The following is a 56,541-nucleotide window of genomic DNA, read 5'->3' on the forward strand; positions in this document are numbered from 1 at the left end:
AGCTTCTGCGGGGGTTGATGGAAGAGGACGAACGGGTCTTTCAGGAGCCGGCCCCCCTCATTGCCGTGGGGGAGCTGAAGGACAGCTCTGTCACCCTGGTGTGCAAAGTCTGGTGCAAAGAAGAGGATTACTGGCCGGTCTATTATAAGATGCAAGAGGCTGTGAAAGAAGCTTTCGACCGGGAGGGCATTTCCATCCCCTACCCTCAGATGGACGTGCACTTGAATCAAAAATGAAAAAAGGGGCAGCCGGCCGCTGCCCCTTTCTCATGCCCTGTCCAAAACGGTCCCCGGATAGTAGTGGGCCAAGATCTCCTGATAGCTCTCTCCCTGGCTGGCCAGATAGGCCGCACCGGCCTGGCTCATGCCCACTCCATGGCCCCAGCCGTGGACGGTGAATTGGAACACCTCGTCCACTACCCGCAATTGGAAGCAGGCGCTGCGCAGCCCAAAGGCTTCCCGCAGCTCCTCCCCGGTGACGGTTTTTCCACCCACTTGGGCGGAGTCCACATAGCCCGAGGGGCTGGTGGAGACTGCCGTGACCCAGTCCTCCACTGGATCGGAAAAGTCCAGCTCCTCCCCCCAGGCGTTGGCGGCGGCCTGCCGCAGCTCCTCCGCCGTTAGGCTTACGGTGGAGAGGTACCCCTGGACAAAGGCATCCCCGGGGCTCGCTACCGATTGGAGATAAGGCAGCTCCTGCCCCCACACCTGCTGGGAGGATTCCGTATTGCCCCCAGAAATGGCGAAAAAGGCCGCGCAGATGGGCTCTCCCTCCCAGATGAGCACCTGGCCCTGCACCGACCCCACCACGTTTTGCAGCCGTTCATAGAGGGATGCAAAGTCTTCCCCCCAGCGTTCTTCCATGGCGGACTGGGGCACATACACCAGCCAGTTGGCTGTGTCGCAGGCAAAGTCCGCCTCGTTTCCGGTGTTTTGGGCCCGCTGGTAGGAGTAGAAGCTGTACAGCGCCACTACCTGGGCTTTCAAGGCTTCCTCCGGGGCGGAAAGGTCCATCTCGCAGGCCAGGGCCGCCGGGAGGAATTCCTCCGCCGTCACCTGGAAGGTCTCGCCGGTGGCGGTGTCATACAGGGTGAACACATCCGCCAAGGCGGGGGAGGGGGCGGCTTCCGGCAGGAGACGGCTCTCTAAAAATCCGGGGACTGTCTCTGCCCCCGTCTCTTCCGGGGACATGGACGGCGAGGCAGCAGGGGGAAGGGACGCCTGGGGCGAGGGGGAGGCCTCTGGGCTGGGAGAGGTGCCCGCGGGGGTGTTTTGCAGCCGGTAGGCCCCATACACGCCTGCGGGCACCAAGGTGAATACGGCGTAGAGCAGTAGGAACAGCAGCAGGAGAGAGCGGAGCTTTTTGCGTGGAGCGGAGGACATGGGAACACCTTCTTTTGCATAATTTTATTTTTAAAATTTCATAATATGCGGGTTTTCTTTGAAAAAACCTGGGAAAATACATTTTTTTATTTGATAACTTGCAAAAATGCGTTGACTTTCTTGCTTTGGCGGAGTACAATCAAACAATCATCGGTTGTATGAAAGGAACAAGAAAGGGGAAGAAAGATGGAACGGCTGAATCACGAGGCGCCGGGCAGCACCACCATTCGGGAGCTGTGCGAAGAGTATAAGAGAAATAATGTCATCACCAAGGAAGAATATGAGCGCCACCGGGTAAAACGGGGCCTGCGCAATGCAGACGGCACCGGCGTGATGGCGGGCTTGACCCATGTGTGCAACGTACACGGTTACCTCATTGCCGACGGCGACAAAATCTCGGACAAAGGCGAGTTGACTTACCGGGGCATCAATATTGAGGACATTGTCCAGGGCTGCCAGCAGGAGGACCGCTTCGGCTTTGAAGAGGTGGCCTGGCTGCTCATTTTTGGCCAGCTTCCCACCCGCGGCCAGTACGAGAGCTTCAGCCGCCTGCTCTACGAGAACCGGGAGCTGCCCGAGTACTTCCCCGAGGACATGATTATCAAAGCGCCCTCGAAGAACATTATGAACAAGCTGGCCCGATCTGTGCTGGCGCTTTACTCCTATGATGACAGCCCGGACGACCTATCTCTGGAGAACAACATGCGGCAGAGCATCTCTTTAATCGCCCGGATGCCCTCTATCATGTCCTACGCCTATCAGGTCAAGCGCCGCCACTTCGACAAGCAGAGTATGTTTTTCCACCCCTACGAGCCGGGCCACTCCACGGCGGAAGCCATCCTCAACGCCCTGCGCCCGGACCGGCAGTTCACCCACGAGGAGGCAAAGCTCCTGGATCTGTGCATGGTGCTCCACGCAGAGCACGGGGGCGGCAACAACTCCACCTTCACCACCCGGGTGCTCACCAGTGCCGGCACGGATATCTACTCCGCCATCGGGGCGGCGGTGGGCTCTTTGAAGGGCTTTAAGCACGGCGGCGCCAACCACCAGGTCCGCCAGATGATGGATGACCTGATGGACCATGTGGAGAACTGGGAGGACCCCGATGAGGTGGAGGCCTACCTGGAGAAAATCCTGCGGGGAGAGGCCGCCGATGGCAGCGGGCTCATCTACGGCATGGGGCACGCCATCTACACCCTGTCGGACCCGCGGGCGGTGATCCTGAAGGACCAGGCCCAAAAGCTGGCCCAGGAAAAGGGGTTTGACAAAAAGCTGCGGCTTTACCAGCTGGTGGAGGAGCTGTCCCCCGCGGCGTTTCAGAAGGTGACGGGGAAGGAGAAGGTCATCTCTGCCAACGTGGATTTCTATTCCGGCCTGGTCTATGAGATGCTGGGCATCCCAGAGGACCTGTTTACACCCATGTTCGCAGTCAGCCGCATTGCGGGCTGGTGCGCCCACCGGATTGAAGAGCTGACCACCGGCGGACGCATTATGCGCCCCGCTTACCGGGCGCTGCCGGTAAACCAGCGCTACGTCCCCTTAAACCAGCGGGGATAAGGGCGGCCTTGGGCAAGCGGCTGGCAGGGCCAAGCCCCTTGTACAATCTCTATTGGAAAATCGGAAAAGATATGCTATAATTCTGAGGCCGGGTTCTTTCCGGCCTCTTTCATTTGAAAAATCACGGACATAAGGGATGACGCTATGAAATTCGTAAATGTGGGCAACGCCCTGAAGGTCACCTGCGTGGGCTTTGCTGCCGGAGTGGTGCTGCGCGTGGTGCAGATGCTCTTCTTTTTCGATTATGACACCGGTTTCTATACCGACGGCGGCCTGATGGCCTGGCTTTCCTTCGGCGTGCCTGTGGCCTCGGGGCTGCTGGCTTCTTGGATGTGCTTCCGGTCGCGCCGGTACTTTGGGCCCTATACCCCCCGGCGCAATATGCCCGCGGGCCTGGCCGCCCTGTTCTCGGGGCTGGCACTGCTGGCAAGCGCCGCCCTTCAGTGGATGGATCTGCGCATGGAAAGCGGTTCTGCCGGGGAATATCGGGTGCTGCATCTGCTGTTTCTAGCCTGCTGTGCTCTGTTCGGCCTCACGCAGGTGTTTGTCTCGCTGGGCTTTTTCCAGGGGCGCAACGGCCTGCGGAAAGCGCCCCTGCTCTATCTGACAGGTGTGCTGTGGGGGGTAAGCGGCCTCATCCTGGTCTATGTGTTTTACGCCAAGTCCTCTTCCATGGTGGAGAACCTCTTCGCCGTGCTGAGCGGGGTGTTCCTGCTGCTGTGCCAGTTTTACCTGTGCAAGCTCTTTGCCGGGGTGGATGAGGAGGGCGCTGCCAAACGGGCGTTTGTCACCGGCATCTTTGCCGTGGTTCTCACCGTCAGCTACACCCTTCCCAACCTGGTGCTGCTTCTGCTGGGGCGCACCTATTCGGGGGAAATCCCCCCTGCGGTGCAGGCAGCCTGCCTGGTGGCGGCCCTGTATCAGCTGGTGTTCCTGGTCACCTTCCGCAAGTACAGCTTGCGGCGCACCCCCAAAGGGGGCGCGGAGCCCGGCCCAGCCCGCCATGGCAGGGCCGGCTAAGAAAGGCCTTTCTCAGAGCCCGCCTGCGCGGGCTCTTTTTGCGCGGCTTTTCCCGCTTTCAGTAAAAGCCGGAAGAAAATGACGTTATTTTTTTGTCAAGCACTTGTAATATCCCGCGAAATGTTTTAAAATAGAAGAAGCAAAAGCCCATCAATTTTTCAGGAGGTTTTACCAATGTCTGTTAAAGTTGCTATCAATGGCTTTGGCCGCATCGGCCGTCTGGCTTTCCGTCAGATGTTTGGCGCTGAGGGTTATGAGGTCGTGGCGATCAACGACCTGACCAGCCCCGCTATGCTGGCCCATCTGCTGAAGTACGACTCCGCTCAGGGCCGCTATGCCCTGGCCGATAAGGTCACCGCCGGTGAGGATTCCATCACTGTCGACGGCAAGACCATCAAGATCTATGCTGAGAAGGACGCCAAGGATCTGCCCTGGGGCGAGATCGGCGTGGACGTTGTTCTGGAGTGCACCGGCTTCTACACCTCCAAGGCGAAGAGCCAGGCCCACATCGACGCTGGCGCCAAGAAGGTTGTCATCTCCGCTCCCGCTGGCAACGATCTGAAGACCATCGTTTACAGCGTCAACGAGAAGACCCTGACCGCTGAGGATCAGATCATCTCCGCCGCTTCCTGCACCACCAACTGCCTGGCCCCCATGGCTGACGCCCTGAACAAGTACGCTCCCATCCAGAGCGGCATCATGACCACTGTTCATGCCTTCACCGGCGACCAGATGGTTCTGGACGGCCCCCATCGCAAGGGCGACCTGCGCCGCGCTCGCGCTGCCGCTGTGAACATTGTTCCCAACAGCACCGGCGCTGCCAAGGCTATCGGCCTGGTCATCCCCGAGCTCAACGGCAAGCTGATCGGCTCCGCTCAGCGCGTGCCCGTTCCCACTGGCTCCACCACCATCCTGGTGGCTGTTGTCAAGGGCAAGGACATCACCAAGGAAGGCATCAACGCCGCTATGAAGGCTGCCTCCTCTGAGTCCTTCGGCTACACCGAGGAGCCCCTGGTGTCCTCCGACATCATCGGCATCACCTATGGCTCTCTGTTCGACGCCACTCAGACCATGGTCGCCAAGATCGACGACGACACCTATCAGGTGCAGGTCGTGTCCTGGTACGACAACGAGAACTCCTACACCAGCCAGATGGTCCGCACCATCAAGTACTTCGCCGAGATCTAAGTCCGTGACCGGACTGGACAAGCTGCGGCAAGTCTAACAGGTGAATAAGTGAAAAAGATCCCCTCGGGACAAGCTCCCGGGGGGATTTTGTATAGGAGGAAGGGGTATGGCAGGCATTACCTATCAAGAGACAAAAGACTTTACAGTGGCGGAATTGGAGAGGCTATTCCTCTCCGTAGGCTGGGATTCAGGCCGGTACCCGGACCGGCTGAAACGGGGGATGAAAAACTCCAGCCAGGTCATTTCCGCCTGGGATGGGGACAAGCTCATCGGCCTGGTGCGGGGCCTAGACGATGGGGAGACCGTAGCCTTCCTGCACTACTTGCTGGTGGACCCGGCCTATCAGGGCCGGCACATCGGCCAGAAACTGATGGAGCGCATTTTGGAGAAGTACAAGCACATGCTTCACGTCAAAATCATGCCCTCAGACCCCAAAACCATCCCGTTCTATGAACGATTCGGTTTTGGGGCTGGCGGCAGCTACACCGCCATGGAGTTGAATCAGATGCAGTAAAAAAGGGGAGCCGTTGGGCTCCCCTTTTTTACTTCTCAAACCGCCGTCCATGGGACAGCAGCACAGCGTCCGTCACACGTACCTGCAAGATGATGGTGTTCTCGTCGGCAAAGTCGTTGTGGCCGTTGTCGATCCAGCTGGCGAAAGATTGGCGCAGATGGGCGGCCAGGGCCTTGTTTTCCTCCTTGCCAAACCACCCCAGGCTCTCCGCCGTGCCGTGGCAGGTGAACCAGTCCCCAGAGAGGGCCACCGTGGGGTTGTCCCGTATTTCCTCCATTTTTCGGGACAACCCGTAGGTGATGACGTAAAAGCACCCCTCCCAGTAGGTGGCGTTCACCGTCCGCACGCTGGGCACGTTGCCCCGGCAGGTGGCCAGGGCCATCTCGTTGTCGCCGCCGAAGCGTTCCTCCATGATCTGTTCGGCTTCCTTGTTCCAGTTCATTCCGTGTTCTCCTCGCCCTGTTGGAATAAGATCCTGAGCATCCGCTCTGGATGGTCCAGAAAGCTCTTGGTGATTTGATAGTGCTCCGTCTCCCGGTACCCCACCGGATGGATGGGCTCCTCCCCCAGCAGCAGTATCTCCCCCTGGGGGTAAGCCATCAAAATGGGGGAGTGGGTGGCGATGACCAGCTGGGAGCCCGCACTCACCAGCCGGTGAATTTCCGCCAGCAGAGTCAGCTGCCGGGCGGGGGAGAGGGCCGCTTCGGGTTCGTCCAGCAGGTAGATGCCCTGTCCCCGGAACCGGTTGTGCACCAGGCTGAGAAAGCTCTCCCCGTGGGACTGGTGGTGCAACGACTTGCCGCCGTAGCTTTGCAAGAAATTGGACGGAGAGGACAGTCCGCTCTCTGCCAGCCGCTCCACTTCCGTGGCGGTATTGTAAAAGCTCTCCGCCCGGAGGAAAAACCCGTCCTTGGGGCGGTAGGGGCCCCGGTGCAGCCGCAGATAGTTGTACAGCCCAGAGTGGGTGTCCCGGGTGGAAAAGGCGAAGTTCCGGGAGCCCCCTTCTGGATTGAACCCCAGGGCCAGGGCCACGGCCTCCAGCAAAGTGGACTTGCCGCTGCCGTTTTCCCCCACCAAAAAGGTGACGGGCTGGCGCAGCTCCAACAGGGAGAGCCCCTTGATGGCAGGGATGTCCTGGAGATAGCTGTCCTCCCCGGCAAAGTCCCCGCCGGTGCGTTCAATTGCGTTGAGGTACATACCCTCCCTCCTTGCGAAAAAAGCACTCCTTAGCAGAGCGCTTTTTCATTTTACCAATGTCCTAGCGCGGGCCGCAAAACCAGCCCACGCCCCCAAACTCCGCGCCCCTAGGCGCGTGCGCGACTTGCCCGCGGGGGCCACCCCCAAAAGGAACGTGGCTGTTTCGCCCCACCAAAAGCGCGGGCCGCAAAACCAGCCCACGCCCCCAAACTCCGCGCCCCTAGGCGCGTGCGCGAATTGTCCCGCCGGGGCCACCCGGCTCATTCGTGGCGCAGGGCGTCAATGGGATTCAGGTTGGCAGCCTTGATGGAGGGCAGCAGGCCAAATACCACGCCGATAGCCATGGAGAACAGCACCGCCAAAAAGATGAACGGCACGCTGATGGCAACGGGGGCTTGTGTCAGCCGGGAGACCAGCTGCGCCAGGCCAATGCCCGCGCCCACGCCAATGAGGCCTCCCAGGCTGGTCAGCACGGCCGCTTCGGTGAGGAACTGCCACAAAATGCGGCCCTTTTTGGCCCCAATGGCCTTTTTCAGGCCAATTTCCCGGGTGCGCTCTGTGACGGACACCAACATGATGTTCATAACGCCGATGCCGCCTACCAGCAAAGAGATGCTGGCAATCCAGATGAGCTGCTGGTTGGTGGCGTTGGAAAGCTGCTGAAGCTCTTGCGCCTGCTGCAGAACGTCCTCTGCCCGGTATTTTATGCTTTCGTTCTGGTTCTCCTCGTTGAGCAGGTCAGCCACTTGTGTGCCCACCGGGGACATGGCCTCGGTGCTGGTGCAGCGCACCGCTACCTCCTGCGGTTCGTCATAGGCAAACATGGAGGGCCATATGCTGTTGGGCACAAAAACCTTGCCCGCATTGGAGGTGCCCATATACATGTAATAATCGTCAATGGAATTGATCGTGGGCTGGAACTTGTTGTCCTCCTCCACTACGCCCACCACCACCAGCGCGGTGGCGTTGTACTCTATGGTTTTGCCGATGGGGTCTTCCCCTTGAAAGAGCTGCTCGGCGGCATTGCTGTCCAGCACGCATACCGGGCGGTATTCCTGAAATTCCACTGGAACAAAGGTGCGGCCCCTGTCCACCCCATAGCCGTAGGTGGAAAAGTAGCTGTTGTCCACGCCCAGCATCTCACAGCCGTCCATGCCCTGATTGCCGTAAAAGATGGAGCCATTCAGGTACTGCCGCCGGTTGTACACCGCCGCGTCCTCTACCTGAGGCAGGTCCAAGATCTCCTGGTACTGCTCTTCGTTGACCTGGGAAATCCCTGCCGGCACCCCTTCGCTGGTCACATCATACACATAGTCGTAATCCTGCCGGTACAGCTGCACCCGCACCACATTGTTTCCCGCGCCGATCAAGTTTTGCTTGATCTGTTCGTTGGTGCCCTTGATGGTGGACACAATGGAGATAATGGAAGCGATGCCGATGATGATGCCCAGCATGGTGAGGAAAGAGCGCATCTTGTGGGCCCAAATCCCTTGGAAGGAAAGGCGGATGTTTTCTATCATATCGTGTTCGCCCTCCCTTTAAAACATGATCTGTACATTGCCGTTTTCATCCACAGTTTCCTCTTCCGAAGAGGTCCCCTCGGAAGCTGTACTGTCCAGAGGGGCGCTGGCCCCTGCGTCAGAGGAGGGGTCCGCAAAGGGTGGGTCCTCCGTGCCCTGCACCACGGCCCGTACGCCTTCTTTCACATCGTTCCCATAGGGGAAGGCGATGTAGTCCTCCTGGGTTAAACCGCCCTTTACCTCCACATATTCGCCGCTGTAAATGGATTTTCCCAGGGAGAGGTACTGCTTGTAGAGCCGGTTGTCCGGTCCCACCTTCATCACATAGCTTCCGCCCTCATCCTCTCGAATGTAGGGTTTGTAGAGATAGAAAGCGCTGGCGTCCGTGTCTCCCACCAGATTTAGGGTCAGCTCCAGATACATGCCGTTGGAGAGCCCCTCCGAACCGTCCAGCACAGCGGTGAATTCATAATTGGAGCTGTTGCTGTTGCCGGAGCCGCTGTAATAGTTCCCCTCCAAGGGGTAATCGGAGATCTGGGTGATGGTGGCGCTGTATCCCATGCCGGTGTCGTAGCTCATGGCAGAGATCACGTCCCCCACCTTCACGCTGCCCAGCAGGCTTTCGCTGAGGGTGCCGGTCACCGTAAACTGGGCCTGGCCGGAAACCACCAGGAAGGGGCTGCTGCTGGCTTTGGCGGTGTCCACGTCGGTCAGGGTGCGCACCACACCGTCGATGGTGCTGCGCACGGTGGAGTTGTCCAGGGCAATCTGCGCCTTTTTCAAATCCAGCTCGGCCTGATCCACCTTCAGCTGCAAATCCTTGATCTCCTGGCGTTTCTTGGCGATCAGGTCGTTGAGCTCCTGGCGGGTGTAACCCATGTCGTTGTAGTTGTTGGGGTTGGGTGTGGGCGTAGGGGTGGAGCGGCTGGAGGGTGCGTCAAAGACCTCCATCACAGATTCCAGTGTGTTGCTGCCGGTGATGGCATCGGAGACCTGGAAGCTGCCCGAGAGTTGGGTGCCGTCCAAGGTGAAGGAGTACAGCAGGTCCCCGTAGTTAGAGTTGTCCTCCCGCACCTCGAACACGGCGGCAAAGGGGGTGGTCAGCACATCCTCCGGGGAAGGGGTGGCGCCAGAGCCGTCCCCCAAAAGCCGCAGCAGGAACTCCCGGGTCATCACGCAGTCCTCCGTACAGAGGAACACATAGGGGTCCTCCGTGGTGCCGCTGCCCGAGTAGGGCTTAGAGTCCGCGTCCAGCCGGCTGTATAAAGTCACGTCCGCAGGGGGCGTGGTGGGCTCCGGCGTAGGCGTGGGAGCAGGCGTAGGGGTGGGGGTGGCGGCGGGCCGCCGGGTAGGCGTGGGGGTGGCCACAGGGCGCCGGGTGGGACGCGGCGTAGTATAGGGCTTGGTGTTTTGCAGCTTTTTCAGCTGATCCTCTGCGTCGTCCAGCTCGATCTCCGCCTGTTTCACGGCGATGTCCTTAGACTCCAGCTCCAGCTCCAGTTTGGTCTTGTCGTATTGGATCAGGGGATCGCCCACGCTGACTTGCTGCCCCTCCTCCACAAAGATGTCCGTAACAGTCTGGCTGTCAGAGGGGTACAGCTCCTGCTGGGAGTCGCTCTTCACTGTGCCGGAGGAGTATGTGGTGTCCCCCCAATAACTGGTGGTTACACTGGGGTCGCTGACAGCCAGCACCTCAACGGTTTTGTGGTCCATGCGGTATTGTATGAAAAACCAGATTCCCATGGCAAGGCCCACCGCCACGACGATGGCGGCGCTAATGAGGATCAGGCGTTTTTTTGTCTGCTTATTCATGTTCATAGGTGATTGACCGTTCCTTTCCCCAACGAGTGGGTGCGAAAACCCCCGGGGCTAAAACTCTGTGCGGGGCACCAGGGGAGATTCCCCCGGCTTCCCTTGGGGCTTCCGTCCCAGGGGGAACAGGCTGCCCAGTTCTATGGGAATAGCCGCCCCAAAACTGCCAGAACGGGGCTCCGGCCCCTCTGCCGGCGGTGTGGACTTCTGCGGCGGGGCGGCAGTTTTTCTGGCAGGAGCCTTTGCCGCTGCCGGGTCTGGCGCCCTTCTAGAGGCCTCGCGGCGGGGAGAAGCTTCCTGCTCCAGCAGGGCGGTGACCTCCGCGTACAGAGCGGAGCCAGCCGTTAGCTCCATGGGTGCAGGCTCTGCGGCAGGACGCTGGACAGCGGCCTGCGGAGCGGGGGCCCAATTCCCGTGGCGGGGGCCCTGGCTGGGCCGCTGTGCTTTGGGCCGGTAGGCGGGGGCGTCTTTTCCCGCGGCGTGGCGGGGGCCGTTGGACTTCTCCCGGGGGCGCGAAACCACAACCTGCTCCACCGGGGGCGGGGCAGGCCGTTCCGGGGCAGGGGAGAGGGGCGCTTTGGGGGCCTGCCGGGGCGCCTCCCCTTGGGGCGCGGGCCGCACAGGTCTCTGCGCTGGGGCAACGGGCGCCTGAGGCTCTTTTTGGAGCGGCGCGCCCCCCGGCCCATCCGGCTGGGGGACTCCCTCCGGCTTCTTGTGGCCGATGTGGAACTCCCCGGGCGGGATGATGTCCGGAGGCAGAGAGGGGCCTGCCTTTTTGGCGGGCTGGGCCTCCAGCAGCTGGCCGTCCCGGATATGAAGAATGCGCTTGGCGTGGGCGGCAATCTCCGGCTCGTGCGTGATCATCACAATGGTGACGCCTTCGTCGTTGAGCCGCTGGAAAATCTCCATGATCTGCTCGCCGGATTTGGTATCCAGGGCGCCGGTGGGTTCGTCGGCCAAGAGGATCTTGGGCTCGTTGACAATAGCCCGGGCGATGGCCACCCGCTGGCACTGGCCGCCGGAGAGCTGGGTGGGTTTAAAGTTCACCCGGTCCCCCAGGCCCACCCGCTCCAACGCCTTGCGGGCAATCTCCAGCCGCTCCTTGCGGCGCACCCCAGCGTACAGCAGGGGCAAAGCCACATTTTCCAGGGCGCTCTGCCGGGAGAGCAGGTAGAAGCTTTGGAACACAAAGCCGATGCTGTGCAGGCGCACATCGGACATTTTGGAGTCGCTGTTCTGGGCAATGTCCTTCCCCTCCAGGAAATACTCCCCCGAGGTGGGGCTGTCCAAACAGCCGATAATATTCATCAGTGTGGTCTTGCCAGAGCCCGAGGGCCCCATGATGGCCACATATTCTCCCTCTTCCACGGAAAGGGAGATGTCCTTCAAGACCGGCACGTCCAGCTTGCCCTGGGTGTAGGTCTTGCAGATGTTTTTCAATTCCAGCATCATCGCGCAAGGCCCTCCATGGGGGAACCGTCCAGCGTGTCCTCTATGCTGGTATCCCCCTCGTCCACTGTGCCGTCCTCGCTGTATTCCTCCGTGCCAGAGACGGTCCCGTCCTCCAAGAAAGAGGCCTCCCCGCCGGCGTCATAGGGTACGGCCATGCCGGGGTCCACAGCGCCGCCGTCCATCGTTCCGCCGTCCACAGACCCTTCCGGTACGCCGCCGGCGGAACCGTCATCCAGAGAGGGGTCCTCCACAGGAACGTCCGCAATGTTAGAGGTGGTGGGAGCCCCCTCGATCAGATCCTCTTTGGGCTGGGCAATAAAGTCGCCCTCCTCCACGCCGCTGCGGATCTCATAGCGGTCATTGCCAGAGTCGTAGTCCCCCAGGATGACGCTGCGCTTTTCCAGGGTGCCCTCTTCGCTTTGGGCCCAAACAAAGCTGCCGTCCTCATCGTGGGCGATGTAGAAAGAGGGCAGCCACAGGCCTTCGGGCTGTGCCTCCAGGCCCAGGTCCGGCTGAATGTACACATGCTGGCCCAAAATCAGCCCCTCCCGGCTGGAAAGAGTCACATAGAAATTGTATTTAGAGCTCTGCTGGCCGCCGTCCACCCCATAGTAAACCACGCCGCCATTGTTCTGGTCGCTGGTGGGCTCCGTCTCAATGGTGTCAACGACGCCCTGCCACACGCTCTCATCCACGCGGGAGTGGACCGTGACGGCCTGGCCCTGGTAGAGGGAGCCGATGTTCAGCTCGGAGATGGTGCCCTTCACGCGGAACTCGCCCGAGGAAAGGATGGTGATAAAGGGCTTTTGCTGGCCGTTGGCGTCGGTGGCGGGGGTCTCGTTGACCTCTCGGATCACGCCCTCTACCTCGCTGAAAACCTCCGCGTTGTTGATGGAGTCCTCCAGCTTGTCAATTTCCTGCTGCTTGGTGTCGCTGTTGTATTCCTGCGTCTTGATCTGCAGCTCCACAGCCTGGATCTGCACGGTGTAGGAATACTGCTCATCCTCGCTGGCTTTTTTCTTCTCGTCCTCCAGGTCGTCCTTCTGGTTTTCCAGGGTGGTGATCTGGTTTTCAATGCCCTCCAGGTCCAGTTCGGCCTGGTCCAGCTGAAGCTGCAGCTCCTCTGTGTCATAGCGGAACAGCGCGTCCCCCGGGTTCACCTGGTCACCCTCTGTGACATAGATTTCTGCCACAGTTTTGGTGTCATCTTTCTGGATGGAATAGGTAGCCTGGGGTTCCACCACGCCGGAATACCGGGGCAGAGAGCCCAAGTTCAGCCCGGCAATCTCCGCCACGGACTGCACATATACGGGAGAAGCGCCCGCAGCTGCCCAAAGGTCCCTCAGCCAGAAGAACCACAGGCACGCAGCAGCAATAAGCAGCGCCGCCAGGCAACTTAGAACGATAATCAGCGGTTTTTTGGATCTATGTTTCATAGCAAAAAGCTCCTTTGGTCCCCATCAGTCAATATTCCATTTCATTATACCGTAAGTGCCCCCTTTTTGCAATGAAAAGATAGAGTTTTTTATGTCAATCTGGCGGGCCGGTTGCCGTCTCAGCCCTCCCTTCTGGAGCTTCCTCTTGACAGACGGCCTCCGGCCTTTTATAGTAAAAAGAAACCATTTTCAAAGGAGGAACGGCCATGGAATACATTGCCCAGGATCTTACAGAACTGGTGGGGCACACCCCCCTGTTGGAGGCCAGCCGCTTTTGCGCAGCCAGAGGGCTTTGCTGCCGCCTGCTCTGCAAACTGGAATCCCTGAACCCCGCGGGAAGTGTCAAAGACCGGGTGGCCCTTGCCATGCTCCGCCAGGCGGAGAGGGAGGGAAAGCTCTCTCCCGGCGCCACCATCATTGAGCCAACCTCGGGAAATACCGGCATCGGGCTGGCGGCCATGGGGGCTGTGCTGGGCTATCGGGTCCTCCTCACCATGCCGGAGACCATGAGCCAGGAGCGCCGGGCCCTCCTGAAGGCCTACGGCGCCCAGCTGGTGCTGACAGAGGGCTCCAAGGGCATGGCGGGTGCCATTGAAAAGGCCCGGGAGCTGGCGGCCCAGCTGCCCGGCAGCTTCATCCCCGGCCAGTTCGAGAACCCGGCCAATCCCCAGGCCCACTACGATACCACCGGCCCGGAGCTGTGGGAACAGACCGGCGGCGTCCTGGACATTTTCGTGGCGGGCACGGGCACCGGCGGCACCTTGACCGGCACCGGCCGGTTCCTGCGGGAGAAGAAGCCGGACATCCAGCTCATCGCTGTGGAGCCCGCGGGCTCTCCCGTGCTGACCCAGGGCAAGACGGGACCCCACGGGCTGCAGGGCATGGGGGCGGGGTTCGTCCCCCAGGTGATGGAGACCTCCCTTTTTAGTGAAGTGCTGGCCTGCACAGAGGAGCAGGCCTACGCCGCCGCCCGGCAGTTCGCCCGCACCGAGGGCATCCTGGTGGGCATCTCCTCCGGGGCGGCCCTGTGGGCGGCCTGCCAGGTGGGGAGCCGCCCGGAGAACGAGGGTAAGTCTGTGGCGGTGCTCCTGCCGGACACTGGGGACCGGTACCTCTCCACACCTTTGTTTGAGGAGGATGGGGAAGAATAAAAAAGCGGCCCTTCCGCTGGAGACGCAAGCGGAGGGGCTGCCGTGCGAAGGAGATATATATGCCAAAAAAATTTTACGCGGTGCAAAACGGCAGGGACGGCGATGGTGTCTATGAGAGCTGGGACGCCTGCAAGGCCCAGGTCCATGGGGTGAAAGGGGTGGTCTACAAGGGCTTCCCCACCCGGCAGGAAGCGGAGGCCTTCCTCCAGCGGGCGGGCGCCTCCACCACCGAGGGGGAAGTTTCCGAGAGCCCGGAGCGGGCGGACCGGGCGGTGGCCTATGTGGACGGCAGCTTCTCCCAGGAGACGGGAGAGTTCGCCTGCGGGGCGGTGCTGTTCTGGCAGGGGGAGCGGCTGCTCTTCTCCCAGAAGTATAACGACCCGGACCTGCGGGAGATGCGCAACGTGGCCGGGGAGATTCTGGGGGCGGTGGCGGTCATCCGCTACTGCCTGGACAAGGGCATTCCGGCCCTGGAAATCCACCACGACTATGAAGGGGTGGGCAAGTGGGCCCTGGGCCTGTGGAAGGCCAATAAGCCTGGCACCCAGGCCTACGCCGCCCTGTGCAAACAGGCCATGGGGCGCTTGCAGCTCTCCTTTGTGAAGGTGAAGGGCCACTCGGGCAACCAGTGGAACGACCTGGCCGACCAGCTGGCCCGCCGGGCCCTGGGCAAGGAAAAATCGGAAAAGTAAATCCAATTTCTTAATAGAAAAAGGACCTGGCAGGCCGCCGGGTCCTTTTTGCTGTGCAACGTCTTTATTGGATGGTGATAAGCTCGTACTCCCGGGTGCCCAGGCCCAGCTTGACGCCGTGCTCCAGGCAGCTTTCCCAGTTGGTGTCCGGGTGGGTGTCGGTGAAGTGGTCGTGGTGGCAGCGCTCCCGCTCGTCCAAAATGGAGCCGGGCACGCTGGGCTGGGCGTTCACCGCGTCGGCGCAGGCCTGGTCCAGGGCAATGGGGTCAAAAGAGGCGAACATGCCCACATCCGGCACAATGGGCAGGTCATTCTCGCTGTGGCAGTCGCAGTTGGGAGAGACATCCACCACCAGGCTGATGTGGAAGCAGGGCCGGTCTTTTACTACAGCCCAGGTGTACTCAGCAATCTTGCAGTTGAGAATGTCGTTGGCCTCATCGCTGGCAGCCTCCACCGCGTCCACGGGACAGCGGCCAATGCACCGGCCGCAGCCCACGCACTTGCTGTGGTCGATAGAGGCTTTCCGGTCTGTGATGGTAATGGCGCTGTGGGCGCAGTCCTTCTGGCAGGAGCCGCAGCCTACGCACAGCTGCTGGTTCACATGGGGCTTGCCAGAGCTGTGCATCTCCATCTTGCCCGCCCGAGAGCCGCATCCCATGCCGATGTTCTTCAGGCAGCCGCCAAAGCCGGTGGCCTCGTGGCCCTTAAAGTGGGTCAGGCTGATGAAAACGTCCGCATCCATAATGGCGGCGCCGATCTTGGCCTCCTTCACATAGTCGCCGTCAATGGGCACCAGGGTTTCATCGGTGCCCTTCAGGCCGTCGCCGATGAGCACATGGCAGCCGGTGGAGAAGGGGGAAAAGCCGTTTTCATAGGCGGTGTCCAAATGGTCCAGTGCGTTTTTCCGGCGGCCCACATATAGGGTGTTGCAGTCGGTAAGGAAGGGCTTGCCCCCCAATTCCTTCACCACATCAGCCACCACTTTGGCGTAATTGGGCCGCAGGAAGGCCAGGTTTCCCGGCTCGCCGAAATGGATCTTGATGGCGGCGTATTTGTTCTGAAAGTCAATGTTCCCGATCCCCGCTTCCTTGATGAGCTTTTCCAGCTTTTGCAGCAGGTTGCGCCCAAAGGAGGCGCGCAGGTTTGTAAAGTACACTTTGGATTTTGCCATGTGAGAATAGCTCCTTCCTGTTTTTTAAAATCTCGTACAAGTTTTTCCGTTCCAGTATACTGGATAAATCCAGGTTTAAGTCAAGAGGGGAGGGCGGAAGATCGAACCGCGGGGTGCCTTGGAAGGGCGTCATTTCCGTTTTTTCGCGGCCTGCTTCCCAGAGGGCAGCTTTTCCCCGTTGGGGCCCACTCCCTTTTTCTTGCAGAAGGCCGCCATGCAGCATTTCTCGCAATAGGCTTTCCGGGCGGTGCACACAGCCCGGCCGTGGAGCACCAGCCGGTGGCAGAAATCGTTGGATTCCTCCGGGGGAAGCACGGCCCGCAGGTCGTTTTCCACCTTTTCCGGGGCGGTGTTGTCCGTCAAGCCCAGCCGGCCCGCAATGCGGATGCAGTGGGTGTCCGTCACCACAGCGGGTTTGCCGTACACGTCTCCCACAATCAGGTTGGCGGTTTTGCGGCCCACGCCGGGCAGCCGGGTCAGTTCCTCGATGGTGTCCGGCACCTTGCCGCCGAACTCATCCCGGATCATTTTGCACATGCCCAGGATATCCTTGGACTTGGTGTTGTAAAACCCACAGGAGCGGATCAGCTCTCCAATTTCCTCTTCGGTGCCCTCGCAGAAGGCCTCCAGGGTGGGAAAGCGGGCAAACAGCCCGGGGGTTACCAGGTTCACCCGGGCGTCGGTGCATTGGGCGGAAAGCCGCACGGCAATCAGCAGCTGCAAGGGGTCCTGATATTCCAGAGAGCACACTGCCCCGGGATATTCCTCTTTCAGAGCTGCCACCGCCTGCCGGGCCAGTTCTTTCTTTGTCATGGGAAATACTCCTTTTTGTGGATTTTGCTTCTTTCATTGTACCCTCTCTTCCGGCATTTGGCAAGGGGAAACACTTTTTGCGGCAACCCCCTTTCCCCGGGAAGGGTTTTCCTGTATAATAGGGGAAACAGGCGGGAAGCGCGCCGGTTATCCCAACAATACCCAGAGAAAGGAAGTCGAACGACCATGTTCAACGATTTGATGGATACCATCGGCTTTGTCACAGGCAAGGACCCGGAAGTGGGCCAGGCCATGGAGAAGGAGTTTGCCCGCCAGCGGCGGAACCTGGAGCTGATTGCCTCTGAGAACATCGTCTCCCCGGCGGTGATGGCCGCCATGGGCACGGTGCTCACCAACAAGTACGCCGAGGGCTACCCCGGCAAACGGTACTACGGCGGCTGCCAGTGCGTGGATATTGTAGAGGACATTGCCCGGGACCGGGCCTGCAAGCTGTTCGGCGCCGAGCACGCCAATGTGCAGCCCCACTCCGGCGCCCAGGCCAACCTGGCGGTGTACTTCGCCCTGCTCCAGCCCGGGGACACGGTGCTGGGCATGAACCTGGCAGAGGGCGGCCACCTGACCCACGGCTCCCCGGTGAACATGTCCGGCGCGCTGTACAACTTTGTGGCCTACGGCGTGGACCCGGATACCGGCCGCATTGACTATGACAAACTGATGGCCCAGGCCCTGGAAGTGAAGCCCAAGCTCATTGTGGCCGGGGCCAGCGCCTATCCCCGGGCTATCGACTTCGCAAAATTCCGGGAGATTGCCGACGCCTGCGGGGCCAAGCTCATGGTGGATATGGCCCACATCGCCGGTCTGGTGGCGGCGGGGGTCCATCAGAACCCGGTGCCCTACGCCGACGTGGTTACCACTACCACCCACAAGACCCTGCGAGGCCCCCGGGGCGGCATGATCCTCTGTAAGGAGGAGTACGCCAAGGCCATTGACAAGGCCATCTTCCCCGGCACCCAGGGCGGCCCGCTGATGCACATTATCGCCGCCAAGGCCGTGTGCCTGGGCGAGGCGTTGCAGCCGGAGTTCAAAGCCTATGGGGAGCAGGTGGTGAAGAACGCCCAGGCCCTGGCCAAGGGCCTGCTGGACCGGGGCGTAAAGCTGGTCTCCGGCGGAACGGACAACCACCTGATGCTCATTGACCTGACCGACAGCGAGCTCACCGGCAAGGAGCTGGAGCGCCGCCTGGACGAGGTGTACATCACCGCCAACAAGAACACCGTCCCCGGCGAGAAGCGCAGCCCCTTTACCACCAGCGGCGTGCGCCTGGGCACCCCGGCTGTCACCACCCGGGGCCTGCGGGAAGAGGACATGGACGAGATCGCCGCCTGCATCGCCCTGGCTATGGAGGACGGCTTCGAGGAGAATATCCAGGCCATTCGGGACAGGGTGGACGCCATCTGCCAAAAGTACCCCCTGTATGCCTGAGAGAAACCGGCTTTGCCGGCTTGCTTGATGGGGCTGTTTCGGAAATACGGCAAGGAGGCCGCTGGGAGAGACGTCTCCCAGCGGCTTTTTACGGGTACATACTCAAACGTTTGTTTGTTTAAATCAGTTGCGTTTTTGGAAAAAAGATGGTAGAATAGGGCATATCCAGAAAACTTGTGGGGAAGGGGGCCTTTTTATGGCGGCGCCTTTGGCGGACCGGGTCCGCCCCGCCACCTTGGATGAGGTGGTGGGCCAGCGGCATATTTTGGGGCCCGGCCGCGCCCTGCGGAAAATTATCAAGGCCGGCGAGGTTCCCAACATGGTGTTCTATGGCCCCGCAGGGGTGGGAAAGACCACGGTGGCCTCCATCATTGCGAAAAACACCAAGCGCCACCTGGTGAAATTGAACGGCACCACCGCCTCCACCGCAGATATCAAGGCGGCCGTGGCCAGCACCAACACCTTTGAGGGGCTCCATGGGGTGCTGCTCTATTTGGACGAGATCCAGTACTTCAACAAAAAGCAGCAGCAGACCCTGCTGGAGTTTATGGAGAACGGCTCCATCACCCTCATCGCCTCCACCACGGAGAACCCCTATTTCTATGTGTACAACGCCATCCTCAGCCGCTCTACCGTGTTCGAGTTTAAACCCGTGGAGAGCGCTGAGATCCAAAAGGCGGTGGAGCGGGCCTTCCAGGCCCTTGCGGAGGAGGAGGGCCGGCCCATTTTGCCGGAGGAGGGCGTGTGTGCCCACATCGCCTCCCACTGCGGCGGGGACGTGCGCAAGGCTATGAACGCCGTGGAACTCTCCACCCTGGCCAGCGACACCGGCGGCCCCCATGTGGAAGTCACCCTGGAGGCCGCCCGGGAGCTGACCCAGAAGAGCACCATGCGCTACGACAAAAACGGGGACGAGCACTACGACCTGATGAGCGCCTTTCAGAAGTCCATGCGGGGCTCGGATCCGGACGCCACTGTCCACTACCTGGGCCGCCTGCTGGAGGCGGGGGACCTGCCCTCGGTGTGCAGGCGGCTGCTGGTGTGTGCCTGCGAGGACGTGGGCCTGGCCTGGCCCCAGATTATCCCCGTGGTGAAGGCGGCGGTGGATTCCGCCCTGATGGTGGGCCTGCCAGAGGCCCGCATTCCCCTGGCGGACGCGGCGGTCCTGGTGGCCCTGGCCCCCAAGTCCAACTCCGCCTACACCGCCTTGGACAGGGCCATCGCCGACATCCGGGCGGGAAAAGCGGGGCCCATCCCCCGGAACCTGCAGAACCGGCATTACGACTCCGCCGAGGTGGAGCGCAAGGGCCAGTTCTACCAATATCCCCACGACGCGCCCCATCACTGGCTGCCTCAGCAGTACCTGCCGGATAACTTGGCAGGCGCCCGGTATTACGACTGCGGAGACAATAAAAATGAGCAGGGCTTTCGGGCCTATTGGGACAGGATTAAGCATAACGGAGCCTGAGGGCTTGTATGATGTAGAGAAAGCAGCACGGCACTTTTGTGAGAAGCAGGGAGGTACAATACTGTGAAACCCTTGGTTTTGGGAAATCTATCCTATGGAATGTACGCCATCGGCGTGAAGGACGGCACCCGCCCCAACGCCTGCATTGTCAACACGGTGATGCAGATTTCCAAGGCCACCCCGGCGGACGCGCCCTTGGTGGCCCTGGCAATGAGCAAGCAGAACTACAGCTGTCAGTGCATTGAAAAAGAGGGGATTTTCTCCATTTCAGTCCTGTCGGAGGACACCCCTGCAACAGTCATCGGGGCCCTGGGGTTCGTCTCCGGCCGGAACGCGGATAAGCTGGAGAATGTGCGCCACAAGGTGCTTGTCGAAGGGGTGCCGGTCATTAAGGAAAACACCTGCTGCTGGTTCCTTTGCAGGGTGAAGGACCGGATGGAAACCCAGGGCAGGGTGGTGTTCACAGCCGAGATCATCGCTGGCAGTGACGTGGCCGTGGGCACGCCTATGACGTATCGCTACTATGTGGAGCAGCTGGGCGGGGCGTCCCCCAAGCATTCCCCCACTTATCTGCCCCCAGAGCGCACGTTTGACAAGTCCAGCGGCGAGAGCTTTGTGTGTTCTGTGTGCGGTTATGTGTACAGCGACCCCAACTTTGGCTTCGAGGAGCTTCCCGCGGACTGGACTTGCCCCATCTGCAAGATGCCGAAGAAGGCCTTTGTCCGGAAGAAATAGCAAGCGCCTGCTGGTGGGCACAGCTTGCAATCTGTAAAAACACCCCCTCACGGAAGTACGGCTTCCTGCATGAGGGGGTGCTTTTTGCTTTTAGGCCGCGCAAGGCAGCGGGGGACAACGGGATGTGAGGCTGTTGAAGGGACCTTCATCCCTGCAAAGGCTTCGTTAATTCTCCCGTGTGGTTTTCAAAAGATGCCGGGGATCACCCGGGCCAGGCACAGGCCTGCAAGAAAAGAGGCGAGATTGGCTGCCCAAGCGTAAGCCACGGGACGGGGGCGCGTCCAAGTGCAGGTCCCGCGTGAGGGGAGCCCCCGCCGGTAGACACAGGCTTCCAGGCAGCAGACGCCCACCTCCAGCGCCGTGTAGACCAGCGCGGAGGTGTTAAAGAAAAAGGGCACAAACACGCAGGGGCCCCACTGGAAATTGGCCCAGTTCAGCAGGAGGTTCAGCAGCAGTTGGGTCACCAGGTTCACCTGGAGCAGATACCCAAGCTGCGCCTTTTTCCGGTAGCCGAACAGCGGGGCGATGCCCAGCTCTATCAGGATCGTGATAGCCGCCCGCAGCGCCAGGGAGACGATTTCTCCCAGGAAGTCATAGCTCTTTTCCGCCAGCAGTTCCCCCGGCTGGGACAGGTCCACCGTGAAGTAGCTGTCAAAGGCGTACCGCTCATAGATCCCGCTGGCCCGGTATTCCCCGGTCTCCGGGTAGAACACCAGGACCTTGAATGCCTGGGGCGGGCGGTAGTTCCAGTCCAGCAGGTCCGTCCCGGTGCACTCCCAGAACCACTGGAGGAAGTAAAACCCGTCCGGGTCCTCATAGTCCACAAAGGCCTGCCAAATGTCCTTTTGCCCCTCCGGATACTGGGCGCTCTCCGGGTAGTCCGGGTTATAGGCGGACTGGGGCCCTGTGGAGCTCTCCCGGGAGAGCAGGGTGGCGTAATAGGGCTGGCCGGTACTCCCGGTGAACTCTATTTTCACCGAGGGTTTGGGCCCCGTATCCGCTCTGGCGGGCAAGGGAAGAGCCAGCGCCAGCAGCAGGCACAGGACCGGCAGGGCCCAGGTCCTCCTGGAAGCGGCCGTAGAGGTGCTCTCCTTTCTGCCGGTGGTGGAAGGGGCCTTATTTTTCGGCGGGGAAAAGGTACTTCTGCTGGGTGCGGTAGGACTCGTAAGCGCCCACCATCAGCCGGGTCAGGGCCACAGCGTCGTCGATGCCGTTGGGGGCTTCGCCCTCTCCGCAGCAGGCGTCAATCCAGGCGTCGATGGGCATGGTGCTCTTCTCGGGCAGGTCGGTTACCTGCGCCAGCTTGCGGCCGGTCTCTTCGCAAGTGTACTCCAAAATGTTGTTGTGCACCATCAGGCCGCCCTCCGTGCCGTTCATCTCCAGCACATAGGGGATGCCGTTGGTGACAAAGCCCGTCTCGGACACGCCGATGGCGCCGCCCTCAAACTCAATGACAGACACGGCGTTGTCCTCCACACCCCGGTGGGTCACCTCAGTGAACTGGGAGACGATGCTCTTGGGATCTCCCAAAAACCAGTGCAGGGTGTACATGGGGTGGGCCCCCAGGTCCATCATAGCGCCGCCGCCGGTTTGGGCCGCGTCGTAGAAGTGGGGCGGCAGCCAGCCCAGGGAGCCGTCGGCCTGGGGCCGCACGCTGCCATCGTGGTAGTTGTGCACCCGGGCGTAGGTGATCTTGCCCAGCTTTCCGCTGTCCACCAGGGCCTTGGCGGCCTTCAGGGTGGGCCAGGTCTTGTGGGGGTAGGAGATGGTGAACTTCACGCCGCTCTCCCGCACCGCCTGGGCAATCTCTTCGGCGTCCTCGTTGGTCAGGGCCAGCACTTTCTCAGTGAAGATGTGTTTGCCCGCCTTGGCGGCCGCCAGCAGGATATTCCGGTGCTGGTTGGTGGCGGTGGTCACCTGCACCCCCTCGATGGTGGGGTCGGCCCAAATGGCGTCCAGGTCCGGCTGGAAGGGCACTCCCAGCTTTTCAGCCATAGCCTGGCCCCGTTCCTGGTTGTCGTCCCACAGGCAGCACAGCTGAGCCTTGGGGTTTTTCTGTATGGCTTCCGCGTACTCTTGGGTGTGGACGTGCCACGCCCCTACAGTTGCAATTTTCATGGAATAGTCCTCCCAAAAGAAAAAATTTTTCCGCCTATACCATAGCACCCGTTGGGGCAAAAAGCAAGCGGTTTTTCACAAAACCGCAAAAGAAAAACGCCCCCAACGGGGCGCCTTCCTTTACTGGTATTTTTGGATGAGGGCGTCCATGCCGGGGCGCTTCTGCTCCATCTCCTCCACCAGCTTGAACTGGTTTCGGGCCCGCACCAGGTTGTGCTCTGGATAGGCGGTGCGGAAGTACACATCCCCGTTGAGGTAGTCCGCCAAAAAGCGGATACCCACCTCGAAGGTCATCAGAAGGGCGCCGTCGGGCAGGGTGGCCAGCTCTGTGGGAGTGAGCGCTTTTCCCGCGGCGGAGAGAAATCCCTCTGTGTAGGCCGCAAACCGCTCCAGGTCAAAGTGGACTTTAGAGAGGTCCGCCTCATCCTCGGCGGCGGTGGTGGCCCCGGCCCGGATGGAGTCGCCAAAGTCGAAGGCGCACAGGCCGGGCATCACCGTGTCCAGGTCGATGACGCACAGGGCCCTGCCCGTCTCCCGGTCAAAGAGCACATTGCTGATCTTGGTGTCGTTGTGGGTCACCCGCAAAGGAAGCCTCCCCTGGCCCAGCAGATCCATCAGCAGGGAGGCGCCTCCCTCCCGTGCCTTGGCAAAAGCCAGCTCCGCTTCCACCTGAGAGAGCCGCCCGGCCTTGTCCTCCGCAGCGGCCTGCCAAAGCTGCTGGCAGCGCACCGGCGTGTTGTGAAAGTCCGCGATGGTCTCGTGGAGGGTTTGGGCCGGATAGCCGGAGAGCAGGCTCTGGAATTCTCCAAAGGCCCGGCCGGCCTCCCGCAGCATGGCGGCGTTCTCCGCCGATTCAAAGGACTGGGCCCCCACCACATAGGCCATGCAGCGCCAGAAGTTCCCGTTCCCGTCCACAAACAAGGGCTCCCCCGCTTGGGTGGAGCGCAACGAGAGGGTCTCCCGGTCCGGGTCGCCGCCCCGGTCCCGGATTTTCTCCCGCAAAAACGCCGTCACCCCGGCGATGTTCTCCATGATGTCCCGGGGGGAGGGGAATACATAGTGGTTGATGCGCTGAAGGACAAACTGGCCGCCGTCCTCCACCAGAAAGGTGTCATTGATATGCCCGCCGTTCAGGCGGACAGCCTCGTTCCGGGGAGAGAGGCCAAAGGCTTCCAGAATTTCCGGCGTGACATGAAGGGTCTGTTCCATGGGGGATCGTTCCTTTCCAAAAATCAGTTTCCAAAACAGAGCCGCAAGTCCCCGGCAGGGAGCCTGCGGCTGTTCCTTGTAAATCGCTGCGGTATGGTGCGTGAAATGGTGTCAGAAGCGCAGGGCCAGGCGCAGAATCGTCTCGCCCGCCGCGCCGGAAACGGAAAGCTGTCCGCTGTACCGCTCCACAATTTCCCGGGTGTTGTCCAGGCCCTGCAGGGTCTCCTCCCTTTCGGGGGAATCCTCGAAAAGCCACTCCATCAGCTGGGAAAAGCTCTTTCCGCGCCAAGAGAATTTTTCCTGCTCCGGCAGGTCGGCGGAATAGACCGCCTCCATTGTCAGGGCATTTTCCCCGGGAAAAACTGTGAAGCGCACCCGCCGCTCCCCTTGGTAGGCAGCGGCGTCTTCGCAGGCGCGGGTCAGCAGTTCGTTGGCAATCACGCACAGCTCCGCTGTGGAGAGGGGCGTCTCTCCCACGAGGGCGTTGCTCTCAAAATGGATGCTGTTCTGTGCGGCAAAGGCGGCCTTCACCGCGATGACAGCGCTGAGATAGGGATTCTCGCTGTAAGTGGCCAGAATGGGAAGCCGCGCCCCGTTTTCCTTAAAGGAGGCGATATAACGGGGGATCAGGGTGTCGCTGCCATCCTGCAGCATCACCCGCACGGTGTCCAGCGCATACTCCCCGGCCTTCCGGGCGGCGCGCACCTCCTTGACAGCTGCCAGGGTGTCGTGGAAATCCCCGGATTCCATCTCCAGCATGGTGGAGCGGGCGGCTTCCTCCGCCACGCGCTGGCTGTAGCGCCCCGCCTGGTACACAGACCGGAAGGCGAAGAGCACCGCCAAGTACAGCAGGGTGGCGGCCAGCAGCCGTTCCGCCGGGATGTGGGCCCGGAAGAGAAAATCCACCCGTCCGTTGCTGACGCCGCAGGCGGCCAGCTGCAGCAGGCACATGCCCGCGAGAAACGCCGAGGGGCCCCGCCCGCTGAAGTGCCGGAAGGGCCGGTACAGGCACAGCCCCATCAGGGCGGTGAGCAGCAGGGTTGCCGCCAGAGAGGCCACCGCCGCAAAAGCCCCTGCGGTGGAAAAGGGAAGCGTCCCCAGAAGAAGGGGCAGAAAGGCCTCTAAGTACAGAGTGTTGGAGAGAGCCAGTATCGCAAGGTAGAGCTTATCCAGCAGGCCGTTTCGGGAAAGAAACAGGGAGGCCCCGAAAAGCACCAGCGCCCCGGCGGCTACCGCCCAGGTGGGGCCCAACAGCGCGCGGACCGCCCAGCCCACCGCCAAAGAGAGCAGATAGGCGCCCCCATAGCAGGCTACAGTGGCCCACAGCCGGAAGCGGTCCTCCAACAGGGCCATATACAGCCCTGCGGTACACAGCAAAACAACAGCCAGTTCTGTCACGTTCAGCATCCCCTTTTTCAATTCCGTGGGAAGCCGCGCCTAGCGCAGCCCCTTCGTTCATGCTTCCCCTCATAGCCCAGCCCCGCCGCGCGGGGCCCTCCGTGAGTTCTGTTTTCCCATTATAGCATAGGACGCGCCGGAAAACAATTTCTTTTTCCACGGGTTTTTAGAAGGTCTCCCTAAAACAAGGGGCTTTTCAGGGCGCGGTGTACAGCAAAATCCATTGACAGCGGGGCAGGGGTATTGTAAGATTATCATATAGCCTGAAGGACAGCGTGCCGCTGTTGGGAAAAGAGGAGAAGGGCAATGAAAAAGAAATGGGCCTTTACCGCTGCAGCCGGGGTGCTGGGCGGCTTGTTTTTAGCCGGGGTGCTGGAGGTGGGTTCTTCCACCGGCTGGTTTGGGCTGGAGGAGCTGGCTTCCCCAGGGGTTCCCTCGTGGGAGCACTCCTATGAGACCACCTGGGACCCCTCTCAGGACGGGGTGGAGGGCCTTTCCATCCGCTGGGCTGTTGGGCCCGTGTCTGTAATGCCGGGGGAGGGGCCCCTTATCACTGTGACGGAGTACGCTTCCCGCCCCTTGGAGGAGGGGGAAAGGCTTGCCCTGTCCTCTTCTGGCGGCGTGCTGGAGGTGGGCTGGAACGGCAGTCTGCTGCCCCTGGGCGCCCTGCAGGACCTGGAGAAGCGGGTGGAGGTGAAGGTCCCGCCGGAGCTGCTCTCTCAGCTGGAGGAGCTCTCCTGCTGGAACATCTCCGGGGAGGTCAGCGTTTCCGGGGCCTTTGCCCAAGAGCTTTCCCTGGGCTCCCTTGCCGGGGATCTGTTCCTGACCGGCGTTTCCGGGGAGAAAGCCGCGGTCTCCACTGTGTCCGGGGACATCCAGTGGAGCCAGGGACAAGCACGGGAGCTTTCTGTAAAGAGCACCTCCGGCGCGGTGCAGGTTGTGGGCATGCGTGCGGAGGAGTGCCATTTGAAGACGGTCACCGGCCCGCTTGAGTACCGGGGCGTGGGTGGCAGGCTTTTCGGGGAGAGCGTCACCGGTTCCCTGCGGGCCCAGCTGACCGCCTGCCCCACAGAAGGAGAGCTGGGCTCTGTGCAGGGGGATATTTTCCTCACCCTGCCAGAGAACAATGGCTTCCAGGCAAGGCATTCCAGTGTTTCCGGCCACTTTACATCGGATTTTTCCGGTTCGGGGCAGGGCGGAGGCTTCCTCTATAAGGGAGGCGGCCCGCTGCTTTCCTTTACCACCACCTCAGGGGATGTGCGCATCGCCCGGGGCTGATTACCCATCGGAAAGGAGGCGCTGCATGTACGGCGCAATCTTAGGGGACATCGCGGGGTCCCGTTTTGAATTCAGCAAGCCCCAGGGCTTTGACTGGCGCACTGTGGACCTGTTCGGGGCCCGAAGTGCCTATACCGATGACACCGTGCTTACGGTGGCGACCAAATATGCCATCCTCACCGGAACCCCCTATGCCAAAGCCTACGCCCTGTTCGGCAAGCGGTATTCACGGGTGGGCTATGGCACCATGTTTAAGAATTGGCTCAATTCCGGCTCGCAGAAGGGGTATAACAGCTACGGCAATGGTTCCGCCATGCGGGTCAGCTACATCGGCTGGCATTTCGATACGCTGGAGGCGGTAGAGGGCCAGGCGGCCCGCAGCTCTACCTGCACCCACGACCATCCGGAGGGGATCCGGGCGGCACAAGCCACGGCGGGGGCAGTGTTTTTGGCCCGCACAGGCGCCTCGAAACGGGACCTGGCCCGGTATTTCCGCAAGCGGTTCTGCTACCCGGTCAGCAAGCCCCTGGCGTTCTACCGCCCCTTTGGCAAATTTGACGATACGGCCATGGGCACCATGCCCCTGGCCATCCGCTGCTTTTTGGAGTCGGAGGACTGGGAAAGCTGCATCCGCAATGTGTTCAGCATTAAATGCGACACGGATACCGTGGCCTGCATCGCGGGGGGCATTGCAGACGCCTTTTACGGCGGCACCGGCCAGGATGAGGAGGCCCTGTTAAAGCGCTTTTTGGTCAAGCCCGATGAAAACGGCCGGTTTGATAAGTTTTTGTACCAATGGGCCGTTAAAACCAAAGAGCAGGCCCAGCGGGAGCAGGAAGAGAAGCAGCGGCAGGAGAGGGAAGAAAAAGAGAAAGGCGGCTTATTATGATCGTTCAGACCTATCAGTCCAAGTTGGTTTTGCGCATTCTCAAGGCGGGGGAAATCTACCGGGCCAAGCCCAACCTGTCCCTGCGGGGGGAGTACGATGCCCTGATTGATATGCTGGGCCTCAAATGCGAGTGCCCCATCTTCGCGGTCATCAAAGGGCGGCGGCAAAACACGGGGGGCAAGGTCTCCGGCTCTGTGCGGCTGACCCTGGATGTGCCGGACAAGTTTATTCATTTGACAGAATATGGCGTGTGGGCCGACTTCCTCTATGCCTTTCAGTTTACTAAGCCGGGCAACTACAAGTCCCTGCGGCCAGACTGTGAGGAGCTCACCGTCCGCCGCTACAACGAGATTTTAGAGGACCTGAAGAAGCAGCGCAAGCCCTCTGAGTACAAATATCCCCAGGTGGTGCTGGAAAAGATCAACCCCGCCTGGCTGAAAAGCTACCACATTGTGGGCAAGGGAGAGGGCCTGCTAAACCGCATTTTCAGAAGGAAGCGCTGACCGGGCGGAAGGCGCTGCCGATACAGCCCGCCAATGGGGCGGGTGGAAAAGGGAAGGAGTTTTTTGTTATGATGGTGGGCAAGTACATTTTATCCATCGACCAGGGGACCACCAGCTCCCGGGCGGTCCTGTTCGATTCCTTCGGGGGTGTGGCCGGCATGGGCCAGCGGGAGTTTCCCCAGATCTATCCCCAGCCGGGGTATGTGGAGCACGACGCGGTGCAGATTTTGCAAACCACCCTGTACGCCATGCGCCAGGCAGTGGAAAAGGCCGGGGTCCATGCCCGGGATATTGCGGCCATCTCCATTACCAACCAGCGGGAGACCACTGTGGCTTGGGACGCCCAAACCGGCATTCCGGTGTGCAATGCCATTGTGTGGCAGTGCCGCCGCACCGCCCCGGAGTGCGAACGCCTGCGCGCCGCCGGCATGGAGCCCTACATCAAGGATACCACCGGCCTCATTATCGACCCCTATTTTTCCGGCACCAAGATGAAGTGGATCCTGGAAAATGTGCCCGCCGCCCGGGAGCTGGCGAATAAGGGCCGGCTGCGTTTCGGCACCATTGACACTTGGCTGGTGTACTCCTTGACCGATGGGGCCTCTTACGTCACCGATGTGACCAACGCCTCCCGCACCATGCTGTTCGACATCCACAAGCTGCGCTGGGATGACGCCATGCTCAAGGAGCTGGGCATCCCCCGCAGCGCCCTGCCCCGGGTGTGCGAGAGCGGGGAGATTGTAGGCATGTGCAGCGCCGATGTGCTGGGGGAAGAGATCCCCATTGCCGGCATGGCCGGGGACCAGCACGCCGCCCTGTTTGGCCAATGCTGCTTTGAAGAGGGCATGGCCAAGAACACCTACGGCACGGGCTGCTTTGTTCTGATGAACACGGGCAGCAAGCCGGTGGCCTCCAAAGAGGGGCTGCTGACCACCATCGGCTGGAAGCTGAACGGCCGCACCACCTACGCCCTGGAGGGCAGCGCCTTCAACGCGGGCAGCGCCATCCAGTGGCTGCGGGACGAGCTCCAGCTCATCAAGACCCCCCAGGAGGCGGACCAGCTGGCGGAGACCGTAGCGGATGCGGGGGGTGTCAGCTTTGTGCCCGCCTTCACCGGCCTGGGCGCCCCCTATTGGGATATGTACGCCCGGGGAGCACTGCTGGGTGTCACCCGGGGCACCACCCGGGCCCATCTGTGCCGGGCGGTTTTGGAGAGCATTGCCCTGGAGAGCGCCGACCTAGTGGAGGCCATGAAGCGGGAGAGCGGTGTGGCCATTCCAGAGCTGCGGGCGGACGGCGGGGCTTCCCGCAGCCGGTTTTTGATGCAGTACCAGGCGGACATCCTGAACACCCGGGTTTGCCGCCCCCAGTGCCTGGAGACCACCGCCCTGGGTTCCGCCATGATGGCGGGCCTGACCGTGGGCGTGTGGGAGGACCTGGAAGAGCTCTCCTCCCTGTGGCGGGAGAGCGCCGCTTTCACGCCGGACTATCCCCAGGAAAAGCGGGAGGCTGACCTGGCCCGCTGGCACGAGGGTGTCCGGCGCAGCATGGGGTGGGCCCGCCAGTAAGTGCGCAAGGTGTTTCCCGGGTACAACGGGAGGAGGGATAGAGTGGTCCATCTGGAAAAAGTAAACGGCGAAAATATCTGGGACATTTTAAAGCTAAGTGTCTCAGAGAGTCAGAAAAATTTTGTCGCCAGCAATGAGATCAGCATTCTGGAAGCCTATGCCGCTATCGCATCCAACGGATATGCGTTTCCGTTTGGGGTCTTTGACGGGGATGCTCCAGTGGGCTTTGTGATGGTTGGGTATGGCAAAGATGACTGCTGGAAGGACGCCCCAGCCATAGCGGAGGGGAATTATAACCTGTGGAGACTGATGATCGACGAGAGCTGTCAAAACAGGGGATATGGGAGACAGGCGGTAGAACTTGCACTAAACTTTATCAGAACCTATCCCTGTGGAAAAGCCAATTTCTGCTGGCTGTCATACGAGCCGGAAAATACGGTTGCCAAATCGCTGTACGCCTCTTTTGGATTTGTAGAGACCGGAGAAAAGGACGGCGAAGAGCAAATTGCCGTTTTAAAACTTTAAGACAATTTCTGATGTAGACACGCGGGGCCGAGTGGGCTTTCCGTAAGCCAATTGAAAACCGTCCGGGCCTGCGCCCTATGCGCTACGCGGTCTCACCTGCCGCTCGGGTGCTGTCTGCCAGTGGCAGACGCCCAGCACCGACCGAAGTGGCAACGTAGACCGGCGCTGAACGGTGCCCACCGGGCACCAGCGCCGTGCGGGCTTGGCCCTGCATTTCTTACGGCTTCGCCCAGGTCAAGACCGCAGGGGCGTTGCCCCCGCACCCCCACAGCCTTTGAAAAGGCTGGCGAAACTTTCATGCGCCTTCGGCGTTTTCTTTCCATTACTTTTCTGCGAGGTGATCCCCTTGATCTCCATTATCGACTACGGCGCGGGCAATCTCCAAAGCGTGGAGAAGGCCCTGCGCCACATCGGCTGTGATTGCCAAATCACCGCCGGCCCCGCCGCCCTGCTGGCCTCAGAGGCCGCGGTGCTGCCTGGGGTGGGCTCCTTTGGCGACGCCATGGACCAGCTCCGGGCCCGGGGCTTGGAGCAGCCCATCCACGATTTTGTGGACTCTGGCAAGCCCTTTTTGGGTATCTGCCTGGGCCTGCAGATCCTCTTTGAAACCAGCGAGGAATCCCCCGGTGCCCGGGGGCTGGGCCTGCTGAAGGGCCGTATCGTCCGCCTGCCCAAGGAGAGCGGCTTGAAGATCCCCCACATCGGGTGGAACTCCCTGGCGCTGAAAGAGGGGGAACCCCTGTTCGCCGGGCTGCCCCAGGAGCCCTATGTGTACTTTGTCCACTCCTACTATCTGCGGGCCCAGGAGGACGTGGTCACCGCCACGGCAGAGTATGGGGCAACCATCCACGCGGCGGTGCGCAAGGGGAACCTGATGGCCTGCCAGTTCCATCCGGAAAAGAGCGGCCGGGTGGGGCTGCAGATCCTGCGCAACTTCGCGGCAATGCTGGAAAAGGGGGAGTGAACATGTACGCCAAACGGATCATCCCCTGCCTGGACCTGAAAAACGGCCGGGTGGTAAAGGGGACCAACTTTGTAGGCCTGCGGGATGCAGGGGACCCGGTGGAGTGCGCCATTGAGTACGACCGCCAGGGCGCAGACGAGCTGGTGCTGCTGGACATCACCGCCTCCTCCGATGCCCGGGACATCATGGTGGATATTGTCACCCGGGTGGCGGAGAGCATCTTTATCCCCTTCACCGTGGGGGGCGGCATCCGCACTGTGGAGGACTTTACCCGTATCCTCCGGGCCGGGGCGGACAAGGTCTCTGTCAACTCCGCCGCGCTGAGGAATCCCGCCATCATCCAGGAGGCGGCTTATAAATTTGGCAGCCAGTGCGTGGTGGTGGCCATGGACGCCAAGCGCCGTCCCGAAGGGGGCTGGACCCTGTACCTCAACGGCGGCCGGGTGGACACGGGAAAGGACGCCGTGGAGTGGGCCCGAGAGGTGGAGCGCCTGGGCGCGGGGGAGATTCTTCTCACCAGCATGGACTGCGACGGCACCAAGGCGGGCTACGACCTGGAGCTGACCCGGGCCATTTCAGAGGCGGTGTCCATCCCGGTGATCGCCTCTGGTGGGGCGGGGACCATGGAGCACTTCTACGACGCCTTCACCCAGGGCAAAGCGGACGCAGTGCTGGCGGCCAGTCTGTTTCACTTCCGGGAGATCTCCATTCCCGAGCTAAAGGCATACCTGGCGGGCCGGGGCATCCCCGTGCGCCGGGAGCCATGCTGAATGTGCCGGTTTGGGCCTGCTTTTCGGGCTTTTGAAAAAAATGAAAAATAGGTGTTGACTTTTCCGAAAAACCTGTTATAATAAATACTGCCGTTCGGACAGGGCGGCAAAAAATAGCGGTATTGTGTAAGGGTAGCACAGCAGACTCTGACTCTGTTTGTCTGGGTTCAAATCCTGGTACCGCTGCCAAAAAGCCTCGGTTTGAGAGAGCCGAGGCTTTTTTACGAGGTGTGGCTCAGTTTGGTAGAGCGCTACGTTCGGGACGTAGAAGTCGCAGGTTCAAATCCTGTCACCTCGACCAGGTTGAGCCTGGACGCAATTCGCGTTCCGGGCTCAGCTATTTCTTTTGCCTTGCCGCTCGCGCTTGTAGCGGGCAGTGATCTTGTCACCTCGACCAGCGGCAAGCTGCCGCTCCCAAGCCGCGATCATCGCTTTTGCGGTGGCCGCGATTTTTGTTGCCCGCGTTTTTACCAGGCGGCTGTTCTGTTTTCCCGTCCGGTGCGGCGCCTGAGGGAGATCTGCCGCCAGCTGCGCACCCATGACATTTCCCGGGTGGATCTGGTGATCCGCTGGGGCGGCATGCGGCGGCTTTCCGGCTTTCTGCCAGTGCAGTCCGTGTACGCGGATTTCTTCGTGGTGGACCGGCTCTGGCCCGACTTCCAGCCGGAGGACTTCTTCCAAGCCTTGGAATGGTATCAAAAGCAGGACGTGACCCTGGGCGGGCGACCCCTTCCGGCGTTTCGCGCAGCCCAGAAATTTTGACGCTCTCAGCCCGGCTTCTCTTGGAGAGGAGCCGGGATTTTTTCTGCCTGAACGGAACTCCCTTGCGCTGTGCGGGGAGCGTGCTATAATGAAGGGGAATGTGATTTCTGGGAGGGAGAAGCTGTGACCACTGTGTATTTTGTCCGCCACGCCCAGTCAGACGCCTCTGTGCAGGACCCCTTCCTGCGGCCCCTTACGGAGCAGGGCCTGCGGGACCGACGCCTGGTTACGGAATTCTTGAGCGGCAGGGAGGTGGCGGCGCTGTTTTCCAGCCCCTATAAGAGGGCAGTGGATACTTTGGCGGATTTTGCGGAAAAGCAGGGGTTGCCGGTTCAGACCGCAGAGGACTTCCGGGAGCATGAGACCATCAGCGACTCTTACCCTGACGAGAACTACTTCCCCTTTATTCAGAAATATTGGGAGGACCCCGCTTACAAGGTCCCGGGGGACGAGAGCCTGGAGGAACTTCAGCAGAGGAACGTCCGGGTCCTGGAAAGGGTGCTGGAGGCCTACCCGGGGAAGACCGTGGCCATCGCCACCCACGGCATGGCTCTCTCCGCAGTCCTCAATTTCTATGACGCTGCCTACGGATACGAGGATTTTCTATCCATGGTGAAGATCAAGCCCTGGGTGGTGAAGCTTACCTTCCAGGGCAAGCAGTTTCTGGGGTGGGAGCCCGTTTGTCTGAACAGGCCATAATGCCTGCCGGAGCGGGGCAAAGAAATTTGCTTCGCGAAAAATATGGAATTTCATGCCTTTGTTGACACTCCGCCTCCGTCATGCTACAATCACCGTGAAAGCGCCCTTGGGGCACGGTTTCCAAGGGCGCGGCACTTTTGGATGGAGAAATGCTTTTGAAGGAGGAATCGTTTTGAAGATTTATGTTTCCGCCAGTGCCAGGCGCAGCGGCACCGGCGCCCAGGAGGCGCCCTTCCAGACCATCTCCGAGGCCGCCCGGGTGGCGGTGGCTGGGGATGAGGTCATCGTCCTGCCCGGCTATTACCGGGAATGGGTGGACCCCCAAAACGGCGGCGAGAGCGACGCCTGCCGCATCACCTACCGTTCGGAAGTCCCTGGCGGCGCGGTGATCTCCGGCGCGGAGCCTGTGAAATCCTGGCAGCCCTATGAGGGGGACGTGTGGGTGGCCCGCCTCTCCAACGGGCTGTTTGGGGGCTACAACCCCTACACCACCTTGATCGAAGGGGATTGGTACGAGCCCAAGCACCCCTACCATACCGGCGAGGTGTACTTAAACGGCAAGTCCCTGTACGAGGCGGACAGCCTGGAGGGAGTGCTCCATCCCCAGAAGGACTTGGCCTCCTGGGACCCGGAGTTCACCGTCTACCGCTGGTACACCTGCCAGGAGGGGGACACCACCCTGCTGTACGCCAACTTCCAGGGGGCCGACCCCAACCGGGAGAACGTGGAGATCAACGTGCGGCGCAACTGCTTCTACCCCAGTAAGACCGGCGTGAACTACATCACCCTCTCCGGGTTTGTCATCCGCCAGGCCGCCACCCAGTGGGCCCCGCCCACCGCCTATCAGGAGGGCATGGTGGGCCCCCACTGGTCCAAGGGCTGGATCATCGAGGACTGCGAGCTCAGCGACTCCAAGTGCTCCGGCATCTCCCTGGGCAAGTATTATCAGCCGGAGAACGACAACAAGTGGCTCCACAAGAAGTATAAGGACGGCACCCAGACCGAGCGGGAGTGCATTTGCCTGGCCCAGATCCAGGGTTGGACCAAGGAGAACATCGGCCACCACATCATCCGCCGGTGCAATATCCACGACTGTGGCCAGACCGGCATTGTGGGCCATCTGGGCGGGGTGTTCTCCCTTATCGAGGACAACCACATCCACCACATCAATAACAAGCAGAACCTCTCCGGCGCGGAGATCGGCGGCATCAAGATGCACGCCGCCATCGACGTAGTGTACCGGCGCAACCATATCCATCACTGCACCCGGGGCATTTGGCTGGATTGGCAGGCCCAGGGCACCCGTGTCACCCAGAACCTGTTCCACGACAACACCCTGCCCAACCTGGGGGAGGACCCGGCCCCCGAAGCGCTGCAGGGCATGGGGGAGGATATCTTTGTAGAGGTTTCCCACGGCCCCACCCTCATTGACAACAACCTGTTGCTGTCCACCAGGTCCCTGAAGCTGGCGGCCCAGGGTATTGCCGTGGTCCACAACCTGATCGGAGGGAGCCTGACCTGCGTGGGCAAGGGCACGGACAACGGAGCGCCCAACCTGCCCTCCCCCCGGTACACCCCCTACCATGTGCCCCACCGGACGGAGGTCATGGGCTTTATGACCTTCCTCCACGGGGATATGCGGTTCTACAACAACATTTTTGTCCAGCAGCCGGTGCACCCCGCCTTGGAGGAGCTGGCCCGGCGCGCCAAGGAGCATCCCAACGCGTGGGATGACAGCAACGTGGCGGTGGGCACCTTCCCCTACAACGGCTACCCCACCTTCCAGGAGTGGGACAAGCTGTTCGAGGGATACTGCGGCATGGGGTCCCCCACCACGGACCGGTATTACACCCATCTGCCTGTGTGGAGCGCCGGCAACGTGTACTTCGGCGGCGCCCAGCCCTGGGAGAAGGAAGAGTCCCCCTTGGTGGTGGAGGAGCCCGTCTCCTTGGAGCTGAGGGAAGAGGACGGGAAGTACACCTTGAAGACCGACCTGTACCGCCATCTGCCTGTGGGAGAACGGCCTTTTGTTTCCACAGAGCTGCTGGGCGAGGCCTTTGAACCCGAAGAAAAATTTGAAAACCCAGACGGCAGCCCCATCCTCTTCGACCAGGATTACTTTGGCCGCCATCGGGCTGTCCATCCCATGCCCGGCCCCTTCCAGGAGGAGGGCGAACTGCAGGAGTCCCTGTTTTGAACGGGGAAACCCTGGCCCTGAGGCCCATCGCCCACATCCGCAGCCCCTTTACGGAGAAATTCGGCATTCCCCGCCAGAGCGGCCTGGTGGAGGAGGTCTCCGCCCAGGTGGTCTTTGAGGAGGGCTTCCGGGCCCCAGAGGCCTTTCGGGGGATGGAGGGCTTTTCCCACCTCTGGCTGCTGTGGGGATTTTCCCAGACGGCGGACCAGGGCTGGTCGCCGACAGTGCGGCCGCCCCGGCTGGGGGGAAACCAGCGCATGGGGGTGTTTGCCACCCGTTCCCCCTTCCGCCCCAACCCCATTGGGCTCTCTTGCGTCAGACTGGAGCGGGTAGAGCTTCACACGTCCCAGGGGCCGGTGCTGTGGGTGCGGGGGGCCGACCTTTTAAATGGGACGCCAATCTATGATGTGAAGCCCTATGTGCCCCTGGCGGACTGCCGGCCAGAGGCTGCAGGCGGCTTTTCCGACCAGCACCGCGGGGACCGGCTTGTGGTGGAATTCCCCCCGGATCTGCTTTCCCAGGTGCCAGAGGAGCACCGGGCGGCCCTGCTGGGCGTGCTCTCCCAGGACCCCCGGCCTTCCTATCAACAGGACCCCCAGCGGGTTTATGGGATGGCCTTTGCCGGGCTTCAAATCAAATTTACCGTGGAAGGGGAGAGCCTCCATGTGCGGCAGGTTCTCCCGCCCTAAAAAATAGGGGAGCGCTCCAGCGCTTCCCTATTTTTTACCCTGCAAGCCATTTTATTGCCTGCAAGGGCAGTATCATGGCAAACTTCGACCAGAACGTGGCCAAATAAAAAAGCATAGCACACACAGGAATGGCTCCCTTGCGGGAGCCATTCCTGTGTTCCGGCAGCTTTCCGGAAGCCTTTGGCGTTGCGCCCGCCAATGTATTGCTGCTCTATCAGGAATACCACTGGAAAACAGGGGAGTGCGGGTTCGCTCCGTGCTTTCTTGTTTTTTATCTTTGGCTCCTCCACAGGGGCCTCCAAGGCCGCAGCGCAAGGGATAAATCAAAGATGAAAAAATCACGGCGCTTTCCTCCTCTTACTACTGGCCTTTTGGAATAAGAGACGATATAATAGAATGGAAGATGACTCCTGGGGTAAACTCATTTCCTCTAGTGGCAGCTTGGCAGAGGTCAACCCTCTGCGTTTTTCTGGTTTATCAATGATCTGAGCGTTGTGGGGATACTTGATGACGCAGCATTTCTTCCCCCAATCAATGCCACCTTTAATCAAGGTGTATCACTGATTTTGGGATGAGGTATATCTATGATAGCTTATAACTCGGAAATTAAAACGAAAGAAGAACTGTGCAGCTGGTTCCTGGCTGAAACAGATTGGCTTGCCGACTGTATAGACGGAGAGCTGATGCAGGGCAAACGGCCGGACAATGCTTTGGTAAAAAAGGTGCGCAGCCGGTTGGCGGCTTACTGTGCTTATACAGGACGATCACCGATATCCTTCGCGGAAGAAAGGTATGATCAGGAATTGAGGGAGATACTCTTTCCCGAGGGAATGGATCATGTTTCGTATTGTTCTAGCGAGGAGGCGTTCTCCCTAATATTGTCGGGCTTTCTGGAAGATGTCCGGAATCTGTTTCAGCGCGTGCTCACCAATGATCCCAAAGATCCTCATTTTTCCGCAGTGACCGCAGAGAAAAAGGCAGCACTTTACTTAAAGTGTCTGAACCGCTCTTTCTCCTATCCTTTGGACAATTTCTGGAAAGAACAGGGCTACCATCAAGAGGAGATCCGGCGGTTTTACGAGAACTACCGGAGGGAATATCCCTACTATACTGGCAAAATGCCACCGGTTTAATGGGGGATAGCTACCTTAAAGTAGCGGATGGACACCATGTTGACAGATTATTTTTGGAGAGTTGATTTCTGAAAACGGTTTCTCTCCCCAATATACTTTTACCACGTTCTCATATTAGGCTTTGTGATATTTTCTTCGAGAGGCCCGAAAGTCAACTTCATGGCTCGCTGCGAAAACACATGGCAAAGGAGGCGTGCCCCGTGAAGTGGAAATCCCTTTTCTGTTTGCCGCTGCTGGCCCTTTTGTTGCTGGTCTGCGGGGGGTGCCAGCCAAAATCTACCATTCTGTTGCAGGGGAAAGAGCTATCCTCCTGGGAAGACCTATATGGCCAAGATATAGACACTGTGGAGGCGGCGCTGGGGGTGGAGCTCTCCTACGGGGGAATGCGGAATATCCGGGACTTGCCGGAGCCAGTCCTATTTGAGGAAATGGAATTCACCCAGCAGCTGCTGTTCGAGCCGGATACCAACACGCTCTTCGGTGTGCGGTATGTCTATCAAGGCCCTGTGGAGGACCTTTCCTCCTTAGTGGACGGGCTGCTTTCCCAGTTTACCAAAGCCTATGGCCAGGCCATCACTTACCCCGAAACAAAGTACCGCCTGTCCGATGATGCCTTCAAAGCGGCCGCAGCTGCTAGTCTGGACCAGTGGGAAATGTTCCTATATCCCTGGTGGGAAGAGTGGCCGGCCAGCGAAGACACCGTGTGCTGCCTAAGTGTTCAACCTGTTCCCGGGCGGACAGAAATCATACTGGACTACACCATGGCCTCGGAGGAACCAGTCTTTCACATCCAGGAGAAGTATCCCGATTCCATCCGCATCCAACGCGATAACCGAGGTGGAGAGTACAGAGATTTTTTCCCCCAGGACAAGGAGTATCAGGAGATCGTTGAACTTCTCAACGGGCTCCAGTACCGCCGCAAAGAGATTTTGAAGTTGAGCAGCGGTGGCGGCAGCGCATTTCTGTACGCCGTGGAATTGAACTACGAAGAAGACGCTCCCCCCTATGTCAGCCGCTCCTACCACTTCACCAACGAGACTATCGAGGTCGACCATGTCATGTATTACTGCGACCCGAAAGCTCTGGCCCAGCTGCGGGCGTATTTGGGGCCATGACTTTTAATAAAACAAAGACGATTTTTGCTTCTTTCGTGTGCCGCGTCGTTCGTTTGACAGCAGTTTGAATCATCTCCTGCCAGCATTGTCCGAAAGCTTTGAGAAAAGCCCCGGTTTTCCTGGGATCATTCCTGGAATTTCCGGGGCTTTTTTGTGTGATCTTCCGTGTGATATCGTGTGATTTTGTGGCGGTTTCGATGTATATTTCCCGCGTTTTATGCCGCGATAACGGTTATTAAAAAGCAAGAAAAATGGCTTGAAACCTAGAAAACTAGGAATCAAGCCATTCAAGACCTGGGTTAGGGTGATAAAATAGATGTCAATGAAAAACGCGGGCAACAAAAATCGCGAACCCCACAAGGTGAAGTTCGCGACTTGGGAGCGGCAGCTTGCCGCTGGTGCGCGAGACGGGACTTGAACCCGTACGTCGTAGACACACGCACCTCAAACGTGCCTGTCTGCCAGTTCCAGCACTCGCGCATAACCAACGCTGAGTATTATAGCATTCAGGCACAATGTTGTCAAGATGGGAATTCATTTCCCGGGAAATTTTTACCGGCACAGCCCCAGAAAGAAATCGAAGATAGGCCGGCCGTCCACCGTGTCCTCCCGGCGCAGGGTAAAGGACATGCGCTCTGGGTGCCACTGTACGCCGTAAATCCGTTTTTCCGGCCACTCCACCGCCTCGATGACCCCGTCCGCCTGGGAGCGGGCCGCCACCCGCAGCCCGGGGGCTACCTGTCCCAAAGCCTGGTGGTGGGCGCTGTTTACGGGAAAGGCGCTTCCGTAGAGGCCCTCCAAAAAGCTGCCGGGCGCGGCCTCCACTCCATGCACCCGGTCCCCCAGAGCGGCGTCGTGCTTGTGATCCGCCGCCGTGGGGATGTCCTGGATCAGGTCTCCTCCCAGAGCCACGTTGAGCAGCTGGATCCCCCGGCAGATGCCCAGGATGGGCCGCCCCCATACCAAAAAGCGGGACACCAGCTCCAGCTCGGCCGCGTCCCGCTGCAGGTCTGGGGCCTCGCTTCCAGCGGAGGGCTGGCCGTACCGGGCCGGGTCGATGTCCCCGCCGCCGGGCAGCAGCAGCCCCTGGCAGTCCAGGGCCTCCTCCACGTCCAGGCTGAATACACATTCAGCCCCACATCCCTCCAGAGCGCTGGCGTAGTTGGCCAGCTTTTCACGGACTCCGTATCCATATATTTTTGTCACAGGTCATGCCCCATTTCTGAGATTTTTTGAAAAAGCAATCGTATCATTTTCCCAGGGGTTTTGCAAGCCCCATTTCATTAACTATGCGCTTTTTGGGGAGAATAATCAAGAGCTTTGAAAAAGAAAAAGCCCTTCGCAGGGAAACTGCCGCTGTTCCCGCCTCTAGCGGCGCCTGGCGCGGACCAGGGCTGCGGCTCCATAGAGCAGAAAGAACAGCAGCAGGCTGCCGCACAATCCCCATAGGGGGAAAAGATAATCGAAGAAAGCGCGGCTGTCCACCCAAGCGAAGGGGAGGGTGCATAGAAGCGCCAAGCCTCCCTGGGAGAGGAGAAACAGCAAAGCAGAGGAACAGCGAACCCGCAGCTTTCCAGACCAAGCCAGGCAGAGCAGGACTAGCATCCCCAGAAGGTAGACAGCGCAGAGAGCACCGCATATCCCTTCCCCCAGCTGTTTCCAAAAGATGCGCAGCTCGTGGGCGGCGGTGTCCGCCGTGGAAAAGGGGTAGAGAAGGTCCATCGCCAGCCGGGTGGAGGAGCGGGCCAGCAGACCCAGAGCCAGAATTCCGCTCAACAGCGCGGGAATGAGAGCACGGCGCTTTGCTTTCATGGAAATCCCCCCGTGGGTTTTCTTTTCAGTATAAGGGGGCGGATTTAAGAATGAGTCAAATGCGCGTCAAAGAGATGTAAAATCCAAAGCGAGAGGAGGGACCTTCTGTGAAACGGGAGGAGAACGCAGTGGCCGCGGCGGTCATCGCCCTGGGACTGGGGGTGGCCTTGGGGTGCCAGATTCTGGGAGGGCCCCTGCCTCCGGCACTGCCGGAGGCAGGGGCCGCCCCGGTCAACGGCGCGGTGGAGCAGGATGCCTTTGCGGAGTATCAGCAGCTCTCCGACCCCCTGCTGGTGCTGGTGAACGGGCAGGTCCCCCTGCCGGAGGACTGGGCCTTCACCCCCTTTCTGGTGGACGACCAGGTGGTGGACTCCCGGATGCGGGAGGACCTGTCCGCCCTGCTGGCCGCCGCGGAGGAGGAGAACGTCTGGCTGTGGACGGCTTCCGGCTACCGGAGCGCAGCGCGGCAGCAAGCGCTGCTTGACCATGCCGTCCGGGAAAACCGGGAGGCGGGCATGGAAGCAGGCCAAGCGTTAGAAGATGCCCTGCGGACCATCGCCCTGCCCGGCCACAGCGAGCACCAGACCGGCCTGGCCCTGGACTTCAATGATGTTTCCGGGGATTTTGCCCTAACAGAGGCGTATCGTTGGCTTCAGGAACACGGGGCGGAATACGGCTTTATCCAGCGCTACCCGGCGGGGAAGGAAAGCGTCACTGGCATCGCGGAGGAGAGCTGGCATTACCGCTATGTGGGGCGGCCCCACGCTCAGGCTATGAAACGGCTGGGCCTGTGCCTGGAGGAGTACGTCCTGTATGTGAAAGCCGGGGGAGAGGGCTGAGCTTTCCCGCAGATTCCTGTTGCCAAGCCCTTCCACTTGCGATATAATATCTTGTATTGTGACACGCCCCGGCTTAGGGGGCGGTCTTTGAGAAAATCCGGCTTTTTGAAAGCCGCAAGGAGAGATAGAGCATGGCAACAGTCAGAACTCGGTTTGCCCCCAGCCCCACGGGCTTTATGCACGTGGGCAACCTGCGCACGGCGCTGTATGAATACCTGGTGGCCAAGTCCCAGGGGGGCAAGTTTGTCCTTCGCATTGAGGACACGGACCGGGAGCGCCTGGTGGAGGGCGCCGAAGCGGTCATCTACAAGACCCTGGACCAGGTGGGCCTGCGGCACGACGAAGGCCCGGACGTGGGCGGCGAGTACGGCCCCTATGTCCAAAGCCTGCGCAAGGACCTTTACAAGCCCTACGCCCAGCAGCTGGTGCGGGAGGGCAAGGCCTATTACTGCTTCTGCACCAAAGAGCGGCTGGAGTCCCTTCACAATGAGGAGGGCATTGGCGGCTATGACCGCCACTGCCGGGACCTGCCCGCCGAGGAGGTCCAGCGGCTGCTGGAGGCGGGCACGCCCTACGTCATCCGCCAAAAGGTGCCCCTGACGGGCTCTACCACCTTTGAGGACGCGGTGTTCGGCTCCATCACCATCGAGAACAAGGAGATTGAGGACCAGGTGCTCCTCAAGGCGGACGGCTACCCCACCTACAATTTTGCCAACGTCATCGACGACCACCTGATGCACATTACCCATGTGGTGCGGGGCAGCGAATACCTCACCTCCACCCCCAAGTACAACCTGCTGTACGAAGCCTTTGGCTGGGAGATCCCCACCTACGTCCACCTTCCCCTGATTATGGGCAAAAACGAGGACGGCTCGGTGTCCAAGCTCTCCAAGCGCCACGGCTCCACCAGCTTTGAGGGCCTGGTGGCCGAGGGTTACCTGCCCCAGGTCATCACCAACTACATCGCCCTTTTGGGCTGGGCCCCCAAGGACAACCAGGAGATCTTCTCCCTGCCGGAGCTGGTGCAGGCCTTCTCCATCGAGGGCATCAGCAAGTCCCCCGCGGTGTTCGACTACGACAAGCTCAACTGGTTCAACGCCGAGTACATCAAGGCCATGGGGGAGGAGGAGTTCACCGCCCACGCCATGCCCTATTATAGAGAGGTGTTCGGGGCGCAGGACAAGCCCTGGGAGGTGCTCTACTCCATCCTGCCGGCCCGCATCACCAAGTTCCAGGAGATCCCCGGCCTGCTCCACTTCTTGAAGGAGCTGCCCGACTACCCTGTGGACTTCTTCGTCAACAAAAAGAGCAAGGCCAACTTGGAAAACTCCCCCCAGATGCTCCAGGCGGCCATCCCCGTGCTGGAGGCTTTGCCCGACTGGAACGTCACCGCTATCCACGACAGCCTCATCGCCCTTGCAGGGGAGCTGGGCGTGAAGAACGGCACCCTGTTGTGGCCGGTGCGCATCGCTGCGGCGGGCACCCAGGTCACCCCCGGCGGGGCTATGGAGATCCTGGCCCTGCTGGGCCGGGAAGAGGCCCTGCGCCGCCTGCGGGCCGGACTTGCCAAGCTCCAGGCCTGAGCCTGGTTTGGAAATACATCAACGTAATCCCTTAGAAAGGAACCGTGAATGCAATGAGCGAGAAAATCAATTTTGAGGAGATCCCTTCCACAAGCTTTATCGACGACTTCGTGAAAGAGGACATGGGCCCCGGCGGCCGCACCGAGGGGATGCGGGTTCACACTCGTTTCCCGCCCGAGCCCAACGGCTACCTGCACATCGGCCACGCCAAGGCCATCTATATTGACTTCGGCACGGCAGAGCGCTTCGGCGGCATCTGCAACCTGCGCATGGACGACACCAACCCCGTCAAAGAGGACGTGGAGTATGTGGACGCCATCAAAGAGGACATCCACTGGCTGGGCTACGATTGGGACGACCGGTTTTACTATGCCTCCGACTACTTTGAGGACATGTACAAGGGGGCCGAGGAGCTGATTGAAAAGGGCCTGGCCTATGTCTGCGAGCTGACCCCCGAGCAGATGAAGGAGATGCGGGGCGACCTGACCCACCCCGCCCAGAGCCCCTACCGGGATAGGCCCAAGGAGGAAAGCCTGGACCTGTTCCGCCGCATGCGGGCCGGGGAGTTTGAGAACGGCCGCTACACCCTGCGGGCCAAGATCGACCTGGCCTCCGGCAACTTCAACATGCGGGACCCGGTCATCTACCGCATCAACCACACCAGCCATCACCGAACTGGGGACAAGTGGTGCATCTACCCCATGTATGACTACGCCCATCCCTTTGAGGACGCCATGGAGTGCATCACCCACTCCCTGTGTTCCTTGGAGTTTGAGGACCACCGGCCCTTTTACGACTGGGTCATCCAGAACGTGACCCTGCCCAGCAAGCCCCGGCAGATTGAGTTTGCCCGCCTGGGCATCAACAACACGGTGATGAGCAAGCGGAAGCTGCGCACTCTCGTGGAGGAGGGCTATGTGGACGGCTGGGACGACCCCCGCATGCCCACCATCTGCGGCCTGCGCCGCCGGGGCTACACCCCCGCCTCCATCCGCAATTTCAGCGAGCGCAACGGCGTTTCCAAGGTGAACTCCACAGTGGAGTACGCCTTTTTGGAGTACTGCCTGCGGGAGGACCTGAACCAGAACGCCCGCCGGGCCATGGCCGTGCTGGACCCCGTCAAGCTGACCATCACCAACTACCCCGAGGACAAAACCGAGCTGTTTGACGTGGAGAACAACCCCAACAAGCCCGAGGAGGGCGCCCGCCCGGTGAGCTTCTCCCGCACGGTGTATATCGAGCGGGAGGACTTTTTGGAGGCCCCGGTGCCCAAGTACAAGCGCCTCTACCCGGAAGGCCCGGAGTGCCGCCTGAAGGGAGCCTACCTCATCCGCTGCACCGGCTGCAAGAAGGACGAGGCAGGCAACGTGGTGGAAGTGTTCGCTGAGTACGACCCGGAGAGCCGGGGCGGCAACCCCGCCGACGGCCGCAAGGTGAAGGGCGCCACCATCCACTGGGTCAACGCCGCCGACGCCCTGGACGCGGAGGTGCGCCTGTACGATAACCTGTTTACCGTGGCCAATCCCGACGAGGGCAACTTCCTGGACTACCTGAACCCGGATTCCCTGAAGGTGCTCACCGGCTGCAAGGTGGAGAAGTGCCTGGGCGAGGCCAAGCCGGGGGAGAGCTACCAGTTCCTGCGCCAGGGCTACTTCTGCGTGGACAACAAGGATTCCCGGCTCGGTGCCCTGGTATTCAACCGCTCCGTCAAGCTGAAGGACAGCTTCAAGCCAGCGTGACGCTGGACCCAAGCCGCGGGGTGCGCCTTTAGGGCGCTTTGCCCGGTGGGGACTGTCAGCGCGGTGTCCGCGGTTTTTCACCCTGTGGAAGAGGCAAGAAAAGAAAACCTTGGCGTGACGCTGAACCCACGCTGCGGGGCGCGCTTTTAGGGCGCTTTTCAAGTGGTATTGAAAGGGCTGCGGCGTTCCCGGTGCGACGGGGCGCGCAGGCCATAGCAAATTTGAAAAATGTTCTTCGGAAAGAGGTTTTATCCATGAAGATCACCTATTTGGGCACTGCCGCCTCAGAGGGGCTGCCCGCTCCTTTCTGCACCTGTCCGGTGTGCCAAAAAGCCCGCCAAGAGGGTGGCAAAAGCGTGCGCACCCGCACCCAGGCCCTGGTGGATGAGAGCCTGCTCATTGACTTTCCCCCGGACACCTACCTGCACTGGCTGCGGAACAACTTCGATTTTTTGAAGGTCACGGATTTGCTGGTGACCCACTCCCACATGGACCACTGGTACCCCGACGACCTGCAGGCCACGGTGGAGCCCTTCGGCCACCACGACCCCGCCTACACCCTCACCCTTCACGGCAACGAGAAGGTGTGCCGCCAGCTGGAGGAGGGCATGGGGGCGGAGGAACCCAAGATCCTGGACACGGTGAAGCGCCAGGTGGCCACGGCCTTCGAGACCTTCACCGCCGGGGAGTACCGCGTCACGCCCCTGCCCGCCGACCACTGCTACACTGAGCGGGCCCTTATCTACCTTGTGGAGAAGGGGGACAAGGCCCTGCTCTACGCCCACGACACCGGCTACTTCCTGGACGGGGTGTGGGACTATCTGGCCGCTCGCAAGGACCTGCGTCTGGGCCTGGTGAGCCTGGACTGCACCCACGGCTTCGACGAGAACCGGCAGAACCACATGGGCTTCAGCGTCAACGTCCAGGTGCGGGACCGGCTGGTAGACATGGGCCTGGCGGACGGTGCGACTCTGTTCGTGTGCAACCATTTCTCCCACAACGGGGGCGGCAGCTACGAAGAGCTTTCCGCCCAAGCCCAGGCTCAGGGGATGCTTGCCAGCTACGACGGGCTCACCCTGGAGTTTTAAGGACGCCTTTACAAGGGGCCGCTGGATTGTTCCGGCGGCCCTTTTTTGTGAGCAAATTGTCACCCTTGAGAATTCATAAAGGTTGACAATTCTGTTTTCCCGTGCTACCCTTGTAAACAGAGTGTTAGGAAAGGAGGGCTTCCCTTGTCTGTGGCAGATAAGGTTTTAGAATTGCTGGAAAATGCCAATCACCCCTTTTCGGGGGAAGAGATGGCCCAGCAGCTGGGCATCACACGCAACTCCGTCTGGAAAGCTGTGGGGAAGCTGAAGGAGCAAGGATACGAGATTGAGGCAGCCACCAACCGGGGCTACCGGCTGGTGTCTGAAAAAAACGTGCTGACACCCCAGGGGGTGCGGCGGCTGCTCACTGGCCCCGCCCGTCGCTGTGCCATCGACGTGCAGGACTCCGTCACCTCCACCAACACCTTGCTCAAGCAAATTGCCGAGCACGGCGGGGCGGAGGGCATGGTGCTCATTGCCCACCAGCAGACCCAGGGGAAGGGGCGGCTGGGCCGCGCGTTCTTTTCTCCTAAAGGGACGGGACTGTACCTTAGTGTGCTGCTGCGGCCCCGGTTCTCTGCGGAGGAGGCCCTCTCCATCACCACGGCGGCCGCCGTGGCCGTGGCCCAGGCCATCGACGCCGTCACGGGGGAGCACGCCCAGATTAAATGGGTGAACGACGTGTACCTGCGGGGCCGGAAGGTTTGCGGCATCCTCACCGAGGCCGCCGTGGATTTTGAGTCCGGCGGGCTGCAATACGCCGTTTTGGGCATGGGCGTCAATGTCCGGGAGCCGGAGGGGGGCTTCTCCCCCCAGCTGCGGGATATTGCTGGGGCCCTGTATCGGGACCAGGTGCCTCCCGGGGCCCGCACCCGGCTGGCCGCGGAGATCTTGAACCGGTTTTTCACTTGGTACGAAGCTATGCCTGCCCGCCCCTTTATGGAGGAGTACCGCCGCCGCTGCCTGCTCACCGGGCTGGAAGTCACCTACACCCAGGGGGAACGGTCCGGCCGCTGTCGGGTGCTGGGGGTGGATGAGGAGGCACGGCTCCAGGTGCGCCTGCCGGATGGCAGGGAGACGGCCTTCTCCACAGGAGAGGTGCAGCTCTCCAAAGACTTTTTAGACCAGCTCCGCCAGGGGCATAAGGAGGAAACGCCATGAAGCTTCAATGGAAAAGCAGGCTCCACCGCATGGTGGTGGCCGGTGTGTTTGCGGCGCTGCTGGCCGTGCTGTCTCAGATTTCCATTCCCCTGCCCACGGGGATTCCTGTTACTCTGCAAACCTTTGCTGTGGCATTGTGCGGGTTTGCCCTGGGTCCGGGGCTGGGGACCGCCGCTGTGGGGGTCTACTTGGCCTTAGGCGCAGTGGGGATTCCCGTGTTTGCTGGATTTTCCGGGGGGATTGGCTCCTTTGTGGGCATGACCGGCGGCTATCTGTGGGCCTTTTTGCCCATGGCTTTCCTCTGCGGCCTGGGGGCCCGGCAGAAAAACAGGGCCCTGGCCTTGACCGTGGGTTTTTTGGGGCTGGTGGTATGCCACCTGTGCGGCTCTTTCCAGTTTGCCCTTGTTTCGGCGGTGTCTCCCTGGAATGCCTTCCTGCTGGCCTCAGCCCCCTATTTGCTGAAGGATGCGGCCTCTCTTGTGGTGGCCTATCTGGCGGCGGCTGCCATCCTGCGCAGCTTGGAGAAAGCCCGGCTGGTGACCCTGGTATGAGGCTGCGGGGGCATCATCTGTTCTGCGCCTCCCTGTTCCAGGGCAAGGGCTATAACGGGGCCTTTGCCGCCCGGATGGGAGAAGTCTTGGCAGCGCTGTCCCGTGGAGAGGCGTTTCTCCTCTGTGAAGACTGCGACAGCCTGTGTTCCGCTTGCCCCAACTGCCGGCCCGGGGATCAATGTGCCCTGGGAACGGAAGATGCGGCCCGGCGGGATGCTGCCGCCTTCGCGGCTGTGGGGCTTATTCCGGGGCAGAGGGTTGTGCCGGAACAAGCAGGGGAGAGGCTTCGCTGTGTCACAGAGGCGCAGTGGAAGTCTGTCTGTGAAGGATGCCGCTGGCAAAGGGAAGGTCTCTGCTCCTGGGGGCTTTTCCAAAAAATGAGAAAGCAGCGCTTTGTGTAATATACTGGAAAAGGGAAGCTCCTTTGGAAAAAGCAGGGGCTTCCCTTTCTTTTTTGAAATTCCTCTTGCTTTCAAGCGGAGAATATACTAAAATAAGTGTGTATAAATCTGGAATTCTGCTTAAAATTTGTGTGCTTTAAGAGGCGATTTCATCGTTCTTAACCATCATTTCCCTTCGGTTTAACAAAGGCGGCGAAGTGCACAAATTTAATCGCTATTTTAATATCGGTATATCGCTCCTGCCAATTTACAATCCGAAGGGGATCTGTTAAAATATTGTCAAAGTCAGGGGGAAAGAGGTGAAGAGTGTGCCGGGCCAGAGTGTTTCCAAGCAAACTTTGCAGCGGCTTCCCACATATCTCAGTTACCTGAAGGGGCTGCAGGGAGATTCAAAGCACATCTCGGCAACGGCAATAGCAGAAGCGCTGAACATCAACCATGTGGTGGTGAGAAAGGATCTTGCCTCCATCAGCAGCTCGGGCAGGCCCAAGGTGGGATATGTGCGTGAAGACCTTATCCGCGAGCTGGAAGCCTTTTTGGGCTATGACAACGCGCAAGACGCCGTGCTGGTTGGCGCCGGCCGGCTGGGAAAGGCGCTGCTTGCCTATGAGGGTTTTGTGGAATATGGTCTAAACATCGTGGCCGGCTTCGACACGGACCCGTTGGCAGTCAACACAGAAGTGGGCGGGAAGAGAATCCTTCCCATGGACCGGCTGGAAGACCTGTGCCGCCGGATGAAGGTGCGCATTGGGATTATCACCGTGCCCGGGGAACATGCCCAGGCGGTGTGCAGCCTGTTGATCAAAAGCGGGATATTGGCTGTTTGGAACTTTTCAAACGTCCATTTGGACGTGCCTGAGGGGATTCTGGTGCAAAATGAAAATATGGCAGTTCCCCTCGCCATCTTGTCCAACCATTTAAAGGAAAGATTCAGCACAAAATAAATAAAAAAGGATGGATCATTTCATGAACACAAATGTGACTTACGAAACTGTGGAGAACTTGGAAACATTCGAGAGAATGCTTGCCCGGGTGCGCGAGGCGCAGAAAATCTACGCCAGCTACACGCAGGAGCAGGTGGACAAGATTTTCCGCGCCGCCGCTATGGCCGCCAACCTGCAGCGTATTCCCCTGGCCAAGATGGCCGTAGAGGAGACCGGCATGGGCGTGGTGGAAGACAAGGTCATCAAGAACCACTATGCCGCCGAGTACATCTACAACGCCTACAAGGACACGAAGACCTGCGGTGTCATCGAGGAGGACAAGGCCTACGGCGTCAAAAAGATCGCTGAGCCCATCGGTGTGGTCGGCGCGGTTATCCCCACCACCAACCCCACCTCCACCGCCATCTTCAAGTGCCTGATTTCCCTCAAGACCCGCAACGGCATCATCATCAGCCCCCATCCCCGGGCCAAGAAGTGCACCATCGAGGCTGCCAAGGTGGTGCTGGACGCTGCCATAAAGGCCGGCGCTCCCGACGGGCTCATCGGCTGGATCGACATCCCCAACCTGGAACTGACCAACACCCTGATGGCTGAAGCCGACATCATCCTGGCTACCGGTGGCCCCGGCATGGTGAAATCTGCTTACTCTTCCGGTACTCCCGCTCTGGGCGTGGGCGCCGGCAACACTCCCGCCATCATCGACGACACTGCCGATGTGGTGCTGGCTGTCAACTCCATCATCCATTCCAAGACCTTTGATAACGGCATGATCTGCGCTTCCGAGCAGTCCGTGATCGTTCTGGATAAGGTCTACAAGGCTGTGAAGGATGAGTTCATCAAGCGCGGCTGCTATTTCCTCAACAAGGCTGAAACTGAAAAGGTCCGTAAGACCATCATCATCAACGGCGCCCTGAACGCCAAGATCGTTGGCCAGAAGGCCCACACCATTGCTGCCCTGGCCGGCGTGGATGTGCCTGAAACCACCAAGATCATCATCGGCGAAGTGGAGAGCGTGGACATCTCCGAGGAGTTCGCTCACGAGAAGCTTTCTCCCGTGCTGGCTATGTACCATGCCAAGACCTTCGATGAGGCCATTGAAAAGGCCGAGCATCTGATCGCTGACGGCGGTTACGGCCACACCTCCTCTCTGTATATCAATGTTGCCGAGAAGGAAAAGATGGCCAAGCATCAGGCCGCTATGAAGACCTGCCGTATCCTGGTGAACACTCCCTCTTCCCAGGGCGGTATCGGCGACCTGTACAACTTCAAACTGGCTCCCTCCCTTACCCTGGGCTGCGGTTCTTGGGGCGGTAACTCCGTTTCTGAGAACGTGGGTGTCAAGCACCTGATCAATATCAAGACCGTTGCCGAGAGGAGAGAGAATATGCTGTGGTTCAGAACGCCTGAGAAGGTTTACTTTAAGAAGGGCTGTATGCCCGTGGCTCTGGATGAGCTGAAGACCGAATACAACCGCAAGAAGGCGTTTATCGTCACCGACTCCTTCCTGTTCAAGAGTGGCTTCACCAAGAACATCACCGATAAGCTGGACGAGCTGGGCATTCAGTACGCCTGCTTCTACGATGTGGCTCCCGATCCCACCCTGGGCTGCGCTATGAAGGGCGTGGAGCAGATCCGCGACTTCGAGCCCGACGTGATCATTGCTCTGGGCGGCGGCTCTCCCATGGACGCTGCCAAGATCATGTGGGTGCTGTACGAGCATCCCGAGGCCGACTTCCAGTCCATGTCCATGGACTTCATGGATATCCGCAAGCGTATTTACAAGTTCCCCAAGATGGGCGAGAAGGCTATGATGGTTGCCATCCCCACCTCTTCTGGTACTGGTTCCGAAGTGACTCCCTTCGCCATCATCACCGATGAGAAGACCGGCACCAAGTGGCCTCTGGCGGACTACGAGCTGATGCCCAACATGGCTATTGTGGACGCCGACAACATGATGACTCAGCCCAAGGGCCTGACCTCTGCTTCCGGTATCGACGTTATGACCCACGCCATCGAGGCTTATGTGTCCATCATGGCCACTCCCTTCACCGATGGATTGGCTCTGAAGGCTATGAAGGCTGTGTTTGATTACCTGCCCTCCGCCTATGAGAACGGCGCCAACGATCCCTACGCCCGTGAGCGGATGGCCGAAGCCTCCTGTATGGCTGGTATGGCTTTTGCTAACGCCTTCCTGGGTGTGAACCACTCCATGGCTCACAAGCTGGGCGCTTACCATCACCTGCCCCACGGCATTGCCAACGCTGTGATCCTCACCGACGTGATCCGCTACAATGCTGCGGAAGTTCCCACCAAGATGGGCACCTTCTCCCAGTATCAGTACCCCCATGCCAAGCAGCGCTATGTGGAAGCTGCTCGGTTCTGCGGTATCCAGGGCAAGAACGACGACGAAGTGTTCGAGAACTTCATCAAGGCTTTGGAAGACCTGAAGGAGAAGATCGGCATCAAGAAGACCATCAAGGATTACGGCGTAGACGAGAAGTACTTCCTGGATACCTTGGACGAAATGGTGGAGAACGCCTTCAACGACCAGTGCACCGGCGCCAACCCCCGCTATCCGCTGATGAGCGAGATCAAAGAAATCTACCTGAAGTGCTACTACGGCAAGTAAATAAACGGAGGAGTTTTCACTATGAAACTGGAAAAGGTTATTGCAGTTCGGACTTCCAAGACCATCTATCGGGATGGCCAGTACGTCATCAAGGTGTTCGACGAGGGCTATTCCAAGGCTGACATCCTCAATGAGGCTTTGAACATTGCCCGCGTGGAAGAAACTGGCCTGCCCATCCCCCATGTGGAGGAGGTCACCAAGATCGACGGCAAGTGGGCTATTGTCACCGATTACGCTGAGGGCAAGACCCTGGCACAGCTGATGGCAGAGAACCCTGACAAGAAGGACGAGTACCTGGAGCGTTTTGTGGACATCCAGATCGAAGTTCAGTCCAAGACCTGCCCCATGCTGAACCGCCTGAAGGAGAAGATGAAGCGGAAGATCTCCCAGACCGGCCTGGACGCCACCACTCGTTACGAGCTGGATGCCCGCCTGGCTTCCATGCCCAACCACAACAAGGTTTGCCACGGCGACTTCAACCCCACCAATGTGGTGATCTCTCCCGATGGCGAAAGCTGGTCCGTGCTGGACTGGGCCCATGTGACCCAGGGCAACGCCAGCGCCGATGCCGCCCGCACCTACCTGCTGTTCTGGCTGGCCGGCGATATTGAGACTGCCGAGAAGTATCTGGACCTGTTCTGCAAAAAGACCGATACCGCTAAGCAGTATGTGCAGAAGTGGCTGCCCATCGTGGCTGCTTCCCAGTCTGTGAAGGGCAAGCCCGAGGAGCGCGAGTTCCTCATGCACTGGGTCAACGTGGTGGAGTACGAATAATCCGCCTCTGCGTTTTCACAAGCCCTGTACAACAGCCCTTTAAGCAAATCTGAAGAGAGCTTTCCGCTCCGCCAGGGGGCGGGGCGGAGGCCTCCTTCTTAAATTGAATCTGAATGCACTCTTTCTAGGAGGAATTTACCATGAAATGTACTATTTGCATCGGAAGCTCCTGCCATCTGAAGGGCTCCCGCCAGATTGTGGAAGAGCTCCAGTACCTTGTAAAGGAACACCACCTGGAGGATAAGGTCGAGCTGGGCGGCACTTTCTGCATGGGCAACTGCGTCAACGGCGTCAATGTTACCCTGGATGACAAGCTGTATTCTCTCTCCCCTGAGACCACCAAGGATTTCTTCGAGAAGGAGATCCTTCCCAAGGTACAATAAAAAAAGCCCAGAACACGGGAAGCTCCATCACGGCAATCGCCTTGATGGAGTTTGCCGTACCCGGCCCCTTATTTTGCTAAGCGAGAGGTTGTTCCCACATGGCTGAATACTTAAAGTTAAAAAAGTCAAATTGCGTAAACTGCTATAAGTGCATCCGGCATTGTCCTGTGAAGTCCATCAAGTATTCCACGGGCCAGGCGCAGATTGTCAGCGATGAGTGCATTCTGTGCGGCCAGTGCTTTGTGGTATGTCCCCAGAACGCCAAGGAGATCCGCAACGACGTGCCCAGTGCCATCGAGCTTTTAAAGAGCGGCCCGGTCATTGCCAGCGTGGCTCCCTCGTTTGTGGCCAACTACCCGGGCGCCACCATTGCCACCATGGAGAAGGCCCTGAAGCAGCTGGGCTTTACCGCTGCGGAAGAGACGGCTGTGGGCGCGTCCATTGTAAAGACCGAGTATGAAAACATCATCCACGAGGGCAAGCAGGAGGTCATCATCTCTACCTGCTGCCATTCTGTCAACACCCTGGTGGAGAAGTATTACCCCGAGGTGCTGCCCTACTTGGCCACGGTCCTGTCTCCCATGCAGGCCCACTGCCAGAAGATCAAGCAGGAGCATCCCGGCGTGAAAACTGTCTTCATCGGACCCTGCATTTCCAAAAAAGCGGAGGCCGAGGCTTACCCCGGCACAGTGGACTGCGTCCTCACCTTTGAAGAGCTCTCTGACTGGCTCAAGCAGGAAGGGGTCTCTATCGAGCAGGGAGAGGACCACCTGGAGGAGAGCCGGGCCCGGTTGTTCCCCACCTCTGGCGGCATCCTGCGCACTATGAACTGCGATTCCCCCGACTATACATATATGGTGGTGGATGGCATTGAGAATGTATTGGCTGCCCTGGATGACATCAAAGAGGGGCGCCTGAAGAAGTGCTTTATTGAAATGTCCATTTGCGCAGGCAGCTGCATCAGCGGTCCGGCCATGGAGCGCGAAAAGCGCCGTCCCATTACAGACGCCATTGCAGTGAACCGCTATGCCGGCAAAAAGGATTTTGCGGTAGAACAGCCTTCCAGCAAGGACCTGATTAAAGATCACCGGTTTATCGGGCTGCACCGCCAGATGCCCGGCGAGAAGGAGATTCAGGAGATCCTTCGGAAGATGGGCAAGAATACCCCCGAGCAAGAGCTTAACTGCGGCGCCTGCGGCTACAACACCTGCCGCGAAAAGGCAATTGCCGTCTATCAGGGCAAAGCGGATATCAACATGTGCCTGCCCTTCCTGACCCAGAAGGCAGAGAGCTTCTCTGATACCATTATCAGCACCTCGCCCAACGGCATCATGGTCCTCAACGAGGACCTGGAGGTGCAGCAGATCAATTCCGCCGCCTGCCAGATTGTGAATATCCGCCATGCCTCTGACGTGCTGGGGGACCAGGTCATCCGCATCCTCGACCCCAAGGTGTTCCTGGATGTGATGTCCACTGGCCGCAGCGTGCGGGATGAGAAGGTCTATCTTGCCGAATACAAGCGTTATGTGGAGCAGACCGTCATCTATGACAAGAGCTACCACATCATTATCTGCATCATGCGTGATGTCACCGAGGAAGAGCGGGAGCGCATGAATAAGGAAAAGATCAGCCAGCAGACCATCGAGATGACGGACCGGGTCATCGAGAAGCAGATGCGCATGGCCCAGGAGATCGCCTCCCTGTTGGGCGAGACGACCGCCGAGACCAAGATCGCGCTGACCAACCTGAAGGATTCCTTAGGCGATGAATAACCTGTGTACCGATATCGGATATATCAGCCTGAACAAGTGGGGAGAGCAGCTCTGCGGCGACCGTGTTGAAATCGTCGAGCAGGGGGAAAACTCCACCGTCATCGTTCTGGCTGATGGAATGGGGAGCGGCGTCAAGGCGAACATTCTCTCTTCCTTGACCTCTAAAATCATCTCTACGATGATGGCGGCCAACATGCGCCTGGAAGACTGCGTCTCTACCATTGCCTCCACACTGCCGGTCTGCGCTGTGCGGGGCGTGGCCTATTCCACCTTTACCATCATCCACATCATCGAAAATGAGGAAGCGGAAATCATCCAGTATGACAACCCCCTCGCCATCCTCATCCGGGACGGGAAGTTCGTAGAAATTCCCAAGACCGGCACGGAGATTGATGGGAAGATGATCTACAAATCCAAAATCAAGCTCCAGGAGAATGATTTCCTTTTCACCATGAGCGACGGCACCATTCACGCCGGCGTGGGCCAGTCCCTAAACTTTGGCTGGGAGCGCAAGGATATCATCGAGTTTCTGGAGATGATGTATGACAAGAGCTACACCGCCAAGACCTATGCGTCCCTGCTGGTGGAAGAGTGCAACCACTTGTATGGGGGCCATCCCGGAGATGACACCACCGCCTGTGTGGTGAAGGTCCGGGACCGGCAGCAGGTGAACCTGATGATCGGCCCGCCCTCAGACCGGAAGGACACCCACAAGTACTTGTCCCTGTTCTTCTCCAAAGAGGGCAAGCACATTGTCTGCGGCGGCACCACCTCTACTCTGGCCTCCGAGTTCCTGCACAAGCCCATGGTGGCTGACCTGAACTATCTGGACCCAGAGATCCCGCCCATTGCCAAGATCGAGGGCGTGGACCTGGTGACAGAGGGTGTCATTACAATCAGCAAGGTGCTGGAATATGCCAAGGACTTTTTGGCAGATAACGAGACCTACACCCAATGGGGTTATAAACGGGACGGCGCTTCCCTCATTTCCCGCATGCTTTTTGAAGAAGCCACGGATATCAACTTTTTTGTGGGGAGAGCCATCAACCCCGCCCACCAGAACCCAAACCTGCCCATCAATTTTAATATTAAGATGCGCCTGGTGGAAGAGCTCAGCGAATGCCTGAAAAAGATGGGCAAGCGCATCAAGGTGAGCTACTTCTAAAAAAAGACCCGCCAAAGAAAGGAAAGGTATCAATCTATGCCCTCAGTTCCCATTAAGGACAGAAAATTCGACACACAGGTGCAGTATCTGAAGTATAAGGTACTGCGGGAGGTTGCCCGCTATGCCTTTGAGGACCGCCTGCTGGACGCCTACACCGAGATTCCCAAGCTCATTGTTAAGGATAAGCCCACTATGCGGTGCTGCATCTACAAAGAGCGGGCCATCGTGGAGGAACGCATCAAGCTGGCTCTGGGTGGGGATAAAAACAATCCCAACGTCATCGAGGTCATCGACATCGCTTGTGATGAATGCCCCATGTCCGGTTACAACGTCAGCGATGCCTGCCGGGGCTGCATTGCCCACCGCTGCGAGGACGCCTGCCGCCGCGGCGCTATCACCTTTGACGAGCACCTGCATGCCCATATTGACAAATCCAAGTGCGTGGAATGCGGTCAATGCGCCAAGGTTTGCCCCTACAGCGCCATTGTAAACCAGAAGCGTCCCTGTGAGAACGCCTGCAAGATCAAAGCCATCAGCATGGCGGACAGCGGCGCCGCCCAGATCGACAACGAGACCTGCATTTCCTGCGGTGCCTGTGTCTATCAGTGCCCCTTTGGCGCCATTGTGGATAAGTCCTTTATCCTGGACGTGGTGGACCTGATCAAAAAGAGCAACGACAACAAGGACTACAAGCTCTACGCCGTGGTGGCGCCCTCCATCTCCAGCCAGTTCAGCTACGCCAAGCTGGGCCAGGTCATCACCGGCATCCAGAAGCTGGGCTTCTTCCACGTGGTAGAGGCCGCCCTGGGCGCGGATATGGTCTCCTATGCAGAGGCCGCTGAGCTGGCAGAAAAGAAATTCCTCACCAGCTCCTGCTGCCCCGCTTTTGTGGACTACATCGAAAAGCAGTTCCCGCAGCTGAAGGAGCACATTTCTCACAACCTGTCTCCGGCGGCTACCATTGCCAAATACATTAAGGAGACCACACCCAATGCCAAGATCGTCTTCATTGGGCCCTGCACCGCCAAAAAGATGGAGGTGCAGAAGGAGCGCGTTAAGCCCTATATCGACAGCTGCATCACCTTCGAGGAGCTGCAGGCCCTGTTTGACAGCCGGGATATCGACCTGAAATCCCTGGAAGAGGGCGTGCTGGACAACGCCTCTTACTATGGGCGCATCTTCGCCCGCAGCGGCGGCTTGAGCGACGCTGTGGCCCAGGCCCTGAAGGAACAGGGGCTGGAGGACTTTGACCTGAAGGCGGTTCCCTGCGATGGCATTGAAGCCTGCCGCGCGGCGTTGCTGAAGGCCTCGAAGAACGTGCTGCCCGGCAAC

At 59.8% G+C, this 56,541-nt stretch carries 53 protein-coding genes and 3 tRNA genes (2 of these 56 only partly in view); 40 read left to right on the plus strand and 16 right to left on the minus strand.

The window, feature by feature from the left end:
• A protein-coding gene (locus ODJ80_RS03385) for a mechanosensitive ion channel family protein (RefSeq protein ID WP_263040919.1) crosses the window boundary here: on the plus strand, positions 1-236 show its final stretch. Its footprint begins 577 nt before the window's first position; only the last 236 of its 813 coding nucleotides appear in the window; its start codon lies beyond the left edge, outside the window; the stop codon is at positions 234-236.
• 30 nt (positions 237-266) lie between these two features.
• Here the strand turns inward: ODJ80_RS03385 and ODJ80_RS03390 are convergent, their stop codons facing one another.
• A complete protein-coding gene (locus tag ODJ80_RS03390) occupies positions 267-1,382 on the minus strand; it encodes a SpoIID/LytB domain-containing protein (protein ID WP_263040920.1) in 1,116 nt (371 codons plus the stop codon).
• 186 nt (positions 1,383-1,568) lie between these two features.
• Here ODJ80_RS03390 and ODJ80_RS03395 point away from each other — a divergent pair, with 186 nt between their 5' ends.
• The 4 genes from ODJ80_RS03395 (at position 1,569) to ODJ80_RS03410 (ending at position 5,661) form a co-directional block, all read left to right on the plus strand.
• The gene (locus ODJ80_RS03395; protein ID WP_263040921.1) at positions 1,569-2,939 is read left to right on the plus strand and encodes a citrate/2-methylcitrate synthase; all 1,371 of its coding nucleotides are present in this window, start codon (positions 1,569-1,571) and stop codon (positions 2,937-2,939) included.
• A 144-nt stretch (positions 2,940-3,083) separates the two neighbouring features.
• Positions 3,084-3,959 carry a hypothetical protein gene (locus tag ODJ80_RS03400; protein ID WP_263040922.1) on the plus strand — a complete coding sequence of 292 codons (876 nt, stop codon included), beginning with the start codon at positions 3,084-3,086 and terminating at the stop codon, positions 3,957-3,959.
• Between the two features lie 174 nt (positions 3,960-4,133).
• Positions 4,134-5,147 (plus strand): type I glyceraldehyde-3-phosphate dehydrogenase, encoded by a 1,014-nt coding sequence (gap, locus tag ODJ80_RS03405; protein WP_022336945.1) that lies wholly within the window; start codon positions 4,134-4,136, stop codon positions 5,145-5,147.
• 106 nt (positions 5,148-5,253) lie between these two features.
• The gene (locus ODJ80_RS03410) at positions 5,254-5,661 is read left to right on the plus strand and encodes a GNAT family N-acetyltransferase (RefSeq protein ID WP_263040923.1); all 408 of its coding nucleotides are present in this window, start codon (positions 5,254-5,256) and stop codon (positions 5,659-5,661) included.
• A gap of 28 nt (positions 5,662-5,689) precedes the next feature.
• On the opposite strand, the gene ODJ80_RS03415 is transcribed toward ODJ80_RS03410, so the two are convergent.
• From ODJ80_RS03415 to ODJ80_RS03440, 6 genes are all read right to left on the minus strand, one after another.
• Positions 5,690-6,103 carry a pyridoxamine 5'-phosphate oxidase family protein gene (locus ODJ80_RS03415; protein ID WP_263040924.1) on the minus strand — a complete coding sequence of 138 codons (414 nt, stop codon included), beginning with the start codon at positions 6,101-6,103 and terminating at the stop codon, positions 5,690-5,692.
• Positions 6,100-6,858 carry an AAA family ATPase gene (locus ODJ80_RS03420; RefSeq protein ID WP_263040925.1) on the minus strand — a complete coding sequence of 253 codons (759 nt, stop codon included), beginning with the start codon at positions 6,856-6,858 and terminating at the stop codon, positions 6,100-6,102. The genes ODJ80_RS03415 and ODJ80_RS03420 overlap by 4 nt, the downstream gene beginning before the upstream one ends.
• 260 nt (positions 6,859-7,118) lie before the next feature.
• Positions 7,119-8,378, minus strand: coding sequence for an ABC transporter permease (locus tag ODJ80_RS03425; RefSeq protein WP_263040926.1), 1,260 nt, complete (start codon positions 8,376-8,378; stop codon positions 7,119-7,121).
• Positions 8,379-8,396: 18 nt separating this feature from the next.
• Positions 8,397-10,196, minus strand: a complete 1,800-nt coding sequence (locus ODJ80_RS03430) for an efflux RND transporter periplasmic adaptor subunit (protein ID WP_263040927.1) — start codon at positions 10,194-10,196, stop codon at positions 8,397-8,399.
• Positions 10,197-10,247: 51 nt separating this feature from the next.
• Positions 10,248-11,642 carry an ATP-binding cassette domain-containing protein gene (locus tag ODJ80_RS14155; protein WP_442863885.1) on the minus strand — a complete coding sequence of 465 codons (1,395 nt, stop codon included), beginning with the start codon at positions 11,640-11,642 and terminating at the stop codon, positions 10,248-10,250.
• Positions 11,639-13,078, minus strand: a complete 1,440-nt coding sequence (locus ODJ80_RS03440) for an efflux RND transporter periplasmic adaptor subunit (RefSeq protein WP_263040928.1) — start codon at positions 13,076-13,078, stop codon at positions 11,639-11,641. Before ODJ80_RS03440 ends, ODJ80_RS14155 begins: the two co-directional genes overlap by 4 nt.
• 206 nt (positions 13,079-13,284) lie before the next feature.
• Between ODJ80_RS03440 and cysK the strand changes: the two genes are divergently transcribed.
• Together cysK and ODJ80_RS03450 are read left to right on the plus strand one after the other, a co-directional pair.
• Positions 13,285-14,229 carry a cysteine synthase A gene (gene cysK / locus ODJ80_RS03445; protein WP_263040929.1) on the plus strand — a complete coding sequence of 315 codons (945 nt, stop codon included), beginning with the start codon at positions 13,285-13,287 and terminating at the stop codon, positions 14,227-14,229.
• A 59-nt stretch (positions 14,230-14,288) separates the two neighbouring features.
• Positions 14,289-14,921, plus strand: a complete 633-nt coding sequence (locus ODJ80_RS03450) for a ribonuclease H family protein (RefSeq protein ID WP_263040930.1) — start codon at positions 14,289-14,291, stop codon at positions 14,919-14,921.
• Positions 14,922-14,985: 64 nt separating this feature from the next.
• On the opposite strand, the gene ODJ80_RS03455 is transcribed toward ODJ80_RS03450, so the two are convergent.
• Positions 14,986-16,092, minus strand: coding sequence for a DUF362 domain-containing protein (locus tag ODJ80_RS03455; RefSeq protein WP_263040931.1), 1,107 nt, complete (start codon positions 16,090-16,092; stop codon positions 14,986-14,988).
• A 129-nt stretch (positions 16,093-16,221) separates the two neighbouring features.
• Positions 16,222-16,905 carry an endonuclease III gene (gene nth / locus ODJ80_RS03460; protein ID WP_263040932.1) on the minus strand — a complete coding sequence of 228 codons (684 nt, stop codon included), beginning with the start codon at positions 16,903-16,905 and terminating at the stop codon, positions 16,222-16,224.
• Positions 16,906-17,091: 186 nt separating this feature from the next.
• Here nth and glyA point away from each other — a divergent pair, with 186 nt between their 5' ends.
• The 3 genes from glyA (at position 17,092) to ODJ80_RS03475 (ending at position 20,551) form a co-directional block, all read left to right on the plus strand.
• Positions 17,092-18,348 (plus strand): serine hydroxymethyltransferase, encoded by a 1,257-nt coding sequence (glyA, locus tag ODJ80_RS03465; protein WP_263040933.1) that lies wholly within the window; start codon positions 17,092-17,094, stop codon positions 18,346-18,348.
• Positions 18,349-18,544: 196 nt separating this feature from the next.
• Positions 18,545-19,816 (plus strand): replication-associated recombination protein A, encoded by a 1,272-nt coding sequence (locus tag ODJ80_RS03470; RefSeq protein WP_263040934.1) that lies wholly within the window; start codon positions 18,545-18,547, stop codon positions 19,814-19,816.
• Between the two features lie 63 nt (positions 19,817-19,879).
• The gene (locus ODJ80_RS03475) at positions 19,880-20,551 is read left to right on the plus strand and encodes a flavin reductase (protein ID WP_263040935.1); all 672 of its coding nucleotides are present in this window, start codon (positions 19,880-19,882) and stop codon (positions 20,549-20,551) included.
• Between the two features lie 185 nt (positions 20,552-20,736).
• Here the strand turns inward: ODJ80_RS03475 and ODJ80_RS03480 are convergent, their stop codons facing one another.
• The 4 genes from ODJ80_RS03480 to ODJ80_RS03495 form a co-directional block, all read right to left on the minus strand.
• Positions 20,737-21,528, minus strand: a complete 792-nt coding sequence (locus tag ODJ80_RS03480; RefSeq protein ID WP_263040936.1) for a hypothetical protein — start codon at positions 21,526-21,528, stop codon at positions 20,737-20,739.
• 139 nt (positions 21,529-21,667) lie between these two features.
• Positions 21,668-22,669 (minus strand): Gfo/Idh/MocA family protein, encoded by a 1,002-nt coding sequence (locus tag ODJ80_RS03485; protein WP_263040937.1) that lies wholly within the window; start codon positions 22,667-22,669, stop codon positions 21,668-21,670.
• A 120-nt stretch (positions 22,670-22,789) separates the two neighbouring features.
• Positions 22,790-23,878 carry a phosphotransferase enzyme family protein gene (locus ODJ80_RS03490; protein ID WP_263040938.1) on the minus strand — a complete coding sequence of 363 codons (1,089 nt, stop codon included), beginning with the start codon at positions 23,876-23,878 and terminating at the stop codon, positions 22,790-22,792.
• 111 nt (positions 23,879-23,989) lie between these two features.
• Positions 23,990-25,276, minus strand: a complete 1,287-nt coding sequence (locus ODJ80_RS03495) for a hypothetical protein (protein ID WP_263040939.1) — start codon at positions 25,274-25,276, stop codon at positions 23,990-23,992.
• Between the two features lie 306 nt (positions 25,277-25,582).
• On the opposite strand from ODJ80_RS03495, the gene ODJ80_RS03500 reads away from it, so the two are divergent.
• From ODJ80_RS03500 to ODJ80_RS03570, 15 genes are all read left to right on the plus strand, one after another.
• Positions 25,583-26,554: a DUF4097 family beta strand repeat-containing protein gene (locus tag ODJ80_RS03500; protein ID WP_263040940.1), complete on the plus strand. Its 972-nt coding sequence runs from the start codon at positions 25,583-25,585 to the stop codon at positions 26,552-26,554.
• A gap of 25 nt (positions 26,555-26,579) precedes the next feature.
• Positions 26,580-27,443 (plus strand): ADP-ribosylglycohydrolase family protein, encoded by an 864-nt coding sequence (locus tag ODJ80_RS03505; RefSeq protein ID WP_263040941.1) that lies wholly within the window; start codon positions 26,580-26,582, stop codon positions 27,441-27,443.
• Positions 27,440-27,946: a DUF3841 domain-containing protein gene (locus ODJ80_RS03510; protein ID WP_263040942.1), complete on the plus strand. Its 507-nt coding sequence runs from the start codon at positions 27,440-27,442 to the stop codon at positions 27,944-27,946. Before ODJ80_RS03505 ends, ODJ80_RS03510 begins: the two co-directional genes overlap by 4 nt.
• Before the next feature lie 71 nt (positions 27,947-28,017).
• A complete protein-coding gene (gene glpK / locus ODJ80_RS03515) occupies positions 28,018-29,514 on the plus strand; it encodes a glycerol kinase GlpK (RefSeq protein WP_442863887.1) in 1,497 nt (498 codons plus the stop codon).
• 42 nt (positions 29,515-29,556) lie between these two features.
• Positions 29,557-30,039, plus strand: coding sequence for a GNAT family N-acetyltransferase (locus tag ODJ80_RS03520; RefSeq protein WP_263040943.1), 483 nt, complete (start codon positions 29,557-29,559; stop codon positions 30,037-30,039).
• 346 nt (positions 30,040-30,385) lie between these two features.
• The gene (gene hisH / locus ODJ80_RS03525; RefSeq protein ID WP_263040944.1) at positions 30,386-31,003 is read left to right on the plus strand and encodes an imidazole glycerol phosphate synthase subunit HisH; all 618 of its coding nucleotides are present in this window, start codon (positions 30,386-30,388) and stop codon (positions 31,001-31,003) included.
• A 2-nt stretch (positions 31,004-31,005) separates the two neighbouring features.
• Positions 31,006-31,773 (plus strand): imidazole glycerol phosphate synthase subunit HisF, encoded by a 768-nt coding sequence (gene hisF / locus ODJ80_RS03530; RefSeq protein WP_263040945.1) that lies wholly within the window; start codon positions 31,006-31,008, stop codon positions 31,771-31,773.
• 115 nt (positions 31,774-31,888) lie between these two features.
• Positions 31,889-31,962, plus strand: a tRNA-Gln gene (locus ODJ80_RS03535).
• Between the two features lie 35 nt (positions 31,963-31,997).
• Positions 31,998-32,074 (plus strand) — tRNA-Pro (locus tag ODJ80_RS03540).
• Positions 32,075-32,076: 2 nt separating this feature from the next.
• Positions 32,077-32,535, plus strand: coding sequence for an undecaprenyl diphosphate synthase family protein (locus ODJ80_RS03545; RefSeq protein WP_263040946.1), 459 nt, complete (start codon positions 32,077-32,079; stop codon positions 32,533-32,535).
• Between the two features lie 123 nt (positions 32,536-32,658).
• Complete coding sequence (locus ODJ80_RS03550; protein WP_263040947.1) at positions 32,659-33,234, plus strand: histidine phosphatase family protein; 576 nt, start codon at positions 32,659-32,661, stop codon at positions 33,232-33,234.
• 172 nt (positions 33,235-33,406) lie between these two features.
• Positions 33,407-35,431: a right-handed parallel beta-helix repeat-containing protein gene (locus tag ODJ80_RS03555; RefSeq protein WP_263040948.1), complete on the plus strand. Its 2,025-nt coding sequence runs from the start codon at positions 33,407-33,409 to the stop codon at positions 35,429-35,431.
• Positions 35,428-36,120 carry a tRNA (N6-threonylcarbamoyladenosine(37)-N6)-methyltransferase TrmO gene (gene tsaA / locus ODJ80_RS03560; RefSeq protein ID WP_263040949.1) on the plus strand — a complete coding sequence of 231 codons (693 nt, stop codon included), beginning with the start codon at positions 35,428-35,430 and terminating at the stop codon, positions 36,118-36,120. The genes ODJ80_RS03555 and tsaA overlap by 4 nt, the downstream gene beginning before the upstream one ends.
• A gap of 584 nt (positions 36,121-36,704) precedes the next feature.
• Positions 36,705-37,253 carry a hypothetical protein gene (locus ODJ80_RS03565; protein WP_263040950.1) on the plus strand — a complete coding sequence of 183 codons (549 nt, stop codon included), beginning with the start codon at positions 36,705-36,707 and terminating at the stop codon, positions 37,251-37,253.
• Between the two features lie 200 nt (positions 37,254-37,453).
• Positions 37,454-38,368: a hypothetical protein gene (locus ODJ80_RS03570; protein ID WP_263040951.1), complete on the plus strand. Its 915-nt coding sequence runs from the start codon at positions 37,454-37,456 to the stop codon at positions 38,366-38,368.
• 396 nt (positions 38,369-38,764) lie between these two features.
• Here ODJ80_RS03570 and ODJ80_RS03575 read toward each other — a convergent pair.
• From ODJ80_RS03575 to ODJ80_RS03585, 3 genes are all read right to left on the minus strand, one after another.
• Positions 38,765-38,848: transfer RNA gene (locus ODJ80_RS03575), tRNA-Leu, on the minus strand.
• A gap of 72 nt (positions 38,849-38,920) precedes the next feature.
• Positions 38,921-39,574: a gamma-glutamyl-gamma-aminobutyrate hydrolase family protein gene (locus tag ODJ80_RS03580; RefSeq protein WP_263040952.1), complete on the minus strand. Its 654-nt coding sequence runs from the start codon at positions 39,572-39,574 to the stop codon at positions 38,921-38,923.
• Positions 39,575-39,736: 162 nt separating this feature from the next.
• Positions 39,737-40,180 (minus strand): hypothetical protein, encoded by a 444-nt coding sequence (locus ODJ80_RS03585; RefSeq protein ID WP_263040953.1) that lies wholly within the window; start codon positions 40,178-40,180, stop codon positions 39,737-39,739.
• Between the two features lie 107 nt (positions 40,181-40,287).
• On the opposite strand from ODJ80_RS03585, the gene ODJ80_RS03590 reads away from it, so the two are divergent.
• From ODJ80_RS03590 to ODJ80_RS03655, 15 genes are all read left to right on the plus strand, one after another.
• Positions 40,288-41,019, plus strand: a complete 732-nt coding sequence (locus tag ODJ80_RS03590; RefSeq protein ID WP_263040954.1) for a M15 family metallopeptidase — start codon at positions 40,288-40,290, stop codon at positions 41,017-41,019.
• 131 nt (positions 41,020-41,150) lie between these two features.
• Positions 41,151-42,602, plus strand: coding sequence for a glutamate--tRNA ligase (gene gltX, locus ODJ80_RS03595; protein ID WP_263040955.1), 1,452 nt, complete (start codon positions 41,151-41,153; stop codon positions 42,600-42,602).
• Between the two features lie 53 nt (positions 42,603-42,655).
• On the plus strand, positions 42,656-44,341 hold the full coding sequence (locus ODJ80_RS03600) for a glutamine--tRNA ligase/YqeY domain fusion protein (RefSeq protein ID WP_263040956.1): 1,686 nt from the start codon (positions 42,656-42,658) through the stop codon (positions 44,339-44,341).
• Between the two features lie 254 nt (positions 44,342-44,595).
• The gene (locus tag ODJ80_RS03605) at positions 44,596-45,429 is read left to right on the plus strand and encodes an MBL fold metallo-hydrolase (protein WP_263040957.1); all 834 of its coding nucleotides are present in this window, start codon (positions 44,596-44,598) and stop codon (positions 45,427-45,429) included.
• 150 nt (positions 45,430-45,579) lie between these two features.
• Positions 45,580-46,590: a biotin--[acetyl-CoA-carboxylase] ligase gene (locus ODJ80_RS03610; RefSeq protein ID WP_263040958.1), complete on the plus strand. Its 1,011-nt coding sequence runs from the start codon at positions 45,580-45,582 to the stop codon at positions 46,588-46,590.
• Complete coding sequence (locus tag ODJ80_RS03615) at positions 46,587-47,141, plus strand: biotin transporter BioY (protein ID WP_263040959.1); 555 nt, start codon at positions 46,587-46,589, stop codon at positions 47,139-47,141. The genes ODJ80_RS03610 and ODJ80_RS03615 overlap by 4 nt, the downstream gene beginning before the upstream one ends.
• 74 nt (positions 47,142-47,215) lie before the next feature.
• On the plus strand, positions 47,216-47,542 hold the full coding sequence (locus tag ODJ80_RS14160; protein ID WP_442863888.1) for a DUF1284 domain-containing protein: 327 nt from the start codon (positions 47,216-47,218) through the stop codon (positions 47,540-47,542).
• Positions 47,470-47,682 carry a hypothetical protein gene (locus tag ODJ80_RS03620; RefSeq protein ID WP_263040960.1) on the plus strand — a complete coding sequence of 71 codons (213 nt, stop codon included), beginning with the start codon at positions 47,470-47,472 and terminating at the stop codon, positions 47,680-47,682. Before ODJ80_RS14160 ends, ODJ80_RS03620 begins: the two co-directional genes overlap by 73 nt.
• A gap of 168 nt (positions 47,683-47,850) precedes the next feature.
• Complete coding sequence (locus ODJ80_RS03625; protein WP_178864077.1) at positions 47,851-48,486, plus strand: redox-sensing transcriptional repressor Rex; 636 nt, start codon at positions 47,851-47,853, stop codon at positions 48,484-48,486.
• Positions 48,487-48,508: 22 nt separating this feature from the next.
• Positions 48,509-51,115: a bifunctional acetaldehyde-CoA/alcohol dehydrogenase gene (gene adhE / locus ODJ80_RS03630; protein ID WP_263040961.1), complete on the plus strand. Its 2,607-nt coding sequence runs from the start codon at positions 48,509-48,511 to the stop codon at positions 51,113-51,115.
• Between the two features lie 21 nt (positions 51,116-51,136).
• On the plus strand, positions 51,137-51,889 hold the full coding sequence (locus ODJ80_RS03635; protein WP_263040962.1) for a phosphotransferase family protein: 753 nt from the start codon (positions 51,137-51,139) through the stop codon (positions 51,887-51,889).
• Positions 51,890-52,029: 140 nt separating this feature from the next.
• A complete protein-coding gene (locus tag ODJ80_RS03640) occupies positions 52,030-52,272 on the plus strand; it encodes a (2Fe-2S) ferredoxin domain-containing protein (protein WP_178864080.1) in 243 nt (80 codons plus the stop codon).
• A 98-nt stretch (positions 52,273-52,370) separates the two neighbouring features.
• Positions 52,371-54,044 carry a [Fe-Fe] hydrogenase large subunit C-terminal domain-containing protein gene (locus tag ODJ80_RS03645; RefSeq protein WP_263040963.1) on the plus strand — a complete coding sequence of 558 codons (1,674 nt, stop codon included), beginning with the start codon at positions 52,371-52,373 and terminating at the stop codon, positions 54,042-54,044.
• Positions 54,037-55,209, plus strand: a complete 1,173-nt coding sequence (locus ODJ80_RS03650; protein WP_178864082.1) for a SpoIIE family protein phosphatase — start codon at positions 54,037-54,039, stop codon at positions 55,207-55,209. Before ODJ80_RS03645 ends, ODJ80_RS03650 begins: the two co-directional genes overlap by 8 nt.
• Positions 55,210-55,245: 36 nt before the next feature.
• A protein-coding gene (locus ODJ80_RS03655) for a 4Fe-4S dicluster domain-containing protein (protein ID WP_178864083.1) crosses the window boundary here: on the plus strand, positions 55,246-56,541 show its 5' portion. The gene runs 150 nt beyond the window's last position; only the first 1,296 of its 1,446 coding nucleotides appear in the window; the start codon lies at positions 55,246-55,248; its stop codon lies beyond the right edge, outside the window.

This window comes from Acutalibacter sp. LFL-21, assembly GCF_025630755.1.
Lineage (GTDB): Bacteria > Bacillota > Clostridia > Oscillospirales > Acutalibacteraceae > Acutalibacter > Acutalibacter stercoravium.

Excerpts from the sequence above, each read along its gene's own strand:
- ODJ80_RS03410 (WP_263040923.1), top strand. The coding sequence starts at position 5,254 with ATGGCAGGCATTACCTATCAAGAGACAAAAGACTTTACAGTGGCGGAA.
- ODJ80_RS03635 (WP_263040962.1), top strand. The coding sequence starts at position 51,137 with ATGAAACTGGAAAAGGTTATTGCAGTTCGGACTTCCAAGACCATCTAT.
- ODJ80_RS03620 (WP_263040960.1), top strand. The coding sequence starts at position 47,470 with ATGCCGCTGGCAAAGGGAAGGTCTCTGCTCCTGGGGGCTTTTCCAAAA.
- ODJ80_RS03420 (WP_263040925.1), bottom strand. The coding sequence starts at position 6,858 with ATGTACCTCAACGCAATTGAACGCACCGGCGGGGACTTTGCCGGGGAG.
- ODJ80_RS03440 (WP_263040928.1), bottom strand. The coding sequence starts at position 13,078 with ATGAAACATAGATCCAAAAAACCGCTGATTATCGTTCTAAGTTGCCTG.
- gap (WP_022336945.1), top strand. The coding sequence starts at position 4,134 with ATGTCTGTTAAAGTTGCTATCAATGGCTTTGGCCGCATCGGCCGTCTG.
- ODJ80_RS03395 (WP_263040921.1), top strand. The coding sequence starts at position 1,569 with ATGGAACGGCTGAATCACGAGGCGCCGGGCAGCACCACCATTCGGGAG.
- ODJ80_RS03565 (WP_263040950.1), top strand. The coding sequence starts at position 36,705 with ATGATAGCTTATAACTCGGAAATTAAAACGAAAGAAGAACTGTGCAGC.
- ODJ80_RS03485 (WP_263040937.1), bottom strand. The coding sequence starts at position 22,669 with ATGAAAATTGCAACTGTAGGGGCGTGGCACGTCCACACCCAAGAGTAC.
- ODJ80_RS03400 (WP_263040922.1), top strand. The coding sequence starts at position 3,084 with ATGAAATTCGTAAATGTGGGCAACGCCCTGAAGGTCACCTGCGTGGGC.
- ODJ80_RS03510 (WP_263040942.1), top strand. The coding sequence starts at position 27,440 with ATGATCGTTCAGACCTATCAGTCCAAGTTGGTTTTGCGCATTCTCAAG.
- ODJ80_RS03650 (WP_178864082.1), top strand. The coding sequence starts at position 54,037 with ATGAATAACCTGTGTACCGATATCGGATATATCAGCCTGAACAAGTGG.
- ODJ80_RS03640 (WP_178864080.1), top strand. The coding sequence starts at position 52,030 with ATGAAATGTACTATTTGCATCGGAAGCTCCTGCCATCTGAAGGGCTCC.
- ODJ80_RS03585 (WP_263040953.1), bottom strand. The coding sequence starts at position 40,180 with ATGAAAGCAAAGCGCCGTGCTCTCATTCCCGCGCTGTTGAGCGGAATT.
- glpK (WP_442863887.1), top strand. The coding sequence starts at position 28,018 with ATGGTGGGCAAGTACATTTTATCCATCGACCAGGGGACCACCAGCTCC.
- ODJ80_RS03605 (WP_263040957.1), top strand. The coding sequence starts at position 44,596 with ATGAAGATCACCTATTTGGGCACTGCCGCCTCAGAGGGGCTGCCCGCT.
- ODJ80_RS03490 (WP_263040938.1), bottom strand. The coding sequence starts at position 23,878 with ATGGAACAGACCCTTCATGTCACGCCGGAAATTCTGGAAGCCTTTGGC.
- ODJ80_RS03470 (WP_263040934.1), top strand. The coding sequence starts at position 18,545 with ATGGCGGCGCCTTTGGCGGACCGGGTCCGCCCCGCCACCTTGGATGAG.
- ODJ80_RS03500 (WP_263040940.1), top strand. The coding sequence starts at position 25,583 with ATGAAAAAGAAATGGGCCTTTACCGCTGCAGCCGGGGTGCTGGGCGGC.
- ODJ80_RS03645 (WP_263040963.1), top strand. The coding sequence starts at position 52,371 with ATGGCTGAATACTTAAAGTTAAAAAAGTCAAATTGCGTAAACTGCTAT.
- ODJ80_RS03455 (WP_263040931.1), bottom strand. The coding sequence starts at position 16,092 with ATGGCAAAATCCAAAGTGTACTTTACAAACCTGCGCGCCTCCTTTGGG.
- ODJ80_RS03425 (WP_263040926.1), bottom strand. The coding sequence starts at position 8,378 with ATGATAGAAAACATCCGCCTTTCCTTCCAAGGGATTTGGGCCCACAAG.
- glyA (WP_263040933.1), top strand. The coding sequence starts at position 17,092 with ATGTTCAACGATTTGATGGATACCATCGGCTTTGTCACAGGCAAGGAC.
- ODJ80_RS03415 (WP_263040924.1), bottom strand. The coding sequence starts at position 6,103 with ATGAACTGGAACAAGGAAGCCGAACAGATCATGGAGGAACGCTTCGGC.
- gltX (WP_263040955.1), top strand. The coding sequence starts at position 41,151 with ATGGCAACAGTCAGAACTCGGTTTGCCCCCAGCCCCACGGGCTTTATG.
- ODJ80_RS03390 (WP_263040920.1), bottom strand. The coding sequence starts at position 1,382 with ATGTCCTCCGCTCCACGCAAAAAGCTCCGCTCTCTCCTGCTGCTGTTC.
- ODJ80_RS03450 (WP_263040930.1), top strand. The coding sequence starts at position 14,289 with ATGCCAAAAAAATTTTACGCGGTGCAAAACGGCAGGGACGGCGATGGT.
- ODJ80_RS03615 (WP_263040959.1), top strand. The coding sequence starts at position 46,587 with ATGAAGCTTCAATGGAAAAGCAGGCTCCACCGCATGGTGGTGGCCGGT.
- cysK (WP_263040929.1), top strand. The coding sequence starts at position 13,285 with ATGGAATACATTGCCCAGGATCTTACAGAACTGGTGGGGCACACCCCC.
- ODJ80_RS14155 (WP_442863885.1), bottom strand. The coding sequence starts at position 11,642 with ATGATGCTGGAATTGAAAAACATCTGCAAGACCTACACCCAGGGCAAG.
- ODJ80_RS03430 (WP_263040927.1), bottom strand. The coding sequence starts at position 10,196 with ATGAACATGAATAAGCAGACAAAAAAACGCCTGATCCTCATTAGCGCC.
- adhE (WP_263040961.1), top strand. The coding sequence starts at position 48,509 with ATGAACACAAATGTGACTTACGAAACTGTGGAGAACTTGGAAACATTC.
- ODJ80_RS14160 (WP_442863888.1), top strand. The coding sequence starts at position 47,216 with ATGGGAGAAGTCTTGGCAGCGCTGTCCCGTGGAGAGGCGTTTCTCCTC.
- hisF (WP_263040945.1), top strand. The coding sequence starts at position 31,006 with ATGTACGCCAAACGGATCATCCCCTGCCTGGACCTGAAAAACGGCCGG.
- ODJ80_RS03505 (WP_263040941.1), top strand. The coding sequence starts at position 26,580 with ATGTACGGCGCAATCTTAGGGGACATCGCGGGGTCCCGTTTTGAATTC.
- nth (WP_263040932.1), bottom strand. The coding sequence starts at position 16,905 with ATGACAAAGAAAGAACTGGCCCGGCAGGCGGTGGCAGCTCTGAAAGAG.
- ODJ80_RS03600 (WP_263040956.1), top strand. The coding sequence starts at position 42,656 with ATGAGCGAGAAAATCAATTTTGAGGAGATCCCTTCCACAAGCTTTATC.